We start from the raw sequence: 57,671 nt of genomic DNA on the forward strand, positions 1-57,671 counted from the left end.
ACGGCAAAACCATCGCCACGGCATCAGATGACAACACAGCGCGGTTGTGGACGTTCAATGGGCAACTGCTCACCGAATTCAAAGGGCATCAAGGCTATGTTAGGGGTGTAAGTTTTAGCCCGAACGGCAAAACCATCGCCACAGCATCAGCTGACAACACAGCGCGGTTGTGGACGCTCAACGGGCAACTGCTCACCGAATTCAAAGGGCATCAAGGCAGTGTCTTAAGTGTAAGTTTCAGCCCAGACGGCAAAACCATCGTCACGGCATCAGCTGACAACACAGCGCGGTTGTGGGCACTAAATGGGCAACTGCTCACCGAATTCAAAGGACATCAAGGCTATGTCTGGGGCGTAAGTTTTAGCCTGGATGGCAAAACCATCGCCACGGCATCAGCTGACAACACAGCGCGGTTGTGGACTCTCAACGGGCAACTGCTCACCGAATTCAAAGGGCATCAAGGCTATGTTAGGGGTGTGAGTTTTAGCCCGGATGGCAAAACCATCGCCACAGCATCAGCTGACAATACAGCGCGGTTATGGACGCTCAACGGGCAATTGCTCGCCGAATTCAAAAGGCATCAAAGCTGTGTCTTTAGTGTGAGTTTTAGCCCGGACGGCAAAACCATCGCTACGGCATCATCTGACAACATAGCCCGATTATGGCCTGTGGAGAATTTAGACCAATTGTTGGTGCGGGGTTGCAAGTGGCTGCATGATTATTTGCAGAATAATCCAAATGTGAGTGAGAGTGACAAGCGTCTCTATGATGATATTAAGTAAAAGCCAAGCGAGGTCTTGTGACAAGCCACTTTGCGTCTATGTATTTTTCCTGATTATTGCAGCCGATACACACTTTAGAGCTGATTAAACGTTTGGAAATTCTGCACCCAGAAGCGATCGCACAGGTAGATAGAGCAACTCAAATCAGTCTTGGTCTAGTGAAACTTTGAGGCAAGGTCTTACACAAGCTGAGTCAGCCTCTACGAACTTTCTAGAATTATCTCATGCGATGACTAAGGCGGTAAACTACGCTACGTTTTTAACTTTTGCAAAAGCGGTGCGTTAGCCTTTGATGTAACGCACCCGACAAAACTAAACAGTAGAGAAATTAGCCATTAAAAACGCGACTGCGCCACTTATTCAACCGGGCTTCTCCAATTGTGGCATACCGTTGAGCATCAGCAATTTGCTCTTGCAAAGCTGCAATCTGTTTTGCTTGCGCGTCAGCTTGCTGTTGCAAAGATGTATATTCGTTAGTGCTGCTAACGGAACTGGAAGACTGCGAACTAGTACTGAATTGTGTTGCACCGATGCTAGCAAAGGGTTGTAAGTCTGCTAGTTGCTGTTGCAAAGTTGCAATCTGGCTTTCTTGCTCTTTAATCTTTTGCTGCAAGGCTTGTTCAGCTGCTGTCTGAGCTGCAATAAACGGATTGACTGGAGCAGCAGTTTCTGGCTTTGGCTTGAATACTTCAGCTAGTAAAGCACTAACATCTGTGAGTTTCTGCCTACCATAAGGAGTGTTGGTAATTAGCGATCGCACCAGTTGAGGTTCATTATTAGTTGCTAAGTTCTTGTCACTGCTAGAATTGCTCCGCACCAGTTGCAGCATATTGGTAAATTCCAATATCTTTTTGCCCGTTTGAGTTTTATAACCTCGGTAATATGGCACTATGTTATCTCCAAAGGCATCTAGATACTCGTCGCTATCAAGATAAGAATCAATATCCGCCTCAAAACCATTCTCATCTAAAATGTTGCTGTGATATTTCGTCTCGGAGTAATCATCGGGAGCGCGACCCAGCAGGTGCTTGAAGTTCAGTTCAATCGCCCGGTAGCGGTAAACTTTATCAAAAAATCTCGAGCGATACAACTCTGATTTGGCAACCTGACGCACAAACTCACGGACATCGATTATACCTTGCTTGAGTTGGGATTCTGGAACGATCAGCCGCTCACTTTCCATAACGTAGGCATTACCTAACACTTGCCGATAAACTGCCCGAATTACAATTTCAATGTCATCAACTGAAGCATTAGTCCACAGTTCAATGGGTTCTGTTTGGGGAAATGCTTGATATTGGCGTCGTCTGGTTTCTTCGTCTAAGAAGATTTGCATACTTGGTTAGTGTGGGTAGGAGTGACTAATGGCTTTGAGGACGTTTGCTAAAAATCTCTATTTTTAAAGGTAATGGGAGCTAAGTATTTGTTAATGGTTATGTGGTACAGCTAATACCAATTCTTTGTGAAACTGCACAAAACCAAGCTTGGTAAGACTTGGGGCTTGAGCAAATTGTTGTAGAGCAACCTCATAGGTAATCGATAGATATAAGCACTAACAAATTTTAATTCCCTTTACAGTCAGGATTAATTTATCAAGTTTTGGGGAGTTTTTTAGTTACATTTTCTAACAAACTTAGACGGCTAACTGTTAATAAGTAATAGCTAATCATAGTAAACAATTAGCAATTAAACATTAACAATTAGCCGTCAACCCCCTTAGGGAGTATTTAAAATTCAAAACTTAATTTTGAATTGGAGTGTAGACGCCTGTCAGAAGGATTTCCGCAGGATAGTAACTCTCAAGCACGCTCATCAAATTTAGTGTATGTACTACCAGATTTAATCCAGTATTGTTTCAAAGTATGATGAGGCGTATGTAAACTAGCTTTTGCCTGATACAAAATGACTTGGCGATGATCCCCCATCCAAATTTTGTTAATGGGGTCAACGGATATTACTGTTCCTCCTAAAGAAGCGACACATTCAGAGAATCTTTCAATCGTGGTATATTCTACTGTCTCGAAAATAAAAAAGTTGCCTGAACAAATCAAGTGGCGACTGCGAATCCAGCAGCGCATCTTTTTTTCAGCTTGTGGAGGTAACATTTTAGATTCAACAGATTCAAGCTGAATCGACATAAAGCGCTCACCGCACATAAATCATCAGCAAAACTTTCCCGTTTTTCAAACCGCAAAGGGCCAGAGGTTGACCCGCATATTTGCTCGTGGGTTTCAATATCCATAGCTTTATCTAGATTTCTCCAAACAGATTTTTACCACCGCCGACTCCTCGACGGATAAAGGCTCAATGTCAGTGTTAGAAAGCACTTGCTCAAGGTGAGCGAATGCTAAACGATCGCTGCTATGGTGCGATCGCCATCGTCCAATTGAAAATTCCAAGAATTCAGTAATTTCCATTAGAAAGGTGGTTTGAAAAAGTAGCTTACAATCCAAAAGGTATCTTGACTAAAAAGTTATTCTCCCAGCCTAGATACTAGCTTTATTAATCATAACCGCATTCAGAAGTGCTAAGTCCTGTTAGCGAATAGCTATAATTGGGGTAGTGCTGAGTTAGGAGTACTGAGTTATTATTCTCGTTGTTCCCAGCCGCTTTTTTCTCTATACTTAGGCAAATCTAAGCAACTTCAGTGATACTGATGTTGTTGTGGGTAAATCTGCGTTTCCTAAACAAGGGGGAAAATTCAAAGTTTCTCTCTTTTTAAGGGAAAGATTTAGAGAGAGGTTTTCTAGATACTGTGAAAAGTCAGGTATATAATTTGATGCAAAGCCTTTTGTAGACATCGCATCAAGTTAATTAGCATACAGCAACACTCTTGAGGATAGTCATCGGGCCTTGAGCTTTGAGAATCTCCATTTCTGCTGCATTTTTCACTAGTAAAGCACCAGCGAATCCTAATGAATTCACAGAGATAGATTGGAAATGCTCTTGCGATCGCGCTACGATCAACATCCATTCTCGTGTCGCTAGCAAATTGTAAGCACCAGAACCCAGAGAATGTAGCAAAGTACGATAAACTTCTAAAGTTGCTTGTCCCCCTGCAAATGGCGATCGCACCCAATGGGGATTTAATGGTGCGAAAGCGTGTATAAAAGGAAGTTTTGGTATTGCGTTGGTAAAGCCCACCCTTGGCATAGCGGACACAACAGAAGGTATTGATTCCTGAAATTGTGCTGCTGTTAGCAGAGGTTCAATAGGTATCTGTGGCCCCGAAGGTGCAAGTGGTAGCGGTACTAATTGCAAGTGCTTATGTCGCTGACTCGCACCTGCGGTTTTACCACTGTTGTAAAATGCTAAACCATCGAAATCAGCTAAACATGCCCACATAGCCGCAAAATCTTCCAGAGTAAGTAAACTTTCTTGTTCCTCAAAAGCACGGGTGATGATTAGCAGGTGATAATCAACAACATTGAATTTATTCAAGATACATACATGTGTATCGGAAATATCCGCTACAAATAAATCTTCTTCATAGGGCAAAAAAGGATTAAACTCTTCACCAGAAGTAGCAGATTGTTTTTGGTGTTTTTCCTTAGCTGCTTTTTTGCGATTTAGGTTAGACAAAATCCGCACCAAAAAGCGCACGCCATCCTGTTCAACAAATTCAAATTCTGTCGGAATCGAGAGTAACGCACCGCATTGCAAAGCTTCTTCAGTTCGTTCTTTAACACTTGTCCATAAAGTGCCAGGTTTAAGTAAGATTTTCCCCTGTGCCATTTTTATCCTTTCAGACATAGTATAGAACATGCAGCGCTGTGCGCCTCTACAAATGACTATAATTCAAATACAGTTCGGTAAAATACCAAAGCTTTCACAACAATGCAATACTTCCGCAACAAAACTGTCACAAATCATATCTAAATTAGTAATACATCTAAATATCTTTCCAGACAGCAATGCAAAACGAATCTCGCGACAGAGAACACCCATCAAATAGCATTTCACACAACACTCCTGATACCAAATACCATAATCGAGCGCCCTGGAAAAAGGCTGCCGCCTCTCTATCGCTGGTGCTGCTGGGATCAGGTATGACATTCGCAGGCGGCTATATGGCTGCACACCCTCGCCAGGTGTCTGAAAGTGCATCTAATTTGGCACTGAGTCGAGTAAATGCTGCTCCTCCATTACCAGCCACCACAGATCCTAACTTTGTTACCAAGGTGGTGCAAAAGGTTGGCCCGGCTGTGGTGCGGATTGACTCTTCACGAACCGTAAAAACCCAGATACCAGATGAATTTAGCAACGATCCATTCTTCCAACGCTTTTTTGGCTCTCAACTACCAGATCAACAACAAGATCGGGTAGAACGGGGTACTGGTTCAGGTTTTATTATTAGTGCTGATGGTCGTATTCTCACCAACGCCCACGTAGTTGATGGTGCTGATACAGTAACAGTAACCCTTAAGGATGGGCGTAGTTTTAAAGGTAAGGTATTAGGTAAAGATGAGTTAACTGATGTTGCTGTTGTCAAGATTCAGGCGGACAATCTACCGTTAGTAGCCATAGGTAACTCAGATCAACTACAACCCGGAGAATGGGCGATCGCGATCGGCAACCCCCTTGGACTAGATAATACAGTAACTACCGGAATCATCAGTGCTACCGGACGCAGTAGCAATCTAATTGGCGCTCCTGATAAGCGAGTAGAGTATATTCAAACTGACGCAGCGATTAATCCCGGTAACTCCGGTGGCCCCCTGCTAAATTACCGTGGCGAGGTAATTGCCATGAATACAGCCATTATTCAAGGGGCACAAGGATTAGGCTTTGCTATTCCTATCAACACAGCTCAACGCATTTCCAGTCAACTAATAGCTACAGGCAAAGTAGAACATCCTTATCTGGGAATTCAGATGGTAGGGTTAACGCCTCAGCTAAAACAAAATATCAACTCAGATCCCAATAGCGGTTTGAGTGTGAATGAAGATAAAGGTGTATTAGTTGTGAAAGTTGTGCCAAATTCACCAGCTGCTAAAGCAGGGATACGTGCTGGGGATGTGATTCAAAAGCTTGGTGGGCAAACAGTCACAGATGCCAGCAGTGTTCAAAAAGCAGTAGAAAATAGCCAAGTCGGAGGCGATTTACGTATGGAATTACGTCGCAATGGGCAAAGTCTAAACATAGCTGTGCGACCTGGTGCTTTCCCTGCACAAGTACAATAATCGCTGTGGTGAACCGTTTTGAGGAATTTTTAGACATCTCAAAAAATGTAGAGACGTAGCAATGCTACGTCTCTACAAGGGTTATAAATAACGCATATTTAATTTCTGGATATGTCTTTTAAGTAGTAATATCAGCTTATAACTAAATTAAGGAAAACAAAGAAAGCTCAAAATTAAGCCGTCCTATCATTAGTAGTACGGCTTTTTTTATAGGTATATATTCAATACATTTCGGATATCTATGACATTAGTCACGGTTTAACTAATTACTTTTTTCACTAGTGTATAGCTCTTTTAGTTCCTATTATTTATTTATCAAAGAGATTAATCTTTTGTAAATAAATAATTTCTTTGATGTCAACATCGTAGAAAGGAAGTTTGCAAATGAGTATTAAAAGAATGCTTGCTACTGCATCGTTAATTTTACCAATTGCTATTACCTTTATTCCTTTCCAAGCTGATGCTCAGATCAGACGACCATTTAGGCGATCGGTTCCAGTTAGAATAATCAGACAACCATTGCGAGTTAGGGTTCATAGACCTCTTCAAGCGAGAAGGAGGATAGTGGTTCCTGGACGTTGGGTGCAAACAAATCGTGGTCGCCATTGGATACCTGCTCGCTCTGTATATAGATAAAAAAGTCCTACAATTGCAAAAAAATATTGTCCATCAATATTAATTGCAGATTTATTTTTTCATAGCTTTCGTAGTACTTAAAAATCCCCTTTAGAAATCTTCTAAAGGGGCATATTTCATCTGTACAATAAATAGGTCAGCATAATTAAAGATACGATAAAATCCAAATTTTTGATAAACTATTCATCGCTCATAGTCAGGTCTATCAGAACTAAAATCCTTACTACAAACTCGGAGTTATGCTGAGATATCTGATTATGATAGTTGCAACTGAATTTTAAGTCAGAGCTACTGCTGGTTGCTGCCAGCGTCCCACCGCCTTACCAATCACTGCTAACTCTTGCATCAAGTTATCGAAACGCTCTGGTGTCAGAGATTGGGGGCCATCAGATAAAGCTTTGGCAGGGTTGGGGTGAACCTCTATCATCAGGGAATCTGTGCCAGCTGCAATCGCAGCCATTGCCATTGAAGGCACAAACTCAGACCAACCTACGCCATGACTGGGGTCAATCATAATTGGCAGGTGAGTCAGCTTTCGCAATACTGGCACTACTGATAAATCCAGCGTATTCCGCGTATACTGGCGGTCAAAGGTGCGTATTCCCCTTTCACACAAAATCACATTGGCATTACCAGATGCCAGAATATACTCAGCTGCCATCAACCAATCTTCAATAGTAGCCGCCATTCCCCGCTTCAACAGAACTGGTTTTGGCTGCACTCCCACTTTTTTGAGCAAGGAGAAATTCTGCATATTCCTTGCCCCCACTTGGATTACATCAGCAATTTCCGCAATTTTATCCAGGTCAGCAGCATCCATCACTTCTGTAATAATACCTAGTCCGCTTACTTCCCGCGCCCTCGCTAACAAATCCAAAGCACTCTCGCCGTGTCCTTGGAAGGCGTAAGGTGAAGTCCGGGGTTTGTATGCCCCACCGCGCAAAAATTTAGCTCCAGCCGCCTTGACACGCCGTGCAGTCTCCACAATCATTTCTTCATTTTCTACGGAGCAAGGACCGGCAACGACTACCAAAGGCTGGTGTTCACCAAAGACCACCGCTCCATTGGGAGTATTAACCACCACTTTTGAAGCTTCGCCGTGACGGTACTGGCGGCTGGCTCGTTTGTAAGGCTGCTCTACCCGCAACACCTGCTCAATCCAAGGACTATGTTCCTGAATTTGTAGTGGATCTAAGCTGGCGGTTTCACCTACTAAACCAATAACTACTTTGTGTTGACCAATAATTTTTTCTGGAGTTAGCCCCCAGCTACTCAGTTCCTCTTCAATGCGGTTTATTTCCGCCTCTGGGGAACCACTTTTCATTACTATAATCATGTGAAGGTTCCTGATTATTAATTGAGTAAAATTTTCTGTAAATTGACTAACTTTATTGTTACTTATTAGTTTAATTACGAATAGTTAAAAACAAAATTTATTTACAAAATATAGCGCTCATTCAGTATATTCACTGCTCAATAACTGGATGTAGAGTAGAAAAATACATAATTTTAATTAGCAATGTTGAAGTTAAAATTTTATAACTTCAACATTCACTGGTTCGGCACTTCCTTCAAGTCGGAAAACCCGCCCAACGGAGTGCCTCACTTCTTCATTTACCCAATAGCGCAGTTATCTAATACCTGAGCGCCGTTAATTATGAGTTTTTTTGCCGAGTTTCGCGCCAAACTGCCACCATTCGTCCCCAATTGGTGTTGAACTCACCCAAACCCAGCAAACTTCCGACTCTTTCTTCATCCCAAGAGGCAGAAAGAACGCCATAAGTTATCCCTAAAACCCCTAAACCAAATAATCCCATGTTCACCAATAACACGGCGATGGGAGGTAGTTGGATTTTAGAGTAGATAGCAAGCAAATAGCTGACAACCAGGACGCTAATGCCCAAAGCTGTTGGTACACCACAGAACCCAGCTACTCGGCGGATCATGCGCTGGCTGACTACTTGGGGAATAGCCATCTCTTGTTTGGTGTAAGGCCGTTTTTTATCAGCCTGTTTGCCAGATTCTTCTGGCTGTGCTGCTGGTTTACTTTGAGTTTTTGCGGGTTTTTGGCGCTTTTTGTTTGGTTCAAAGGGCAAGCGACTGCGTTCAGATTCTTCAGCAGACATAAGCGGTAATCCCTATCCACGAATACCGAGACGAGTAATCAAAGCTTGATATTTTTCCCGGCTTTCCTGGGATATATAAGCTAGAAGACGCTTGCGCTGACCAATTAGCTTTAACAGTCCCCGCCGGGAAGAATGGTCTTTTTTATTTGCCTGGAGATGTTCACTGAGGCGGTTAATCCGCTCAGTTAGCATGGCAACTTGGACATCGGCCGAACCAGTGTCGGTTTCGTGAACTTGGTAGTTGGAAATTATTTCTTGTTTCCGCAGTTGCGTCAGAGCCATGATCGATTCAATTTCTAGTTTTTGTAAATGTATGTAGCAGTCTCCCATAATATCACAGCCATCAAGGTGGATGTAGAATCATATTTGCTGCCGCGCCTTGCCCTCTAGGAGACTAAGTAACTCAAAACCCAGACTTCAGTATCCTCTGGTAGTAGACGCCCTACTCAAAGACTACAACTGCTAAACATATATTTTAGCTGTATAGCTTGGCAAGTCAGTGACTAAAACATCTTTTTCAACTTCCACCTTTGAATTCGTAAGCCAATCTCGCCAATATTCAGCAGAGGGGAAGTTTGAAATCTTATATTTATTTAGATTCTGGTCGGAGAAATTTGCTACAACAACCACACGAGAATTCTGCTCATTACATCGGGTATAAGCCAGCACTTTATCATTAGCATTTTCATAGAAAAACTCTATATTATCACTTTGCAAGGCTAGATTCTGCTTGCGTAGAGCAATGAGTTTTTGATAATACTCAAATAAATTATGATTCTGGTCGCCTGAGAACAAAGACCAATTAATTTTCTGTGGCTTAGTTACATCTTCGCTTTTTTGCTGATATTCGCCAAACTCTTCTCCCATCCACAGCATTGGTATACCCATCGCTGTCATTAAGAGAACGGCTGCTAACTTTGCTTGCCTAAATGCATCTGCGTCAAAGATACCGCGATCGCCTAATTCTCGCAATAAATGTTCGCGATCGTGGGTTGCCAAATAATTTATCACATTTGTGGTAGTTGCATAACCTTGACGCTTGGGATCTAAAATTTGTTTTAGTTGGTCTAATTTAAATGTTTCTCCACAAATATATGGAACTATAAAGTACCGAAAACTTTCATGCCAACAAGCATCTAATGGACCATCTGGATTGACTACAGTTTTTGTATCGGGAATATGTTCAGCAATATTGTAAAACTGCTTGGGTGCAGCATGGTGTTTCCCCTGCTTTGCCAGCCAGTCTAGAAATTCAAAGTTAGCCAATTGACGCACCGCATCAAAACGAATTCCATCAATGTGATACTCCTGAATCCAAAATTGCACCACATCACCGACGTATTTCCATGCAGGCTTAACGTTTAACTTTTCATCATAATTATCATAGTTAAACTCTGGCCCCCAATAATTATCTGGATCTTCGGGATAATGCATGTGTTCATAATACCAGTAATTCCGGTCAATCAGCATTAACGGACATTCTTCATCTGTGTGATTATAAATTCCATCTATAAAAACCCGAATGCCTCTAGCATGACACTCATCTATTAATCGTTTTAAATCTTCTGTTGAACCATAACTAGATTCTGTAGCAAAGAAGTGACGCACTTTATAGCCCCAGTTATAGTTCCCAGGGTATTCATTAACTGGCATTAATTCAATTGCATTAACTCCCAATTCAACCAGATAATCTAACTTGGCAATTATCCCTAAATATTTGCCTCGTTTATCAAACCCAACTTCATCACCAGAAAAATCTGCAACGTGCATTTCATATATAACTAATTCGCAATTTTTAGCTAGTGGTTTTTCGTCGTGTTGCCAAACGTAAGTATCAATAATTCTTTGCCCATTTTTAATCCGCATTATGCTGGATTTTTCTGTTTCATTAACATCTGTTGCTTTAGGATCAATAACTTCTACCCATTCATCAATTGCAAAATTCGGACTTTTGCTTTGAACGCAAAATTTATATTGATAAATTCCATCTTCAAGCTTTACTTGAGTGCGAAAATAGCCATCTTCACTTTTTTTCATTGGAATTTCTTTCCACTCAGAAAAAGACCCAGTTAAAGCAGCTCCTTTATTACGAGGAGCAAACAATGTAAAATCAATTAAACTTCCCATTTTCTAAATCTTCCTGTCAGCAAATATGATCATAAAAACATTAAGTAAGTGGATAGAATAAATCAAACTACAGCAGTTTTTTTTTGCATTAAGTACAAAGATGCGTGTTTTGAGGCAGAAGGCAGGAGGCAGATGTAGAAACTGTTTATATTTGATTTAGAGTCCGTTGACTGTTCACTGATTTAATTTTACCCACTTACTTAGGAACAAGAATTAAATAACATACAATTTATATCCCTAGCTTACCTCACCCTCAATCCCTCTCTTTATAAAGGAGAGGGAAGCTAGATACAGGACAAAGTTTTGCATTTTATTTAATCCACGTTCTTTAGCACTGGCTCAGTAAATCGACCTTTCTCAGACCTTTTGAGAGGTTACTTCCTTCCGACTAGCTATACATCTATCTTTAGATAGTTGGATAATTTGGTGAAATATAGCAGTCCTAAATCATCTGGGAAAATTATATATCTCTTGCTTCTTTCTTCCCTTAGCGTTCTTCTCTAACGACAGGCTACGCGAAAGCGCACCGTTTTGTACGCACAGCGTCCTATAGGGAAGGAAAGGCGGTTCGTTTCCTTATCTATATTTTTATCTATATTTTTCACGACTCATTTATGGAATACAAAGAAGCGAGCGTCTGGGTGCATTTGCATTCTTGGTGGCTTATAGAGAATAATCACAAATAAAGTAACTTTGGCATCTTTGTACGAGATAGTAAATATAAAATATGGCGATCGCAATCGATTTTGGTACTAGCAACACAGTCATTGCTCGTTGGAACCCCGTAACCCAACAGCCAGAAACCTTGAATCTACCAGGTTTATCAATTAAACAAAGTCTCAATCCACCACTGATTCCCAGCTTGGTTTATGTCGAAGATGCAACAAAAAATCAAATCTTAGTAGGACAACAAGTACGCGATCGCGGTCTTGACCTCAAAGGCGAAACGCGATTTTTCCGCAGCTTCAAACGGGGTATTGGTGCAGATATCCAAGGTTTCTTACCCGAACTAGATGGGCAATTTGTCACCTTTGAGCAAGTAGGGCAATGGTTCCTCACCCAAGTAATTGAAGAACTAGCTCCCCTGGAAGGGGGGTTAGATTCTCTAGTTTTAACTGTACCTGTAGACAGTTTTGAAGCCTATCGTCACTGGTTAGGAACAGTTTGTCAAACCCTCCCCGTCGAACAAGTGCGGATGCTAGATGAACCTACAGCAGCCGCCTTGGGTTATGGCTTGGCAGATCAAGAAATTCTCTTGGTGATTGACTTTGGCGGTGGCACTCTGGATTTATCACTTGTTCGATTGGATCAAGGCGTGCAAGCAACCACAAAACCGCTCGGATTTCTTCTCAAGTGGGGTAATAAGTCTCTAGCTGAAGATTCAAAACAAAAAGTTAAAACAGCCCGTGTGCTGGCTAAAGCTGGGCAAAATTTGGGCGGTACTGATATTGATAATTGGTTGGTAGATTACTTTGCCAAAACTCAAGAATTGGCAATCAGTCCGTTGACAACAAGATTGGCAGAACGGGTAAAAATTCAGCTATCTACCCAAAACCAAGCTAGTGAAGTTTATTTTGACGATGAGACATTTGAAAGCTATGAACTGGAATTAAACCGCGATACTTTTGAAAATATTCTTAAAGAACATGCATTTTTTGAGTTACTAGATGAGTCAATGACGACACTGTTGCAGCAAGCAAGACGGCAAGGAATAGAACTTCCAGATATTAATGCAGTTTTGTTAGTTGGTGGGACAGTGCAATTGCCAGCAGTGCAGACATGGATAAAACAGTATTTTGAGCCAGAAAAAATTCGTTGCGAACGTCCCTTTGAAGCGATCGCTCAAGGTGCATTACAGTTAGCACAAGGCATCCAAATCAAAGACTTTTTGTATCATAGTTATGGTATCCGCTACTGGGATCGTCGCAATCAGCGTCACAAATGGCATTCTCTGATTAAAGCTGGACAGGCATATCCAATGACTCAGCCAGTGGAATTAGTCTTAGGCGCTTCTGTAGAAAATCAGCCCAGCATTGAACTAATTATGGGAGAATTGGGAGCAGATACGGGTAGTACTGAAGTTTATTTTGATGGCGATCGCTTGATTACGCGCCGTATGGACAATACTGAAACCAGTGTCAAACCCCTTAACGATCAAGAAGGCGCAAGGACAATTGCCCAACTGACACCAGCCGGATATCCTGGAAGCGATCGGATAAAAATTCTTTTTCAAGTTGATGAGCAACGCTTTTTGCGAATCACCGTTGAAGACTTATTAACGAATGATACGCTGTTGGAAAATCAACTTGTGGCACAGTTAAGTTAATTAACTAAAAGGATTTAAAAGTGGGATACCGCAACCTTTGAAATCCCGGATGTTGCGCGTTACTAAAGTCAGTTGATCAATTTGAGCAGTAGCAGCAATCATCATATCTGCTTGGGTGTGTGTTTTCCCACTTAATCTGAGTTGACCTCACAATTCACCAGAGCGCTTGGCAATTTCAATGGTGATAGGCAATACTTGAGAGTTATTTTCCAAAAAGTTCTCAAACCATATTTGAATTCTAGGGTTAGGCTTGAATGTCAGTCCGTAAAAGATTTCTTCAACGGTGATTGCACTCAGAACTATTGAAGAAACTCTTTCTGCCCATTTCAGTACACCAGAGTTAGGTTGCAGTCTTACTAATTCGCTGATAATGTTAGTGTCACCCAAAAAAGTCATCAATGGCATCAGCGAAAGGGTTTAGACGGTCTTGGCGGGAGGGTACTTCGAGAATATAATCTTCTTCAGCAGCTATCTGACGTACTTCTTTGAAAACATCAGCTAAAGAAAACTTTTCGCGCTGCTTGCGCCACCTCAAGAATTCCTCAAACATCTCAGCTTCAACAACAACAGCTACCAGTTCATTTCGGTTGTAGATGAGTTGCGGTTCTTTAGTTACTGCATGAATTAGTTCGGAGAACTTCTGTTTCGCTTCTGCAATTCTCCAGTTCATTCCCCTACCTATTTTATTCATAATCATGTCTATTATATAGGACTAATATTTGATTTCTAAAAAAGCTAGCTACAACTCGAAAAGCCTAATTCCCAGTAAAGAGTCCCCAGTCTCCTCTACCCACCCATCTTTAACCATCCAAAAACTTGATTGACGGTTAGTGCAAGTTGAATTCTGGTAATACAGGCAAAAAATCTTCTCCCTGGAGTAACACTGGTTGTTGCTCTGGTAGAAATACTAAAATCATCAGGGTCAAGAAACCATCCAAGGCGGCTACCATACTTTAGACAGTAGAGAATGTTGCCAATTACTTTGTTAGGTTTTTGTTCTGGCGAAAGAATTTCAATCGTCCAGTCTGGTGGAAGTTCAAAATTATCAGGTACTTCATTATCAACGGTGAATGGTATGCGTCTCCATTGAAATACAGCTACATCAGGTACAATTGAGCGTTCCCCAAAGCTACACCGTAATTCAGGAAATGCATAGGCAATTTTCTCAGTTTCTGTAACTTCATTAACAACACCACTGAGTTTGCCTTGCAAGCGGCTGTGTCTCCCGTTCGGCATTGGCTTAGGAATAATCTCACCCTTAATATATTCACTCGCAGGCTTTGTTTCTGGAAGCTTCAGAAACTCCTTCAGGGTAAGTAGTTGAGTAGTTGAGTAGCTCATAGCTCCTAAATCCCTCGAAGATGTGTTTGTAGTCTAGCAATAATGTACGATGTGTTACACTCGGCAATTCTTACCTGGATTTATAAACAGGTAAGAATTGCCGCATTAATTCATCTTTACCATAATTTGTAATTGGAACTCCTAATTACGAATTACGTAAAGCCTGCGGCATAGCTTTGCTTAGAGCGTAGCGGTAGCGAGTCTACGAGCGTCATTATGTAGCTTCTCACCGGAGGCGAGTATTACGAATTATTTCCGCACCACTACTAAAGTTCCCGTTGAAGCCCAGTTGTAAAGATTGCGAGCTTGCTTAACAGGTAAATTTACGCAACCGTGGCTAACTGGAGTTCCAAAACGATTATGCCAGTAAGCACCGTGGATGGCATAGCCTCTGTAGAAATACATTGTGTAAGGAACATCAGGAATATTATAGTCCCTGCCTCGCATTCGGTGAGTGCGATACTTAGAATTAATCCGAAATCTACCTATGGGTGTGGGGGTCGATCGCTTGCCTCCAGAAATGCGGTATGAATAAATAAGTCTTTTACCTTCCCATGCACGTAAACGTTGCTCTGACAAGTCAATTTCAATCCAGCGAGATTGAGATGTTTGCCTGATATTAAATGCAATGATACCGTTTTCATCCACTGACGCGGCTGTTGCTGTAGTAAAGTTGGGTGTACCTGCTAAAGGTGATGACCAAGAAAATAGAGTTGCCCCCATCAGCGCCACGCCTGTACAAAAAGTTCCTAAAAAACGAATTCTACGACTGCCAATCCAAGATTGCATTATGCCTCACCTTCTAAACTACGCAAAAATTATGAAGTGAAGTAATTTTCTGGAAACTACAAATTTCCAGGTAGACTACTCGCTTCCGGTTGAGGATTTACGCAATTCATCCGCTAATGCTTTTCAAAACAAGTCCTAAGCTAATCTGCATCCAATTTGCACATTTGTCATTTGTCCTTAATTAAATGATGAGTTCTAATTAATGCTCAATGACTAATACTTCTCTTCTTAGGCTGCGCCTTAAGCGTAGCTATGCCGCAGGCTTTACGACTACGGTTCATCGAGCGTACCCGTACGGGGAAGCAAGCTACGCGTAGCGTCTCCTAGAGAAGTCGAGATGCTCAGTACAAGTGACCAATGATTAATTACAAAGGATACCTTTACAAAAAATCTGTCATTGAAATGCCTAAATACAAATTTTCCCCAAATTTATATTTGCATTTTTAATTTCATACAGTAATTGTCAGGATTTACGCTTATTATTTTGGGCAAATCGTTAAATGCCCTCTTATTTATTTTATTTCAAATTCAGTAATTCCGACTCCGAAGATTCCCAGCATAAAATATTGCTGGGAATCACTCAATTGTCTTGATTTGTTGTTATTAATGATTTTCTCTAAATTGCTTTTTGGTTACTTCAACTACTATTTTTGGATAACTACTGGTGTCCCTACGGATGCCCACTCAAATAACCATTTAGCATGTTTAGGTGCGAGATTTACACAGCCGTGGCTGACTGGAGTGCCAAACCTTTTATGCCAGTAAGCACCGTGAATACCGTAATTACCTTGGTAAAACATCACATAAGGAACGTTGGGAACATTGTAGTTTTCTCCCTGCATCCGCGTAGTTTTAAACTTGGATTGAATTGTAAAAGTACCAACAAGAGTGGGAGTAGCTTTTTTGCCAGAGGAAATAGCACTGCCATAAACCACTGTGTCACCTTCCCAAGCTATTAATCGTTGCTTTGAAAGATCAATTTGAATCCAGCGCTGATCTGATTGTTGTAATGTCTGGATTTTTTGTGCAATCACTTGATCTTTAGTATTTGCCCAAACTTCACTTGTTCTAGTAGTAGTAAAAACACTTAAAGACAGTGCTGTACCAGTAATAAGTATTTTGAAGTGACGCACCCAGTTAGGATATAGTTTTTTCATTTTAGATATACTCACACTCAAATCATGGGGTCTTGAGAAACTTATCAGTTTTCACTTTTGTTTCCCTATCTATTACTTTAATAGACGTGAACTTTTGATATTTGATTCTAAGTTAACTTAACTGTTGTATCAGCTTTCTTGCCCCAGATGCGATCGCTGACCAATTCCCTTCTGTGACAAGCTTTTTGGGAAATAATTCCCCGCTCAAACCTACAGCGATCGCTCCAGCTTGTAAAAATTCTTTGGCATTTTCTAAAGTAACGCCGCCAGTAGGAATTAAGGGAATCTGACCTAGTGGCCCTTGCAAACTTTTAATATAATCTACCCCTCCCACCGCTTGTACGGGAAACACTTTTACACAATTAGCGCCCTGACTCCAGGCGGTAACAATTTCTGTTGGAGTCAGAGCTCCTGGGATAATAGGCACATTTTTTTCTTGTGCTATTTGAATCATGGCGGAGTCAATATGGGGTGTGAAGAGGAATTGCGCCCCAGATGCGATCGCTTCTTCTAGCTGCTGCACATTGAATAGCGTACCAGTGCCAATAGTACAAGCTGGTAATTCCGAACGTAGTCGAGTGATTAATTCCCCAGCACCAGCGCTATTCCAGGTAATCTCAATTAACTGCATTCCCCCAGATGCTACAGCCATTGCCATTTGCTCTCCCACTTCGATTTTTGGGGCGCGGATGACTGCGATCGCACGATGTTTTTGCAATTGTGATAACCAAATTTGATTAGGCATTTTGACTGGAAATTAGGGATGGAAGACTTGTACTGAGCATCTCGACTTCTCTACGAGACGCTACGCATAGCTTGCTTCCCCGTAGGGGTATGCTCGATGGAACCGTAGTCGAAGTATTAGGGATGATGGATTAGAGATTGGGCTAATACAAGCAAATTTTCCCAACTCAAGTCCTCATTCCCCAATACAAGCGTGACACAGTAACAGCGATCGCCTCTCAAGCTTGCTTCTTGTATCAAGTTATGAGATATTATAAACAACATAAAATCTATCGACTTAACGTAGTTTAAATTAAATACCTCAGCCTTTAGAACTAAAGGAGTAATTAAAATGACAATTTCACGACAAAACCCAGCAGGATATTTACCAATTAGCATTCATGCTTCCAAAAGCATGGAAATAGGCAGTCTGTCGAAGCTTGTCCGACTAGGTGCAGTACAAGTAAACGGATATTGGTGGCGTACTAAGGCATACGGAACAATTTTAGGAGTTATGTTGCTAACCTTGGTAAGTCTGATTTTCCTAAGTATGCATTGGTCTTATCGCCGACTGTTGCCATTTTTCAGCCATCGAGTCATTAGATATCTGGTGAAAAAGAATGTAGAGACGTAGCATTGCTACACCTCTACAAGGGTTCTGAGTAACGCATATTTAATTGGGTGCGGCTCTTTTAAAAAGAGGAAGAATAAAGTTAGACAACCATTGGGAGTGATGGTGGAGTATAGAGCAGCGAACTTGAGTTACCCGCCTCATCAAAAGAACACCATCAAAATACAACAACAGATGATTACGCTCATATTCTTGCCCTGATGATTGTTTCAAAAGCTTATGAGGACAAAATCAATAGTTCTGTGCCTGTTCAGGACAGTAATCAACCAGTTCAAAAATTAAAAGCGGAAAACGCTTAATAGTACTCTTGGTAAAAGGTCTATTTACGGGTAAGTCTGTCTACTCCTCTGTCGCCTGTGTCTAGTTCTGTCTAGATTGTCCAAGAGTCTGGTTTAGGTTAATTTCTATAGTATGCTGGTCGCAACAATTAGACGGACTTCTTCGCGAATGCTGGATACGGCGCGAGCGGCAAAATTTGGTAGTCAGCGTAATCAACCTTGATTAGCGGAAAGCTGTCGATCATGTTTTGCAGATGCTCTGGTGACTCCGCTTCAAAGAGAACGGCTGCGCCACGGTTTTTCGTGTCCAGCGCCCACACTTGACGCAGACCTCCCTGTGCGTAAAGGACTTGCGCTTGCGCCTGCTCTTCGAGTTCCCGTTTTTGGAAGTCAGAGGGCATTCCGTCAGTCTGGAATTTCTGTTTGGGTGTGAAGATAACAAGATATTGCATATATCACCTCTAGTTCGCCACAAGTATTGCCAGTAACCGGATGGGCTCTTTGGCTCAAAGTCTTTGCATTAGATATTTTGCGTGTATGCGGGGTCTGGTTTCAGCGGAAAAACTTGATAGTCGACGTAATCAGTCTTCACATTCGGGAAGCTATCGATCATCCCTTGCAAATGCTGAGTTGAATCGGCCTCAAAAATACAAGCCGCACCATGCTGTTTTGAGCCCAACTGTTCTAAGTCCAGCTCCCAAGATTGGCGAAGCAGCCCTTGCGCGTAGAGAACCTGACCCTGCACCAACTCTTTAACGTGTTCCTCCTTGAAATCGGCGGGCATCCCTTCAGTTTCAAATTTCTTTTTGGTCCTTAAGATTACGAGATATTGCATATGTCACCTTTATTTAGCTTGCTTAATTGTGAAAACCGGACAAAAAAGGAGGCATACCGTCTGGTCAAGCAGACGCCGAAGCCTCAACGAACACGCTGTAGACCCAAAAACAGAGCGTATCCGAATTCTTAGCTATTTGCGATCGTCACGGCTTGATGCAGATATTCGTTATTGGAAAGCTGGGCAAGCATGAAGGCAGCCAAGTCGGCGCGTGTAATTTTATGGGCCTTCTCGCCCGTTTCGGCATCGAAGACTCGAACGTTCCCCGTGGCAGGGTCGTCGGCGAGGAGGGCTGGGCGAAGAATTACCCAATCCAGACCGCTCGACTCGACAGCGGACTCCATTGCCGCTTTGTCCTTGTCCGCGCCGCGCAAAAAGGTCGAAACAAGTAAGCGCTCATACAGGGTGGCATTCGCCTCACTATCCCCTTCGCCAAGCATGGAAGTGACCACGAGACGGCGCACACCGTTTCGCTGCATGGAAGCGATGATTGTGTTGGCGGCGCTCGATTCGAGCGTAGTTGCCTTGTAAGGCGTTTTACCGCCAATCGTGTCAACAACTGCGTCTTGACCGACTACTGCTGCGTCCATAGTGGCACTGTCGGTAGCGTCACCTTCGATAACGCGAATGTCTGAAACTTCGTATTCGTCAGCTTTGTGAACGAAGGCCGTGACCTGGTGACCAGCGGCTATAGCCTGCTCGACTACAGCTCTACCGGTCTTGCCAGCAGCTCCTATGATTAAGACTTTCATGTTTTAACTCTCCTATGTAAACCTTAGGGACGAAGACAAATTGTGTTGTAAATTGCGTTAGGTTTATCTGCAACTTTTCCGTCAAAACAATATAAACTCACCGCAGTATTTTTCATTCAAAACTTGATTTCATAGTGCGTTACTCCCTTCAATTTCCAAGTCTTCCTATATTTGACATCTTTAGTAGTCTGGCAACCCAAAAATCTCGGGTAGAGGCAAGCTCTGGAAGCAGAAGGAGTAAAGAAGTAACTAAAAATAACTCTCTTTCCTCCTCAGCTTGTCACTGTGCAAAGTTCCCTTAGCGCACAACTAGTATGATTCATTAATTCATGTAGATAAAGATGGTTTTTATGGATTGATTGTTTATAATGCTGGACAATAGCAGAGTTTTGATAATCTCAACGCAGCGAGTGCAAGGTATGGATGACGTGAACGCTGTTTTAATATTTCTCAAAGTCGCCCAACTGGGAGGATTTGTTGCAGCAGCACGAACGCTGGACTTGCCTAAATCTACCGTCAGTCTGAAGGTTAATGAGCTAGAGCAAAGGCTAGGAGTCCGATTATTTCATCGCACGACGCGGCGAGTTTCTCTAACTGAAGAAGGACGGCTGTATTACGAAAACTGTTTACCCATTGTCGATGCGTTACATGACGGTGATGATGCGATCGCTAGCTTACAGGGGCATCCGCAAGGAACTGTGCGAGTGACAGCCACCGTGTTGTTTGTGCAGTCTGTTTTAGCACCCAATTTGCCGGAGTTTCTGCTAACCTACCCCGATATTAAAGTGATTCTCCATGCAACGACTGAATACAAGGATATTGTCAAAGAAGGGTACGATCTAGCGATTCGGATTGGGGAATTGCACGATTCATCCCTGAACGTGCGGCTCCTGAGCACAGATCGCATGAAACTCTTTGCCAGCGCCACCTATCTCAAAACTGCTGGCGAACCAAGGGCGATCGCTGATTTGACCAGTCATGCGCTGCTTTGTATGGCTCATCGTCAGAACGATGTGACCTGGACATTGCACAATGAACAGCAAGAAACAGTAACGCTCTCCTTTCGTCCACGACTACTCAGCAATGATGTTACCCCCATTTATCAAGCAATCGTTGCTGGAGTAGGAATTGGGCTGCTGCCAGAATTTCTGTTTCAGCAGGAGTTACAGAGTGGGAATATAGTAAATGTCTTGTCTCAATGGTCACTGGCTCCAGTCCCAATTAACGCACTTTATCCTAGCCGAAAATATATTCCTATGAAAGTTAAGGTCTTTCTAGAGTTCCTTGAGCAAAAGATGCGCTCGCGTGACTTCCAGAAAATAAACTGATACTGTTGGCGAACTTAATAACAACAAAGTTTTTGCCACATCTGGGCTTTATGCCCCATCCATTTGGTTCCGTCTGCAAGGCATAGTGAACTCGTCCTATACATCGGCTAATTTTGCTTCCTTTACATTACTTTAGAGACAGTCTTTAAAAACTCAGCTTAATTCTTCTAGTAGAGGAGAGAGCTAATTAAAAATGCATATACTGCAATTACCAAGCAATAGTTTGATAAGCCCCTAGTTGAAGACCTACTAGGAGCTTTTTTTTAATTGATTATCTCGCTCAATGGTGGTACATATTAATCGAAATAGTTCTAATTAAACTCTTCCTTATGGTTAGTAATGATTAATTCTGATGGTAGATGGAACAAAAGATTAAAATTAATAATATGTATTTGTGAGTAAAAAACGTTTACGGTAATTAATAACAATGAATATTCTTGCTTGGATTGTTTTAGGTCTAATTGCTGGTGCGATCGCTAAGGCTATCTACCCCGGTCATCAAGGTGGTGGAATTCTGGGAACCATCTTATTAGGAATCATCGGTGCATTTGTTGGTGGTAGTTTAGGTATATTCTTTAGTACAGGAACGTTAACTTTAGCAGCTCCTGGTTTTAGCATTCCAGGTATTGCAGTAGCAGTTCTTGGTGCAATTGTTGCGGTTTTCGTGTGGAACTTAATAACTCGTAGCAGTGCTGTTTAAAACAAGTTACGTAGAATTAATGAGGGGAATTTAGCAAATTCATCTAACTATTATGAATTAAATTAGATAAAAAATAGCGCCAGCCTGTCAATTAAGGTGGTGCTATTTTTTTGATTATTGATAAATCAAATAATTGTTTAGTTTACAGCAGAACTGACTAAACCATTGTGCCTGAGCAAAGCGATCGTACTTGGTTCACGACCCCGGAAAGTTTTAAACACCTCCATTGGATGCTGACTGCCACCAAGTGCCAGCACCGTATCTCGATAACGCCGACCTGTAGTTTTTATAGCCTCTTCATCTTCTAGCCCAGCTTCTTCAAAAGCGGCAAAAGCATCAGCACTTAGTACCTCGGCCCACTTGTAACTGTAATAACCTGCTGCATAACCACCCTCAAAAATATGTCCAAAAGCACATAAAATTGCATCTTCTGGAAGCGGCGGTAAAACGCTAGTAGTCTTAGCTATGCGATGACGCACATCTGAGGGAGTTTCATTACTACCAGGGCGATAGCGGTAGTGTAGTTCTAAATCAAGACTGCTCAGGTGGATCTGCCGCAACGTGGCAGTACCACTCATATAATTACGCGCCGCTAGCAGCTTTTGATAATAATGCTCCGGTAGGGCTTCACCAGTTTCGTAATGCTTCGCCATTCCAAAGAAAGTGGTTCGCTCATAACACCAGTTTTCCATAAATTGGCTAGGTAATTCCACTGCATCCCATTCCACATTATTGATGCCTGCGGCTCCGGTATAGTCAACCTTGGTGAGCATGTGGTGCAATCCATGACCAAACTCGTGGAACAAAGTCTCTACTTCATAGAAAGTCATCAAACTAGGTTTGCCATCTACGGGAGGACTTTGATTACACACCAAATAAGCTACAGGTAAGCGGATGGCAGTAACACCATTTTCAGTGATTTTGGCTCGATTGATGCACGCATCTGCCCAAGCACCACCGCGTTTCTCTGCTGGACGGCTGTAAGGGTCTAAGTAGAAGTACGCTATGGGAGAACCAGTTTCGTCAGCAATTTGGAAATAACGGACATCTTCATGCCAAACTGGCGCTTGACCATCGGCAGAGGTGACAGTGACGCCAAACAGCCGCTTGACTAGTCCAAATAAGCCGTCTAACACTTGGGGAAGAGGGAAGTAGGGACGCAATTCTTCAGAGGTAAAGGCAAATTTTGCTTCTCGTTGGCGTTCTGCCCAAAAGCTGATATCCCAGTGTTTTAAATCTTCAGCTTCTGCTGCTTTCTGTGCTGCTGCAAAAGCTTTGAGTTCTGCCAAGTCTTTGACAGCAGCATCATAACTAGCGCGGCGTAGTTCTTCTAATAGGGCGTTGACTGCCTCCACGTTGGGAGCCATTTTACTAGCCAGGCTTAATTGGGCAAAACTTTTAAAGCCTAATATATCTGCGAGTTCTTGGCGTAACTTCAAAATGCGCTCAATTAAGGGGTTATTATCCAAATCGCCAGCAGAAGCGCGGGTGATATGAGCTTTGTAGAGCTTTTCACGCAAATCTCGACGGGTGCTGTGCTGCATGAAAGGGCCATAGCTGGGGAAATCCAAAGTAATCTGCCAGGGGCCATTTTCTGGTGTAGCATCGCTTTTGCCAGCTGCACGAGCCGCTTGGGCTGCTAAACTCACTAAGCTTGGTGGTAAACCGTCAATTTCCGCTTGTGTTGTTAGGGTTAAGCTGAAGGCTTTAGTGGCATCAAGTACATGGTTAGAGAATTTGGTAGAAAGTTCTGCTAACTCCATTTGTATAGCGTTGAAACGCTCTCTTGCCTCTCCTTCTAAGCCAACACCAGAAAGTTCTGCATCTCGAATGGCGGCTTCTACAATGCGCTGTTGGGCTAATTCTAAAGTTGCCCAACTATCACTGGTGCGGAGTGCCTTAAAAGCATTATAGATAGGTTTACTTTGACCAAGCTTGTTGATAAACTGTACTACTAGTGGCTGTACGATTTCATGAGCTTCGCGCAGTTCTGGGCTATTTTTAACGCCCATTAAATGATTTACCACCCCCCAACTCCAGGTAAGCCGTTCTGTCAGCTTTTCTAAGGGTTCCACTAAACCGCTCCAAGTAGGCTGTACATTAGCCTCTAAGGTGGCAAGCTGCTGGTCAAGTTCTGCCAGCAACTGATTGAAGGCTGGTACTACTCGCTCTGGTTTAATCTCTGCAAAGGCAGGTAAACCAACGCCTTGAAGTAGAGGATTCTCGAAAATAATGGTACTTGCACTCATGATTTTGTGTGAATTGCGAAGGAATAAAAATCATTGTTGATTTTTATTTATATATCTTCTAATGTAGCGATCGCTGTGCTAATTAGTCTTGCCATTCTGACAAAAAGGCAAAAAAAGCGATAATTACTCAGAAAATTATCCTAATACAGCTATTTTGTTTGCTTTGTGAACAATATCTGACGGGGTGACAGTTACAGAAATATCACAGCGATCGCCATTCACGTAGAGGACGCACCATCGCAAAGTGGATTCACCTACCTCAACCTGACCAAAGGCGATCGCAAAAAGACATCATTAATGTACTATGTCAAACAGGTAGCGCCTCCGCCAGCATGGGCGTTATCCTCAAAGCGCAGTTTCAACCCAAGAATCCCACGTTATCAAGGCGTGAGAGCAGCCAATTGACTTAGTGCGCTCGAGCGTCCTTGTCGAACCGAAAAGGTAGGCTATGTATTTATGATTTTATTTGGCAACTCATCTTTTTACTCATAAAATCGAAAACAAGATCAAGGTCAGTAGAAAAGAGTCTTTAAATTAATGAGTACATTAATCAGTCAAGGTGGAAGAGCTATTACTAAATTTCAGGTGGTAGACCGGATAAATGATATCGTTTGGCAAGCTCACCAAGGTAGCGTTGCTGCAATTATTCAGCTATTGAACGAAAAGCTAGCCAAGTCTGGTGTCAGAATTAGAGCCATATTTTCTGATGGTGTCTTACAACTTCTGTGCGAAGCGGCTAAGATAGAGCAACTTGAGCAATCTTTCCTCGTAGAACAAATCCAGCAAATTCTTGATTCCATTGCCCCACGTTACATTCGGCGAGTCAATATCAACAGTCGGATTGTTCGGGAACAACAATTACTATGGTTAAAGGAAATAGATAGTGATCGCGACAACCAATTGCTTTGGTCACAGGAAATTACTTTAATTCAGCCTAATATTGTAAAGCAATTACTTACAGATTTGACAGAAGCTCAAGCTGAACTAGGAAAGCCAAATTTTCCTAGAATTCAAGTCTCTCGTCCTTTAGCACTGATTAACAAAGAAAAACACAAAAATAAGCCGAAAAAAAAGATATTAGCTGCGGCTGGTTTATCTTCACTGTTGTTGCTTAGTTGGGTTGTTTATGCCCAGTTAGGTAATAATCTGATCAACCTAATGCAATTACAAACTTCTAAATCTATAACTCTAGAAAATCCGAGCAATAGCAAAGTTAAAACACCACTAAGTCTTTCTAAGAATAACCTTTATAACCTGTCTGATGACCAATTTGCCACAGCTGTACAAATTGCCAACCAAGCTTCTGCATCTGGTAAAACAGCTACAGTCTCAACTCAATGGTTAGAGATAGCTGCTAAGTGGCAACGGGCTTCAGATTTAATGAGTACGGTGCCAAAAAAACACAGCCGTTATCAGGAAGCCAAAATTCGTACTCAACTTTATAAGAAATACAGTGAGGCGGCGCAGAAAGAAGCAGATAAGAGTAAATCTTAGTTTTTTCTTATTAAAAAACTTTGATTACTGAGCAGGCACAATTCAGTAGACAATGATTTTTACTTAAAATCTATTATCATATATTGTATAGATCATGATTGGTGGGTCATAATTTCGATTTTTGTACCAAATACTGTTGAGGACAATTAGAAAAAATCGACCTTATTTTGCTGTCAATAAGGTCGATTAATCAAGCAGATTGATTCCTTGAGTCAATCTAAAATCCAAAATCGTTCGACTGAGCGTTCGCGTAGCGTCTCGTAGAGAAGCCGAAGTCTAAAATCCAAAATGTCTATGTCCGCTAACTCAGGAGTTCTCCTGTTTCTTGCAGGGAGTGCAAGCGGCGATAAATACCTTCGTGACGCAAAAGTTCATTGTGGCTACCCACTTCTACAATCTTTCCTTGTTCCAGAACGACAATTTTATCGGCTTCCCGCACTGTACTTAAACGGTGGGCAATAACAATGGTGGTGCAAGTACCTTGAATTGCTCGCATCGCTAGCTGAATCGAACGCTCAGACTCATAATCTAAACTAGAAGTGGCTTCGTCAAAAATCAGTACGTCTGGTTGGACTAGCAACGCCCTAGCAATTCCTAACCGTTGTCTTTGTCCTCCAGATAGCCTGACACCTCGTTCTCCCACGACGGTATAATAACCTTTGGGTAAGTGCTGCACTACTTCATCGACTCTGGCAATTCTACAGGCTTCTTGAACCTGCTCCAAACTAGCATTCGGTCTGCCGTAGGTGAGATTATCCAATATAGTACCGTTGAAAACGTCTACTTCTTGGTGAACGATCGCTAATCTCCGTCTATATTTACTCACATCCAAAGTGCGAATATCTTGACCATCAATCAGAATTTGACCCTCTTGAGGTTCAAAATATCGCAACAGCAATTTCACTAAAGTAGACTTACCAGAACCGGAACGCCCCACTAATGCCACTGTTTGGTATGGCTCAATCAACAAGTTAATATTTTGCAAAACTTGACGGTTGGCATCATATCCAAAACTGAGGTGCGACAACTCAACTTTTCCAGTAAATTTATAAGCTGATTCTGTCTGGTTGCTCTCTTCTAAAAGACTAGTTGAATCAGATGTAGTTGGCTCTTGCAGAAATTCGTGAAACCGCAGCATGGGAGAATAACGACGGGCAAAAACTTCTGCCAAGTTAGTAATCGGTTCTAATTCGGCATAAGCCATGCTAGAAAGAGTTAAGGTCATGACAAAGTGACCGAGAGAAATTCTCCCATTTACTGTTGCTACTAAAGTCAGACCTAGAATTGTAAACACACAAAACTGAATTACAGTTCTTTGCCAAGTACCCAGTATTGTATAACCTTTATGGATGCGATAATCAAGCACCAATAGTTCACGATCCAAACGTTGCTTTTGCCGTTTTAGTTCCCTCGATTCTGTAGCAAATGCTTTCACCGTTTTAATGTTGGTGATTAATTCGGAAGTGCGGCTTTCGGTATCTTCTCCATACTTATCCAAACGACTTTCGTACCCAATTAGCTGTTGTAAATTCTTCAAGCTGAAGCTGAGAATAATTACAAAGGAAATTAGATATAAAATTGCAATCCGCCACTCAATAAACAAGATAAATACAAAAATTCCCAGTACACGAGCCAGTTTAGGAATCAACTGTCCGGCAACTTCAGGGTAACTAAAAGTATGGTTAGAAATACCTCTAGCTACTCTTCCGGCAATACGTCCAGGGTTATTTTCATCATAAAATTCTAGTGGGAGAGTAAGAACTTTGGCGATCGCTGTTTCGTTTTTATCTCGACGCGATCTGAAAGCTATATCCCAATGAAACCAATTGGTTAACCAGGGTTGTGTTGGCGCTCTCACTACGGTGACAACAAAAATTAAACCCAGTAATACACCCAAAGATAGAGTTTTATTAACTGGGTAATTCGTAATGTCTGAAAAAGTTGCGATCGCACTTTGAAGCGGTTTATCCAAAGGTTGATTAGACAAAACGTTTAAAATCTGCCCGATCGCATAAGGGACAACCAAATCAATAATTTCGTAAATGCCAGATGCTGCAATACTAAAAACACTCAGCTTCCTGTAAGAGCGAAAGTAATTGACAATATCTTGAAATTTGGCCATGATGCACACCGTCCAAGAGCGCGATCGTAAACTTGGAATTTTTATACTACAATTATGCTACAAAATAATCAAGGGTTATAGATTTAAATCATTCCTTTGGGGTAGTAGGTATTTGTGCAGGGATAAATTCTAGGCGATAGCGATAGAGGGCAACTGGTCGAGAACCAGCTTTAAAGTAATCTGGATCTTGGGGTGAAAGATAGACAGCAGTAACTTGATCTGCCTCAATCGCCGGATTAGCTGTTGAAAGTTTATGATAAGCGGTTGTAGATTCTACAGAGTTTAAATAGGGGCGTGAACCACCTTTGAATAGTTGTTGAAACACTTCTGTAGTGATGAACTTGCCATCAGGGGTAGTTTCTGTAGCCCGTGCAGTCACAATAGAAATTAGTTGGCGACTGCTACGCAAGAACGTAATCTGACGATTAGGTGAATCTGGATCTACTTTGACTAATAACACTGCTTCATCCCCTAAATAAGCTCTTGCCAAATTCAAACTATTAAAGGCTCTATCTGCAACTACAATTGGGGATTTTTTATCTATCTGAGGAAATATCTTTAACCTATTGATAGATGGTTGCTCTTTAACAAATCTTACTATAAAACTCACAGGCTGATTTAATTGTCGGCGATTACCTTCAAATCCTGGCGTTACGATTTCTGGCGCTAAAGGTGCAGCTAAATCTATCAAAGTACTTGTAACTTGCCAAGTACTAGCCATCCATTCAGGGTAAACTAAATCACCCGAAGCCGATTGTACTGAAGTTAATTTTTTCCATTGAGGAAAATTTGCTAACCGTTGAGATAACTCTCCTGCAAAAGCTCCATTACCCCACAGAAGCAATAAAAACAGCAAGCAAAAACTCCAAATCCCCTTTCTTCTAAGCATTAGCAGTTTTTTGTTAATTTTTTATTTTATTTCTGAAAAAGCTCGGTACAACTCGAAAAGCTTAATTTTCTATTTACTTATGATTGTATATGTGATCGCTCTGGATCTTCTGGTTGAAAAAGAGCGATCGCTTGAAATAAAATAATATTTCAGCCTCAATAGCCTTTATTGCTCATAATGATATTTGCAAGTCAAAATAATCAATAAATCTTCTTGCACTTTGTAAATTAATCTATGTTCATCTGTGATCCGCTTTGACCAGTAACCTTGTAATTCATATTTTAATGGTTCTGGTTTACCTATTCCTGCAAACGGATCTCTTTGTATATCTCTAATCAGTTCCAATATTTTTTGAAAATTTTCTTGTCTTCTGTTGCCCACTGACCTAATTGTTCAAAAGCTTCTGGTTCAAAGGCAACTTTTTTCATATTCATCTAAATCTACATAAACTAGGTTTCCTTTTTCTACATTCTCCAAAGCTTTGAACAGATGTTTTTTATTAGTTTGTGATTTTAGAAGATAGGTAGTTTCATCTTCACCTGGTATTTCAACTAACACTATGACTTCTACAACAATTCCTTCTGGTAATTCTGTTGCAGACAGTTCAATCTTGCCATCTTTTCCAACAATAGCCTTTTGTTTAATTCCACTAAGCATAATTGGTATTTACTCCCATCTTTACTATCTTATTGTTACTGTGTTTGACTGTGATGAGATTTGGCCGATCACTCTTCATCTGCGGTTCTTTCAATCCTCTGGAGGATGCCAACCTGCAAGTACCCAATAACTGCGAACTTCCAGTGCATCAGCATCATCACTCAAATGTAGAACTGCAATAGTTGCTCTACCAGTCGGCGTTTTGCCAACAATACGTAAACCATCTTCACTCCAGCCAAAATGCTCAAACCAGACTTGAGTACGAGGGTTGAATAGCCTTACCGTTTCGCTCGTTTCTGGATCAACCCCTGTAGTTTTATCACTTTTGTAGCGATTACACAGTGGACTAGCTAGCCACAAGTTTGATTGATCATTGCTACCACCTTTAGATATGGGAATAATATGTTCAATTTCCAAACGTGCCATCACTAAACGCTGAGGACTCAAACAATAGCCACAGCGGTTTTGAGCATCTGTGCGGACACGACGTTCTATTTCTACAGAAATGTAAAAGCGGGCCATTACTATTAATTGAGGGCTGGTTTCAAACCACGTTCAACAGCCACTTTTAAAGCTCTTGCTTTACTTACTAAGCCACGTCGGTAGACTTGCATGAGTTCATCTAGTTGGTGAACTTCTGCATCATTAAGCTGTCCCTCTCGGTGACGGGCTTGCAACTCACTGAAAACCTCTTGTTGCTGAGTTTCCATCTGCACATTGCACATAGCCAATACCTGATCATCCGGTAATGACTCTATAGGTAGTTCGGTGATGGCGCGGTCAATCCATTCTAGTAATACATCTTCAAGTCGCCGATGTGTGAAAGCAGCGATTTCTTTTGCTTTTTGTGCCAGTGTTTCAGGGAGTTGAAGGGTGATAATTTCAGCCATTTTCTACCTGCTTGCCTTTTACTTATGATTGTATCTGCGATCAATCGCTTTTCTTTGTTAGTGTGGGCGGTTCGTTAAAAAGAGCGATTGCTAGTTCATTAAAAAAACTAAAACTTAAATTGGGAATACTAAGTAAAGCGCTGGTATTTGCTGCATAGAGATAAAGCAGCTTATTGCCATACATAGCGCTGCTGACAATTTAGCAACTAGGAGAAGATTATGAGCTTACCAGTGACAGTAACCTTTATGCTTACTGATTGGATTGCCAAAGGATTGGCAGATGGAACTTTTGAACGAGTTGGGGGTGTAATTCGAGATGTAGCCACAAAACAAGTCGTCAGTTGGTTACGGGAGCAGGAATCAAATAATTATGAAGTGCCAACCTCAACTACTTCTCCTAACAATTTACTCAACCTTATTTTCTATGGGGCAAATCTCACTGCTTCAGGGGCTAATGCAGCTGTTACAGGAAAAGGATTAGCTAATATTAATGGGCGTTTAGGTGGGATTGAAAATCAGATAGGGCAAATTGGGCAAAGTTTGCAACTAACTCAGGGAATTTTGCAGGTAACTACTGCTGTCAGTGTACTTAATCTTGGTGTCTCAGTGATAGGCTTTGCTGTAATAGCACAGCGTCTCAAGGAGCTAGAACAACGCCTCAAACAAGCAGAGGAACTATTGAAAAAAGTTAACCGGAAAATAGACCTTAGTTTCTATGCTAATTTTCGTGCTGCAATCGAATTGGCAATTAATGCTTTTACGATGACTAAACCTGAAAATCGCAGAAGCAGCGCACTACAAGCTATTAACCGCTTTTTAGAAGCAGAACATATTTACACTGACTATGCTGATATCGAAATTGAGCAAAAAAGCCAAATTGCTGATAAATATCTGTTGACTTTATCTTTAGCTTACCTAGCTGAAGCACGTTGCTATTTAGAATTAGAAGAACATGATACAGCACTTCGCCGCTTCCAAGAAGGGTCAATAGTTATTCGTTCTCGTATTCAGAAATATGTTAAGCTTCTGCTTACTTTTAACCCAGCAGTATACTTACAGCCTCAGTTCAGAGGTCAGATTGATTTGCGTAGACTAACCCAAATTTACCAATGGCTCGACCCAACTTTGGATGAAAATGCAGTCTTTGATATGCAACGGATGAATCTATTTATGTTGGCTCAAGACATTGATAAGTGGGTAGAATCGATACCAGCAGCAATTTGGGATTCTAAGGTAGATTGGGTAGGTAAAGCATTTTGGGATGATCCTAAGCCGCAGATTTACGCACGTCTTCCTAAAACTTTGGAGGTAGTGGAATCAATGATTGAAACTAATCGCAGGTTTGAATCTTACCAAACAGAAGTACAAGCAATATCCCAATTAGGAATCAGCTTTCATGACTGGCTTAAATTAACTCCGTCAACAGAAATTAAACCAGACGGCGCAGAATTAATGTACATCATTCCATCGAAACCTCTAGAGTTGTAGTCTTCCATGTAAACTAAGTACAGCATTTCATTAATTCGTAGCGGATTAAATTTAGCTAAACTCTGCGTCCCTCTGCGTTTAAAAACGCTACGATTTTAAGCAAAGCTGTACTAAGTTCGCTCTCTTCCTTACGTAAAAAAAGGACGAACCCGAAAGTTCGTCCGTCACATAATATTATGCTGTTGCTCAATCCAAACCTAAATCTAAATCTTTGCTTCTTCTCTCACCAATTTATCCCAACCCAAATCTTTCAAATTATTATTCCGACGCAACGGACGAGTTACCAACTCTAATATGTCACGCGCATTCGTAAAGCCGTGAATTTGAGCAAAAGTAAACTCCACAGACCATTTTGTATTAATACCGCGTGCTTCCAATGGGTTAGCGTGAGCCATACCAGTAATTACTAAGTCTGGTTTCAACTCATAAATTCGCTGAAGTTGATTGTAATTATCCGGCTTCTCTACAATCTTTGGTAGGGGTGAACCCATTTCCTGGCAAGTTTTCTCTAACAGCGCCAACTCAGCAGCTTGATAGCGCTTATCCATATAGGGAATGCCGATTTCATGAACAGTCATCCCACAACGAATTAAGAATCTTGCTTGGGAAATTTCCAGCAAGTTATCACCCATAAAGAATACAGACTTACCGCGAATCAGTTTCACGTAATCTTCTAACCCTGCCCAAATTAGTGCTTCCCGTTCATCCAAACCTTTGGGAGTAATACCGAACACCGAGCAGATTTTCTCAATCCAAGCGCGGGTGCCATCGGGGCCAATGGGGAAGGGTGCGCCAATGAGTTTACACTTGCGGCGGCGCATTAAGGTGGTAGCTGTGCGGCTGAGGAAGGGGTTGACACCAGCGACATAATACCCTTCTTCTAGTACTGGCAGTTCAGTGAAGCGCTTCGCGGGTAGCCAGCCGGAAACTTTGATGCCTTGTTTCTTCAGTTCCAAGGTTAACTGAGTAACCACGGGGTCAGGAAGGGAGCCAAAAAGAACTAAGGGTGGGTGATCTACGTATTCAGATTCATCCTGGGCGACATCTTCTTTCTTCTTACCGAAGTTGAGCAATTTAGCGATCGCATTGCGTTCACTTTTCTCTGTTTCTGCCACCGGAGCCTTATCAGGACAACGGTTAGCCATTGCTGCTAATACCGTGTCTTCCCCTTGGGTGAAGGCGTAATCTAGACCATTTGCCCGCGCTACAACGATGGGAATCCCAATTTCAGATTCCAGCTTCGGTGCTAAACCTTCTAAATCTGTTTTGATAATTTCAGTGGTGCAAGTGCCAATCCAGACAATTACACTAGGATTGCGATCGCGTTTAATTTGCAAGCACAACCGCTTTAACTCTTCATAATCATTCAGTTGTGCTGAAATATCGCCCTCTTCCAACTCTGCCATTGCATAGCGGGGTTCAGCAAAAATCATCACCCCCATCGCATTTTGCAGGAAGTAGCCACAAGTTTTTGTCCCAATCACCAAAAAGAAGCTATCTTCAATTTTTTGGTATAACCACGCTACGCAGCTAATTGGACAAAAGGTATGGTAATTTCCAGTTTCACATTCAAAGCTTAAAGCTTCTGGTTGTTGAGCGACAGTCATTTTGGTTTTTTCTCCCCTTGATATTTAAAGTTATAAGTTAGGAGTAGAGACGCGATTAATCGCGTCTGTACAGGAGTTAGGAGATTAATCGCGTCTGTAGAGGAGTTAGGAGTTTTTATTAATAACTATAAAATTTTTTAACTCCTAAGTTTTTTCCTAACTTTTTTACTCCAACTTTTTTAACTCCTAACTCTTAACTCCTAACTCCTAACTTATGAATTAAGCATTGGGGAAGAGACGGGCAATTTCTGATTCATCAAAAACGCCTGCTGGCAGTTCTTCCCCCAATAAATCGTTATTTTCTTCAGCTTTTTGCAAAGCTGTTTCATCACTCCAGACATCTGACAACACGTCTTTAAACGCATTCTCATCTAGTGAACTATCTTCAAGTGCCCCATCTTCATCTAGCTTTACTTCCATTGCATCTGTTGTACCGAAGCCCATGTCCCCAAACTCATCTGCTTCTAAAGTAGAGGTTTCGAGAGACTGTTCTTTTGAGTCGTGTCCGTTGGATAAGGAAATATTACCAAAGGCATCTTCGGTTTCTTCTAACTCGCTGATGTCTAGGCTTTGCTCCTCAGAATCCACGATTGTGACCTCTTCAACTACCGCCACCGCCACAAAGCTATTTGTATGAGAATGTGTCAAAGTTTCTTCTTCAGACTTTTCTTCAATGACAGCTGCTTCTTCTACAAATCTCTGTACTTCTGGGTTAGCGATACGATTACCAAGAGCAAAATCTGGGTCAAAATGCAAATCCAGCACTTCAATCAAAGTATCAGCATCAGGATTGAGTTTGGCAAAGGGCAACATTAACTGCGCTAGTTTTGGCTCTAGAGCGTTAACAACTCCCAGGATGAGGTAAGAAGGTGGTCGCTTCCCGCCATCAGGTGTGTACACCGATTCCACTTGCATGTGCAGCGTGATCCAGTCTCGATTGTTCTGGAAAAATTGCAACCATTTTTGCTTTAATGAGTCTGTAAAGCTGTGAAAGAATGCCATATTATTGTCCCTCATCCTGAGAACTTGGTGATTTATACAATCATCAAGTCTAGTTCCTCTTCTGAATTAGGAACCTGGGGTTTACCCGGATTTAGATAAAAATCAGATAACAAAGAGAACAACTCACGATCTGGTGAATCATTAGGCACAACACCTTCTGGACGTGCCAGAATTTGGTCAGCGATGTTGAGATAGTAGTCGCAAACGTAGTCTAGAGAAGGATCTTGCTCTGCCATCTCAAACAAAGTCTTACCTTTCACACGGGAAACACGGATATCTTCAATTAAAGGTAAAACTTCCAAAACTGGCATTGGCACTGCTTCTATATATTTTTCAATTAAGTCGCGCTTGGAGGTGCGGTTGCCAATTAACCCAGCTAAACGCAGTGGGTGAGTTCGGGCTTTTTCACGGACTGAAGCAGCAATGCGATTAGCAGCAAATAAAGCATCAAAGCCGTTGTCTGTAACAATCAAGCAGTAATCTGCATAGTTGAGTGGTGCTGCAAAACCACCACAAACTACGTCACCTAGAACGTCAAAAAGAATTACATCGTATTCATCAAAGGCGTTGAGTTCCTTAAGTAATTTTACGGTTTCACCGACTACGTATCCACCGCACCCAGCACCCGCAGGTGGGCCACCAGCTTCTACGCAATCCACACCGCCGTAGCCTTTGTAAATTACATCTTCCGGCCAGACATCTTCGTAGTGATAGTCCTTTTCTTGGAGGGTGTCGATAATTGTGGGAATCAAAAACCCAGTCAGGGTAAAGGTACTGTCATGTTTGGGGTCGCAACCAATTTGCAGCACTTTCTTGCCACGTTTAGCTAGGGCGACGGATATATTACAGCTAGTTGTGGATTTACCGATACCACCTTTTCCGTAGACTGCTAGTTTCACTTTTCTTTGCCTCTTATAGCTTCTTGTCAAACTTGTGGCTCAAACATTTGCCTTCACCTTTCCTGAGATGGCGATGCGTGAGGTCTGTTGATGTCATTATTGGGCAAATTACCTAGAAAAGAAAGTGGCTCTTAATTTGGAAAACGGTCTTATGTGATGAATTAAACCACAATTATATTTATTTGGGGTTTTATGACCTTTAAAGACTTTATTAGCTTTAAAAACAGACAATAAAAATTTTTTATTAATTATTTTTATAAAGATAGTTACAAAATACAAAAAACTGAAATCGGCTTTTTTGAATGCTTTTCATAGAATTAGCTGATGGTCGGATAACGTGTTTTCAAGGCATTAGGACACAGAGTCAAGGGTAAAGAGACGTATATGCAGCCCTATGCTGGAAATACTATTGGAATTTGCGTTAGCATAGCTCACCGTTCGCGTAGCGTCTCGTAGAGAAGGTATCGCAGATAAATTGCCAGTTTTCAGTCAGTAGTCACAACCATTTAATTGCTGCTTGAGAGTAAATTAGTCTGGTTTTGTAAAAAATTATTAAATTCCCAAATTCAGGAGGCGGCAGCCCTCTTGAGAGGCATTCCCAGTCTCTGACTGGGAACGAGGCTAACGAGGCTAATTAGGACACCTCAGTTTCAACTCCGTGGATTTCTTGTAATGTTTGCCAGCCAGCTTGCCACTGGGAGTTATCTTGTAATAATTTGGCATTTATCCAAAAACGGACTTTCGGATCACAAGCCGCAACCATTTCGGCATAAACCCAGTTAGCCTGATTTTTCCGATTGACAACTTGAAAGTGCCGCCAGCCATCAACTTTTTGTTGTGCCGTCCACTTAGAACCAACTAGGTAAGGAAATTTCTGTTTTTTAGTCATTTGTTATTAGTCATATGCCATTTGTCAATGGGCATTGGGAAAACACTTTCTTTATCTCCAGTCCCCAGTCCCTAATCTCCAATCCCCAACTAAGATGTCACTAAATCACCGTTACGGGTAAACTTGTGACAATTCAACTCATTATCTTGTTGAACACATAGCGAAAACCATCTAATATGACTCCAGCAGGTGTTGATATTGTTGGTAATTTTGCGCTTTTTCTTGGAAAGGCGTTGTCTTACGACTTCATTGGGGCAAAGAATTTCTAACGTACCCGTACCATCATCATAATTGACGATGCGAAATAGACAGTCTTGCAATATCGCACGGCTGCTGTCGAAGAATCGCTTAAAGCGCTGTAGCTCTTCTCCTTCACTCATTTGGCTGATGGGTTTTATTTTCAAGAAATCCTTATCCTCAAAGTCAAAGTCATCATCTTCAAAGTGGTAGGGGTCATTCATTTTCAGCATCCACTAGGCGACCTGGAATTATGGTAACTCTGTGTGGAGGCAAGGTAAAAGAACTTTAATACATCATGCTTGGTGTACGTATTTAGATTTATGCTGAGGTTCAACCAGCTTCGGCAATAACCTTGCCAATTTATTGAAGGATTGCACCTCTTGCCAGCATCGCACGTATTATGCTGCGATCGCACAACGAGCCAACCTGTTGTGAGTACTGACAAGCCCCTAAACTATCATTTCGATTTGATGCAGGTTTAGGTATTGCGTTAAGTGCAATGAATCAGAATCGCCCATAGGAAATAAGAATTAGGGGAAAATACGACTTTTATAAGATGTGAACACCGATCTAGGCGATCGCTGTGCTGTTCATACAATATCTATTGAGAACAGAAATTTTATTTATTTAGTGTTCTGGTGGTAGCCTGTCTTGAAAAGTTCAGAGCGGCGGGAACCGCCGCTCCGACTTTTCGCTGCGACAAGCCACTTGCGCCTCTACGTTCTTGAAAAAGCCTATGCAACCTACTAATCCTAACCAATTTACAGAAAAAGCCTGGGAAGCGATCGCCCATACCCCGGATATTGTTAAACAATATCAACAACAGCAAATTGAAAGTGAACACCTGATGAAAGCGCTGCTAGAACAAGATGGTCTAGCAACTGCGATTCTCACTAAGGCGGGTGTTAACCTCCAAAAACTGCGCGATCGCACTGAACAATTTTTCCAACGTCAGCCAAAAGTATCTGGTACTAGCAGTTCTGTTTACTTGGGACGCAGCTTGGATACACTTTTAGATCGAGCAGACGGATATCGCAAAGAGTTTCAAGACGAATATATTTCAATTGAACACTTATTACTGGCTTACGCTAAAGATGACCGCTTTGGCAAAGCTGTATTCCAAGAGTTTGGTTTAGACGAAAGCAAGCTCAAAAATATTATTAAACAAGTTCGAGGGAGTCAAAAAGTGACCGACCAAAATCCAGAAGGCAAATACGAAGCACTGGAAAAATACGGACGTGACCTTACAGAAGCTGCACGTAAAGGTCAACTCGATCCAGTCATCGGGCGAGATGATGAGATTCGTCGCACAGTCCAAATTTTGTCACGCCGCACCAAAAATAACCCTGTGTTAATTGGTGAACCTGGTGTTGGTAAAACTGCGATCGCAGAAGGATTAGCACAGCGCATTATTGCAGGTGATGTACCTCAATCCCTCAAAGACCGCAAGCTAATCGCTTTAGATATGGGTGCTTTGATTGCAGGGGCGAAATTTCGAGGTGAATTTGAAGAACGCCTGAAAGCAGTATTAAAAGAAGTTACTGAATCTGGCGGCAATATTGTTCTATTTATTGATGAAATTCACACCGTTGTCGGCGCTGGTGCAACCCAAGGCGCGATGGATGCGGGTAACTTGTTAAAACCGATGTTAGCGCGGGGCGAATTGCGCTGTATTGGGGCGACAACTTTGGATGAATACCGCAAACATATCGAAAAAGATGCTGCACTCGAAAGACGCTTTCAGCAAGTTTATGTGGATCAGCCTAGTGTAGAAGATAGTATTTCAATTTTGCGCGGCTTGAGAGAACGTTATGAAAACCACCACGGGGTGAAGATTTCTGATAGTGCTTTAGTTGCAGCAGCCGTACTGTCGAGTCGATATATTAGCGATCGCTTCCTCCCTGATAAAGCCATTGACTTGGTAGACGAAGCCGCCGCAAGATTAAAAATGGAGATTACCTCCAAACCAGAAGAACTCGACGAAATTGATCGCAAGATTCTGCAATTGGAAATGGAGAAGTTATCGCTGCAAAAAGAAAGCGATGCCGCTTCTCGTGAACGTCTAGGAAGACTGGAAAAAGAAATTGCCGATCTCAAAGAAGAACAAAAAACGCTCAATACTCAATGGCAGTCTGAAAAAGATATCATTGACAAAATTCAATCTGTTAAAAAAGAGATTGAACGGGTTAACTTAGAGATTCAGCAAGCAGAACGCGACTACGACCTTAACCGCGCTGCGGAATTGAAATACGGCAATTTAACCAGTTTGCATCGTCAATTGGAAGCAGTAGAAGCTGAATTGACAAACACTCAAAGAAGTGGTAAATCACTATTACGAGAAGAAGTCACAGAAGCTGATATTGCCGAAATTATTTCTAAATGGACAGGGATTCCTATCAGCAAGTTGGTGGAATCGGAGAAAGAAAAACTGCTGCATTTAGAAGATGAACTGCACCGCCGCGTGGTTGGACAAGAAGAAGCAGTCACAGCTGTAGCGGATTCAATTCAGCGATCGCGAGCTGGACTGGCTGATCCCAATCGTCCTATTGCTAGCTTTATTTTCCTTGGGCCTACGGGTGTGGGTAAAACCGAGTTGGCAAAAGCACTGGCGGCGTATATGTTCGATAGCGAAGATGCGCTGGTGCGAATCGATATGTCGGAGTATATGGAGAAACACGCCGTTTCAAGGCTTATTGGTGCGCCTCCAGGATACGTGGGTTACGAAGAAGGCGGACAACTTACAGAAGCAATTCGTCGCCGTCCTTACTCAGTGATTCTGTTCGACGAAATCGAAAAAGCACACCCCGATGTATTTAATATCTTCTTGCAAATTCTCGATGATGGTCGCGTCACTGATGCCCAAGGTCATAAGGTGGATTTCAAAAACGCTATTATCATCATGACCAGCAACATCGGTTCGCAATACATTCTTGATATCGCTGGAGATAACACCCACTACGACGAAATGCGCCGTCGAGTCATGGAAGCAATGCGAAATAGCTTCCGTCCAGAGTTCCTGAACCGGATTGACGAAATCATCATCTTCCACGGTTTAGATAAGAAAGAATTGCGACAAATTGTGCTATTACAAGTAGAAAGATTGCGGCAAAGATTGAGCGATCGCAAAATCTCCCTCAAGCTCTCAGATACTGCACTTGACTTTTTAGCAGAAGTAGGATACGACCCAGTTTATGGGGCACGTCCACTGAAGCGGGCGATTCAACGAGAGTTAGAAACTCAAATTGCCAAAGCCATCTTGCGCGGCGAATTCACCGACGGCAGCACCATCTTTGTAGATGTACAAAATGAGCGTCTTTCTTTTAGTCGCTTACCCGTTGAGGTGTTTACCAGCTAATTAAAGATCATTTCCCAAAAAAAACGCCAAGTCAAGCAAGAGCCTCTTGGCGTTTTTTTGTCAAATATTCGTAAGGTAATATAGCAGGAGGCAGGGGGCAGGAGGCAGGAGGCAGAAGGTAAAAACATTACCTTTGCTGATATTGACGCTTGTCATTATGTCCTAACCTATATGACTACGGCTATAATTAGGAATTACGTTAGTAGCGGTACCAAGTCCGCGTTCGCTTTTAGCGTCTTGTAGAGAGCGTCATAACGAATTATTCTGACCCTTACAAAGTACTTGTCGCATCTTACGCATATTTGCAGGTAACTCTAAATTCATTGCCTGTTGAATGAAAATTGATGGAATTGGAATCAGAGGTGTAGCTTGCACAGTGTAAGCGAGTATTGTGCCGTTACCGCAATCCTTGAGTTCTAAATGAGCGTTAAAATCCTCAAAAGTCCCTTTTTCCATGCGAAATTGGACTTGTTGCCCCAGCACTTCCACAACGTTGAGGTAAATTTCAACTTGAGCCGTGAAGAAGAAAAAGGCTTTTTGTGCTGCTTGATACAGGCGTTTGACTTCACCTTTGTGTAATATCTCGCTTTTAGTGATATCGGGAAAATATTGCACCCACCGGGGGTAATCAGTTAATTGCTGCCAGACTTGCGATCGCACCATTGGCACATACATCCAGGCTGTCACCGCGCCACCCCAGGTTTTGTGCGATCGCGTTTCTATTAAAATTTCACCCTGTACCAGCAACTTTTGCTTGTCTTGATTCCAAGCCATATCTGAACCTGCAATAATTGAGTCTGAGATATAAGACGCAGACATAATGGTTTTAGTTACTCCTCAACTCATCCACCTAAATGGAGTTGAAACTACAAGCCATAAAACTTGATTTAGATCCAACCCACTAAATTTTAGTTCCAGTGTAATGCCTATCCTTTACAGTAACAGAGACTTTTTGGTAATTATTTCAGTTATATTACTGGAAAAACTGTATTTATTATCACAATTAACACAATCAATATTTAAGTGGACTTGATAATAGCAGTATTTATAAATTAAAAACTAAGTTATTAACAGCTAGAATGGCACAAACACGACCTAATATCAAGTATCTTACCCCAAGGTTTAAATAGCATCTCGCTATTTTTACGTGTTATTTATGATGAAACTGCAACTTTATCGTAACTTCATATTTGATTGTCAATATCAAGTGTAATCTCTGTTGAGTTGAGAGGAAAAGTAGGTGAGTCAATCTTCTTTAAATCGTAGATTAATCCAGATTTTCGGTATCCTTCTCGGCATTAGCGTAGCCGTTTGGGTACTGAGAGGCTTTGGTATTCTTACTTTTATTCCAGGTGGAATAATTTGGCTACTGCTACTAGGGGCGATCGCGATCGCGATTATCAGTTACGCCCAAAGGACATGGTGGCGTTTTTAATTTGATTTATTTTGAGAATAGCTAGTATAGTTTCAGAAATTTCTCTTAAAGGTACACGCCTTTATTTGATAATTTCTATGCCGTAGTCTCCTTTAAGAATTGTAGCGTGCCTATTATGACTTACTACCAGAAGTATTTAATAGTGAAGCAATGCCAACAATTTATTAGGAGGAACGAACGTGGCAAAGTATATATGTACTGTTTGCGGCTATGAATATGACTCAGAAGTAGGCGATCCAGATAGCGATATAGCGCCGGGAACAGATTTTGAAGATATAGTAGATGATTGGGTATGTCCTGTTTGTGGTGTCACAAAAGATCAATTTGAACTAGTTGAATAGTGAAGATAACGGCTAGCGTAGTAAAGTACGTGCTATTGAGAAATTTAGAACTTGCTACCGTTACAAATCGTAATTATTGGGGGTGGGGCAGCAGGATTTTTTAGCGCGATCGCTTGTGCTAAAGCCAATCCTGATGCTCATGTTACTTTACTCGAAGCCAGTCGCCAACCCCTAGCGAAAGTGCTAATTTCTGGTGGCGGACGCTGCAACGTTACTCACGCTTGCTTTTTAGCTGAAGAGTTAGTCCAAAGTTACCCCAGAGGTGCAAAAGCTTTGCGGGGGGCTTTGACTCGGTTTGGGCCTCAAGATACAGTAGCTTGGTTTGCTGCTGGTGGAGTCTATCTAAAAACTGAAGCTGATGGCCGGATGTTTCCTGTCACCAATACTTCAGAAACCATTGTGGAATGTCTGATTAAAGCGGTGGCGACATCTGGGGTAAAACTCCGTATCAGTACACACGTAACTTCAGTGAAAACCGCAGCAGATGGGGGGTTTGATATTCATCTGAAGTCGGGAGATCCCATTAAATGCGATCGCCTACTTCTGGCGACCGGCAGCAGCCTTGTAGGTTATAAAATTGTCCAAGAGTTAGGTCATCAAATAGAACCGCCAGTACCCTCTCTGTTTACCTTTAACATTGCCGATCCTCAATTGCAGGCTTTAGCTGGAGTTAGCGTTAACTCTGTGCAATTGCGGTTATCTCTGGATGGAAAATCCCGATTACAACAAATTGGGCCATTGCTAATTACCCACTGGGGTTTGAGTGGCCCTGCGGTTTTAAAGCTTTCTGCTTGGGGTGCGAGAGTTCTGCACCAAAGCCGCTATCAAGCCACATTATTAATTAATTGGCTGCCTGATTTGCACCAAGAACAAGTGCGAGAAAAAATTTTAGCAGTTAAAGATGAATGGGGAAAGAAAGCGATCGCATTACATCGCGGCGTTGACTTACCCCATCGTCTCTGGCAATATATCATTGCCCGTGCAGGCATTACCACAGAAGACCGTTGGGCAGAAATATCTAATAAAACCTTAAATAAACTGGTGCAAGAACTTACTCAGGGACAATATTTAATCAACGGTAAAGGAGCCTTTAAAGAAGAATTTGTTACCTGTGGCGGTGTCAACCTTAAAGAAGTCAACTTTAAGACGATGGAAAGTAGATTAGTATCTGGTCTTTATTTTGCCGGAGAAATCTTAGATATTGATGGCATTACTGGTGGGTTTAACTTCCAAAGTGCTTGGACAACCGGGTATTTAGCAGGGATAGCAATGGCAACTTCCACTACAGGGATTATGACAGCTTAAGAGAGTTTGTAGTAAACACTTTAGTACTTAGATGAGAGCTACAGCCACCCACTACAAACTTATCAAAATTGTCGATCCCAGCACTTGTACTATATGGTTTGCGGTCACGGCTTTGGATCAAGCTCAGTAACGTGGGCAGTGTATGGAATGGGTATCCAGCGATAGCCATTGCCCACTTTTCTAACGTGACCAAGGCCAGGGAATGATATGTGATCTGAACCCACAAGCACGCCGTTTTTCGCCGCGAAGTCGAGCAGTTGTTCGCGAGTCTGAGCAGCTTCGTCAGGCTTCACGTCGTACTGCACTGTTACTTGAGGGTGGCTGAACTGCACTTTTGCAGAGTGGATCGTATCGCCCCAGAGAAACAGCTTATGACCTCGACTCTCTACCAGATACGCTGTATGACCTGGAGTGTGTCCTGGCGCACTACGCGTAATAAAACCAGGAACTAGCTCTAAGCCTGGCTTAATTTCTACTAGCCGCTTGGCTTCCACGTAAGGATTGACAGTGGTCTGCGATTGCTCAAAGGTTTTGCGGGCGGATATCGGTGCTTTTAGTTCCTCCTTTTTACTTAGCCAGTAGGCGACATCCTGACTATCCACATAGACCGTAGCATTGGGAAACTGCCGCTTGCCACCGATCGACAGGCCTCCAGAGTGATCGGCGTGGATGTGGGTCAGCAAGATCGTATCTACCTGATCTGCACGATAACCGGCAGCCACTATGTTAGCCAGCAACAATCCGTTTGAAGACCCAAACAATTCACCGGCTCCGGTATCTACCAGTACTAAATGCGCTCCAGTGTTGATTAGGTAAGCATTGATGGATAACTCCACCGGCTCTACCTCGTGATCGGCAGTTAGCTCGTCGCAAACTATACGAGGATCGCTGAGGATCTGATCGAGATGACGGGGCGCTGTGCCATCCGATAACACCGTCACCTCGAAATCGCCTAATTGCCCTCGATAGAAACCGGGAGCCTGCTTCATTACCTTTGCCGGAACTTCAGTAGAGGCAGACATTGCAGAGGCAGACAATGCTACTGAGCCAAAAATGAAACAAAAAATAAACAGCATCAGGATCAATTGCCTGAATTTCCTCATCAATAATTTCTCCAATTTGTAATTTATTTTATTAGTATCTGGTGGATTGGCATTTGTATTATTGGTAGCTTTTTCAACTTCATCATTATGGTGAAACGATCGCTGCCGAAGATAATCAACGCCTTAAGACGCTATTGAGACAAGATTCAGTCAAAATAGGCTCATCTTTACAACCAGAGCCATCAACCGAAGCATGTCGATGAAGTAATCCAACCTGAAGCAAAGCTAGGAACAGTCAGATTGTTTCATCACTATGCGTTTACAAAATTATTGTATTGGAGCATAAAGAGGGAAAATTATCTTGCGATTGTAGATCAATTTTGAACACACCCAACAATGAAATTCAGCGAAATCCTCCGTCAATTTGGTGACGCGGCCACCAATCATAGCCTGACTAGCAACCCAGACCAAGACTTAGAAATTACAGGTGTAGCAGCTATTGATGAAGCTACCAACGGTACGATCAGTTATGTAGAAGGTGCAAAATTTGGATCTTTTGTTGGCAATACCAATGCTAGTGCTTTAATTTTGCCCCAAGACGAAAAATTACAGGCGCTTGCACAAGAAAGAGGTATTGTCTGGTTAGCAACCCCAGATCCACGACTATTATTTGCCAAAGCGATCGCACTTTTTTACCAACCATATCGCCCCAGCCCAGAAATTCATCCCACCTCTGTGATTCACTCAACTGCAAAAGTTGGTAATGATGTTTACATTGGCCCCCATGCTGTGATTCAACAAGGGGTAGAAATTGGCGATGGTGCAATCATTCATCCCAATGTAGTGATTTATCCAGATGCCAAAATAGGCGATCGCACCACCTTACACGCCAACTGTACCATCCACGAACGTACCCGCATCGGTGCAGATTGCGTCATTCACAGTGGTGCTGTCATCGGTGCAGAAGGCTTTGGTTTTGTTCCTACCCGGACTGGTTGGTTCAAAATGGAACAATCCGGCTATACAGTTTTAGAAGATGGCGTGGAAGTTGGCTGCAACACTGGCATTGACCGCCCAGCCGTGGGAGAAACACGGGTAGGTCGCAATACAGTAATTGATAGTTTAGTGCAAATAGGTCACGGTTGCAAAATTGGTTCTGGCTGTGCGATCGCAGGTCAGGTTGGCATGGCGGGAGGTGTTCAACTGGGAAATCGCGTTATTTTAGCTGGACAAACAGGAATAGTTAATCAAGTGAAGATGGGAGATGGGTCGATGACATCTGCTCAAACTGGGATTCACAACGATGTTGCACCAGGAGAAATTGTCTGCGGAACTCCAGCCCTTCCTTACAAACTATATCTTAAGGTATCTGCTGTTTATGGTCGCTTGCCAGAGATGTATCAATCGCTAAAACAATTGCAACGTAAATTCAAAAATAGCAATGATTAATAGGAGCTAGTAAGTTAAAAGATAAAAGTAAAAAGAGAAGAAAGACTTAATAAGCTCTGTTTTGCCTTTTTACTTTTGCCTTCTCACACTTGATTTGATAGAAAGATGAAATTAAAAGTGTGTAGGCGTAGCCCATCGGAAACATTGCCTACACATCAACTTAAATAATTGCATACATTCTCATATTAATTTAGCAAAATCAGTAATCTTTGCCTTGAACTCAACTACTAAATCGTAGCAACAAGCTATAGGAATCCGATTTGATTTTTGGCGTTGCTGAATTGAAGTATGAATCCGGATGTAGAGACGTAGCAGTGCTACGTCTCTACAAGGATTTTGGTATTATGCAAAATCATTTTCATACATGGAATCAGCAACGCCTGATTTTTGAACAAAATAAACAAAAACAGCAACATTCAAGCTTAGAACTTGGAAGTTGAGCCTTTGAACTCGAAAGTTGAGCCTGTGAACTTGGAAGTTGAGCCTTTGAACTCGGAAGTTGAGCCTTTGAACTCGGAAGTTGAGCCTTTGAATTCGAAAGTTGAGCCTCTGAACTCGAAAGTTGAGCCTTTGAACTCGAAAGTTGAGCCTTTGAACTCGAAAGTTGAGCCTTTGAACTCGAAAGTTGAGCCTTTGAACTCGAAAGTTGAGCCTCTGAACTCGGAAGTTGAGCCTTTGAACTCGAAACTTGAGCCTTTGAACTCGGAAGTTGAGCCTTTGAACTCGGAAGTTGAGCCTTTGAACTCGGAAGTTGAGCCTTTGAACTCGAAAGTTGAGCCTTTGAACTCGGAATGTCCGGTTCAGAAGTTAAAATCCTAATTTTTCCAACACTGGCTTTGTGGAAACAACGTGGCGTTCTAAACCCAGTTCTTTTGGACTAACCCCAAGTGCCAAAGCAATCAACTGGGGTAAATGCAACACTGGTAAACCTAGCTTCTGTTCAATCACCTTTTCCACCTCTGGCTGACGCGAATCTAAATTTAAGTGGCACAAAGGACAAGGTGTAACTATACAATCAGCGCCAGATGTCAAAGCGTCCTGAATATGCATCCCTGCCATCTTGAAAGATTGGGTAGTGGCATAACTAGCAAGCGGCCAACCACAACATTGTGTCCGACCTCGGTAATAAATTGGTGTTGCACCCACCGCCCGAAACATATTTTCCATCGCTTCTGGTTGGAAGGGGTCATCATAGGGTATAGATTTTTGGGCACGGAGGAGATAACAGCCATAAAAAGCCGCACATTTTAATCCAGTTAACTTCCGGGTGACACGTTTGGTAATTTCTTCTAAACCGTAATCTGTTACCAAGGCGTAAAGGAGATGTTTAACGTCGGTACTGCCGCGATAAGGTGAACAGCCTTCTTTATCCAGCAAGCCATTAACCTTTTGAATGTAGGTAGGGTCAGAAGTCTTACATTCTTTCAGGTGTTCGTTCACATGACCGATAACACCTTGACAAGTGCTGCAATGAGTGAGTAAAGGCAAATTTAATTCTTCTGCTAGGGCAATATTTCTGGCGTTAACTGTATCTTCTAGCAATTTAGAATCTTCTTTAAATGTGCCAGAACCGCAGCAAGCAGCTTTTTTAAGTTCAACCAGTTCAATACCCAGTACTTGGGTAAGTGCTTGAGTTGATTGGTAAAGTTCCCGACAGGCCCCTTGAGCAACACAACCGGGGAAGTAAGCGTATTTGAGTGTCTGAGATAGCATAGAGGTATGTTTAGGTTAGAGCGATCGCTCTAAACAATAACTGTTTTATTATTCCTTGTTAGCACCTAAGTTCTGAATGTTTGACGTTCACCATCTCTTTAACCATCTAGGTTCAAAGCAGCAGCGTCTATATATTCTGATTGCTAGCAAGGCTGTAAATACTGACCGAGACATTGTAAAAAAAGTTAGCAATAATTGGACAAGCGAAACATTTACATGCTGTTGGCAATGGCATAGTCCGCTCCTATACTCAATTCTAAGAAAACTTACCCGATTCTTTTGAGTAAGGAGAGGGGTTTTCTAACAGAAAAACCCTTAGTGGTATACGGGCGATCGCGCTTGACGATAAGATGTATATGCTCAAAACAATGTTTCCCGTAAAGAGCAGAACCTAGCAACTGGTCAAGGACTTTTATTATTTATGAGCCAAACGGAACTTTTTAACAAGGTCAAAGAAATTGTCGCCGAACAACTGAGTGTTGAAGATGCTGACAAAATCACTCCCCAGTCCAAATTTATGGAGGATCTCAACGCTGATTCCCTGGATACCGTTGAACTGGTGATGGCCTTGGAAGAAGAATTTGATATCGAAATTCCCGACGAAGCTGCCGAGCAGATTTTAACGGTTCAAGATGCAGTAGATTACATCAATAACAAAGTTACCGCATCAGCTTAAAAAAGTTTTGAGTCTTTGAAGTTTAGATAGCTTTGTCTCGCCCCCTCTGGGCATCTAGGCAAAAATCACTGCTTTGACTTTTCACTGAGTGCTGAGTTAGAGACGCGATTAATCGCGTCTGTACAGGAGTTAGAGTTTTTGAAGGCAAAAGTTCGGAGTTTTCTCTATCTTTGGGCGCTTCCAAAACTCAAAACTCAGGACGGGCAAAACGCCCCGCTAACGCTAACAAAACTCAGCACTGTTTAATGCCTGCTGCTTTTTCGCCACCTTTAACTGAATCATGACAGATTATATACGTAAACGCGTTGTTGTAACTGGTGTTGGCGCGATTACACCTATCGGTAACACAGCAACAGAATATTGGGATGGATTATTGAGTGGACGTAATGGCATTGACCGCATCACATTTTTTGATGCGTCTCGCCATGATTGCCGCATTGCTGGTGAAGTAAAAAACTTCGATCCACATGATTACTTGGAACGCAAAGAGGCCAAGCGCATGGATCGATTTGCCCAATTTGGAGTTTCGGCAGCAAAACAGGCTCTAGCTAACGCGCAGTTAGTTATTAATGAACTGAATGCAGAACAGGTAGGTGTCATGATCGGTTCTGGCGTTGGTGGCATTAAGGTATTAGAAGACCAGCAAACTATCTACCTCAACCGTGGGCCTGATCGCTGTAGTCCATTCATGATACCGATGATGATCGCCAATATGGCAGCAGGATTAACGGCAATTCATACTGGTGCTAAAGGGCCAAATTCCTGCCCTGTAACTGCTTGCGCTGCTGGCTCTAACGCTGTAGGCGATGCTTTTCGCTTAATTCAAGGGGGATATGCCCAGGCGATGATTTGTGGCGGAACAGAGTCGGCTGTCACACCATTATCAATGGCTGGATTTGCCGCTTGCAAAGCCCTCTCTTTTCGCAATGACGATCCGCATAAAGCTTGCCGTCCCTTTGACCGCGATCGCGACGGATTTATATTAGGTGAAGGTTCAGGAATTTTAATTCTCGAAGAACTGCAACACGCCCTCAGTCGCGGCGCTCACATTTATGCCGAAATGATCGGCTATGGTATGACCTGTGACGCTTACCATATTACTTCCCCCGTCCCTGGTGGACTTGGAGCAGCTAGAGCAATAGAACTAGCACTCAAAGATGCCAACATAACTCCCGAACAGATTAGCTATATTAATGCTCACGGCACTAGTACCCCAGCTAATGATTCAACTGAAACCTCAGCCATCAAAAAAGCTTTGGGAGAACATGCTTATAAGGTGGCAATTAGCTCCACCAAATCAATGACAGGTCATTTATTGGGCGGTTCTGGAGGTATTGAAGCAGTCGCAACAGTACTGGCGATCGCTAATGACCAAATTCCACCAACAATAAATCTAGAAAATCCCGATCCAGAATGTGACTTAGATTACGTGCCTAACTATAGCCGCGCTCAAAAAGTCGAGGTGGCAATATCCAATTCTTTTGGGTTTGGCGGTCATAATGTCACACTGGCTTTTAAGAAATACGTCTAAAAGAAGGCAGGGGAGCAGGGAGTGAGGTACACAGAATTAATAACTAATGCCCAATGCCCCATGCCCCATGCCCAAAGTATCATAGATATCATTCCGATATAACTTAAGCGTTCAGCATGACCCAATTATCAGCTTGATTTATCACCAGAAACTCAGGAGATCCCGCTTGTCCATCAACAAGCGGGAGTGGGATGATGAGGATACTGTGGGGAATCTAAAATAACCCCACAAGAGAAGCTACAAAGAGTGCTAACCCGTCGTTAAAAACAAGAGATTATGACTGTTGCAACCCAATCTGCCAAAGAATTGTCCGTCGAAGAACTGGCTATTAACTCGATCCGCTTCTTGGCTGTTGATGCCGTAGAAAAAGCAAAATCGGGACACCCAGGACTACCAATGGGCGCGGCTCCGATGGCTTTTGTCCTCTGGGATCGCTTTATGAAGTTTAATCCCAAGAATCCCAAATGGTTTAACCGCGATCGCTTTGTCTTGTCTGCTGGTCATGGCTCGATGTTGCAGTATGCCCTACTGTACCTGACAGGCTACGATAGCGTCACCATTGAAGATATCAAACAATTCCGTCAATGGGAATCCAAAACCCCTGGACACCCGGAAAACTTCATGACCCCAGGCGTGGAAGTTACAACTGGCCCCTTGGGTCAAGGAATTGCCAATGGAGTTGGTTTAGCGATCGCCGAAGCGCACCTTGCCGCTAAATTTAACAAACCCGATACCAAGATTGTTGACCATTACACCTATGTAATTTTAGGTGACGGTTGCAACATGGAAGGAATTTCCGGTGAAGCTTGTTCTTTTGCAGGACACTTGGGATTAGGCAAACTCATCGCTCTGTACGACGACAACCACATTTCCATCGACGGTTCCACAGATGTGGCATTCACCGAAGATGTTTCTAAGCGCTTTGAAGCTTACGGTTGGCACGTCCAACACGTCGAAGATGGTAACACGGATTTAGAAGCGATCGCCAAAGCAATTGAAGCGGCTAAAGCTGTCACCGATAAGCCTTCTTTCATCAAGGTAACAACTATTATTGGTTACGGTTCCCCCAATAAAGCAAACACTGCTGGCGTTCACGGTTCTGCCCTTGGTGGAGACGAAATAGAATTGACTCGGAAGAATTTGGGTTGGGAATACGAACCTTTCGTAGTACCCGAAGAAGCCCTTAACCATACACGCAAAGCAGTAGAACGCGGTGCAGGCTACGAAGACGAATGGAACAAGACCTTTGCCGACTACAAAGCTAAGTATGGTCAAGAAGCAGCTGAATTTGAACGTTACCTAAGCGGCAAACTACCCGACGGTTGGGATAAGGCACTCCCCACCTACACCCCCGAAGACAAAGCAGCGCCCACCCGCAAACACTCAGAAACTTGCCTCAATAAACTAGCGGCGGTTTTACCTGAATTGATTGGTGGTTCGGCTGACTTGACCCACTCCAACTTGACCGAAATCAAGGGTAAAGGCGACTTCCAAAAAGGGCACTACGAAAACCCCAACATCCACTTTGGTGTGCGGGAACATGGTATGGGCGCAATTTGTAATGGTATAGCGCTACACAGTTCAGGATTAATTCCCTACGGTGCTACCTTCTTAATCTTCACAGATTACATGCGTGCTGCCATCCGCTTATCCGCCCTTTCCCAAGCTGGCGTGATTTGGGTGATGACCCACGATTCCATTGGACAAGGTGAAGATGGCCCGACACACCAACCCATTGAAACCCTAGCTTCCTTGCGAGCTATTCCTAATTTATTAGTGTTTCGTCCCGCAGACGGTAACGAAACCTCTGGTGCTTATAAAATAGCGATCGAGAAAGCGAAGCAAAACGCTCCGTCTCTGTTGGCATTCACCCGTCAAAACGTCCCCAACTTGGCAGGTACATCGGTTGAAGGCGTGGCAAAGGGTGGATACACCGTGGTAAATAGCGAAGGTACACCTGATATCATCCTGATTGGAACTGGTTCAGAACTGAGCCTCGCCGTCGGCGCCGCTGAAAAACTCACGGCTGAAGGCAAAAAAGTCCGTGTTGTCTCGCTACCTTCATGGGAACTGTTTGAAGCACAGGATGCGGCTTATAAAGAGTCCATTTTGCCGAAAGCTGTCACCAAGCGTTTATCTGTAGAAGCTGCCGCTAGTTTCGGTTGGCATAAGTATATAGGTACTGAAGGCGATACTGTTAGTATTGATCGCTTTGGTGCTTCGGCTCCAGGCGGTGTTTGTCTAGAGAAGTTTGGCTTTAGCGTTGATAATGTGTTAGCTAAGGCTAAACAATTGTTGGGTTAATAGCAACAGAATATTCTTAAAATTTTGTAGGGTGGGCATCTTGCCCGCTTTTTTTTACGCAGAGGGGCGCTGAGGTGAATCCAGAGGGAGATATGATGACTTTATTATTGATGGAAGCCAAAGATGATATAGACCTAAAAGCAACGCCCTATAGTTAGATATACTCCATTTCTGAGCAGGAGATTGATCATTAGTTTACATTACTTAATATAATCAATAGGGGACAAGGCGATCGCGTTATAATTTTCAATGCACTACATAATATAGTACTATAGTACTATATTAATCAAAAATTACTATTTATACTGAGAGGCAGTATGAAAGCAGAGCTTCTCAAGAGATTTTTTAGAGCGATCGCTAGTTCAGATCAAGAGGCGATTGACAAGCTGACATATTTAGTAATTGAGGAAGAACGCACTAAGGGGCATACTCTCTTAGCTGACCAGTTAGAGAATATCACTAAAAAAAGCCAGAAAGAGAAGCCTACTAACATCAGCAAACCTGCTTCTTCAATACCAGAAAACTTACAGGCTTTAACTGAATTACCAACTAGTAAGCGATTTAATCTTCCTCTGGTAACTATTATACCAAGGGACAATTTGCGGCATCATATGGTGTTGCCTGAAAATATAGAGAAACGTTTTCGCCGAATTGAACGCGAATATGCGGCAAGAGATAGGCTTGCTCATCATGGATTGCGTTACAGACAAAAAATTCTTCTATATGGGCCTCCTGGCTGTGGAAAGACGCTAGGAGCAGAACGTTTAGCTTGGAATACTGGTTTACCACTTCTGAAAGTTCGATTTGATGCAATGGTATCGTCTTTTTTAGGGGAAACTGCGAGCAATTTGAGACTTGTATTTGAGGATGCTTCAAAAAATCCATGCTTATTGTTTCTTGATGAATGTGACTCAATTGCTAAGTCACGAGAAGACTCTCAAGAAGTAGGAGAAATTAAGCGAGTAGTAAATACATTTTTGCAAATTTTGGACGAGTATCAACCGTCTTCTGGGCTTTTAGTAGCAGCAACGAACCTAAATAAATCTTTAGATACTGCCCTTTGGAGAAGATTTGATGATTTGATTGCAGTACCCAAACCCGGAGAACAAGAGCTAGAATTTATACTAAAAGAAACACTATCTGCAATTGAAGTGGGATCTATCAATTGGCCAAGGATTATTGAGCAGATGAAAGGTTTTTCTGCGGCTCAAGCTGTCAGGGTTGCACAAGATGCAGCTAAACGAGCAATCCTTGAGCGAGAAGAGCTAGTGATTCAAGAACACTTAGAAGAAGCGATCACAGAAATCAAAGTTTCCTAGTATTAAATTTTGCTGTCTGGATAAATAAATGGTTAAAAGTTCTCAGGGTTTTCCACATATCCGGCTTAGGCTAACAACAGAAGGACGTGCTGCATCGCCATCAGGAGGAGGAAAAAATAATCCTATAACAGTCGTTAATCTGGGTAATCGCCAGGGACATGGAGGTAAACTCAAAAGTTCGGTTGACTCCTTGATCTTTGAATGGCAAGAAACTCAAGAAGAACGAGAGCAAGAAGAGAAGCCGCCACTTAAATCTCGACGTATTATCTTAGAAATTGATCCTGATTCTTTTAATCCAGATGGGTTGAAAGCATATGGCATTGAATTGATTGCTGATACAGAAGATGGATATATTATCGGTGCATCAGCAGATTTAGAACTTAGTGAATTACAAAAAAAAATAGAAAAATTTATTAATGATCTGTATGGTGGTAATAAAGTTGCTGAAATTTGGGAAGTAATAGACGGTAAAAAAAAGCCAGAATTGATTCTTTCTCCAAACTTATTCGCTGAATTATATGAGAATTGGCTTGCTATAAAAGAAGAGCAGATATACACTGTTGATGTAGGTGTTGCTTGTGTAGGAACCAAAACCAAGCTGCCTAATTATCCCAAACCCCAACCTAATGAAACTAATGATAAATTTACAACGCGAGTTAATAAGTGGATTCAAAAACGTCAGCTAACTGAGCAAGAATGGGAAGAGATATCCTGGGAAAGGCAAGAAGAATTTGAAGAGTTTATTCAATTTTATAAAGGCAAGATTAGCAAAGGTTTTCAAGATGATGGGGATGAGATTGGTACAGCTACTTTGCCTGACAGTTTTTCATGTCGAATTCAAATTTCAGGTAAAGGTCTAAAAGATTTAGTTGAAAATTTTCCTTACATTTTTGATGTTAGTGAGCCAGATGAGTTTGCTGAAATTATTCAGCGAGAGGATCTATCTGATACTGATTCTCCATCATTTAAACTAGAATCGCCAGAATTAAATGCTCCTAAAGTATGCGTTATAGATAGTGGTATTCAAGAAAGACATTCTCTGCTAAGAGCAGCAATTGATTCAAAAAACTCAAGGTCTTGGGTTCCACGAGAAACTGATAAAACTCCAGACTATGTTAACAATGGTGGACATGGAACAAGTGTCGCCGGTGCAGTCCTTTATCCAAAAACTATACCTCGTAATGGTAATGAAAAAGCTGTTTGCTGGATTCAAAATGCCAGAGTTCTTCAGGCTAACTGCAAACTACCTAAACAACTATTTCCAACGAATCTTCTGGGTGAAATAGTAGAATTTTATCACGAACAAACAGGAACTAGAATTTTTAACCATTCTATTACTGGTTCTGTTCCCTGCCTAACCCGATATATGAGTGCTTGGGCATCGTCTATTGATAATTTAACATGGCAAAAAAAGGATATTCTCTTTATTGTTGCAGCAGGAAATTTACCTCTCAACAGTAGAATTGGCTTGACAAGATTATCTGTGAGAGAACATATAGCAGCAAATCGACAATATCCAGACTATCTATTAGAAGATTCATGCAGAATTGCTAACCCTGCACAAAGTTTTCAAGCTTTAACGGTTGGCTCTATTGCTTTGAATTCTTATCATGCACCACCTTATTATTCGATTGCACAGAAAGATAAACCCTCCGCTTTTTCGTGCTGTGGATTAGGAATTTGGGAGACGATTAAACCGGAAGTAGTTGAGTACGGTGGAGATTTAGTAATAGATGAAGGTTTACCACCAAATATTACTTTTCCTAAAGATGTTTGTCCCGAATTAGTAAGATCAACTTTGAACGGTGGCCCAGCGATTGGGGCTGATAAAGTTGGTACTTCTTTTGCAGTACCCAAAGTAAGCCATATTGCTGCACGTCTTGCTGCTGAGTTACCTAATGAAAGTTGCCTTCTTTACCGTGCATTAATAGTACAATCAGCAAGATGGCCAGAATGGATAGTGGGATATGGTGGCGATAAACTGCACATCCTACGTCAAATTGGTTATGGTCTTCCCGATGTTGATCGTGCTTTGGGTAATGCTCCCAATAGAATCACTTTGATGACAACAGGAGAGCGCCATATTGTAGCTAAACAAGCTCATATTTACCAAGTAAAACTGCCAGAAAAATTGCGTTCTCAAGGAGAGGCATTTAAGATTCTTCTGGAGGTTACTTTATCATACAAAGCCCAACCACGTCGAACCCGTAGAAATCGCCGAAAATATCTTTCAACTTGGCTAGATTGGGAATGTAGTAAAAAAGGAGAAGATCCAGAACTTTTTAAGGCTAGAGTTTTGGAAGAGTTTGTTGCTCCAGAAGATGCGGAGAAGGGAGAAGGTCTTTTTAAATGGATGCTCGGCAAACAAAATCATCACGGAATAATTAAAAATGTATCTAGAAGTGCAGGAACCCTTCAGAAGGATTGGGCTGTTGTAAATTCATTTGAACTCACAGAAGCATTTTCTATTGCGGTAGTTGGACATGAAGGTTGGAATAACGATCCAGAAGCTAGCGTTCCATACTCTTTAGTTATGAGCTTTGAAGCTATACAAGTTGATATTCCAATTTATACGTCAATTGTCGAGGCTCAAGTTGAAACAGAGATTCAACACCCGATAGAAATTCAATCTACTGTACTTAGCTGAGGCGATCGCAGCATCGCAACTAACTACAAAAAATGCCATATTACTTATTACCCCCTACATTTAGGAGGTTCCCATGACCTGGTTGCGCTGGTAGGATAATCAGGGTAGTTTGCTACAAACAGGATGGGAGCGATCGCAGCAAACAGAAGCACGAGCGCAACCCTTGGCTGCTAAACTAAGAGAATTAAATGTTAACCTACATCAATGATTTTAGATATTTTGTCAACTATCTAAAGATAGATAAGGTAAACACTACGCGATGCATGATCAGCAATCACTTGCTAGTAGTGAAAAAATCAAACTTTCATACCTAAAAATCTATAATGTATCTTTAGTTGATTTTGTCAATGTGTAATCTCTAGTATTACCTAAGAAATCAGTAAGGCCTTCTCAAGGCTTAATCTATATTCATGCTTTCAGGTGATGCAGTTATGAGTTTACAAATGTGATTATATATATGTCCTCAAACAATATATAGTTGCTGTTGTCCAATTGAAAAAGTATAATTTTCTCTGACTCCAGTAACTTTACCTTTATCCAATTGTTTGATGTTTTGAGAAGGTAACACAATGAATAATATCCTAAAACGCACACTTCTACCCAGCCTCATGGCTGCAAGTTTAGCTGGTGTCACATTAGTTCCCGCTAAACCGGCTGCTGCTGATGACCAAGTATTAAGAGATGTAGGTATTGGGGCTGTTACCAATGTAGTCACCGGAGCGGTTAGGGGACATGGTAATATATTAAACAATGCTGTTAGAGGTGGTGTGACTGGTGCAGCCGTTAATGGTGCAAATGGTCTGAGAAACACTCGCAATCGCCGTCATCGCAATCTTGGTCAAGATGTCGGAGTAGGTGCAGGCGCTAGCGCAGTGACTGGTATAATTACTGGCCATAGCAGAGATACCCTTGGCAATGCAGTTGATGGTGCTGCTGTAGGTGGAGCAATCCATATTCTCACTAATCACAAATAATTGCTAATTCATTAGCTGAGATACTTCCCAAGCGTTAACGCTTTGAACTTATCCCTTTTCTCATTCCTCTACTTTTAGGATGAATTGCTGTAAGCCTAATATTTTTGGTTCTGGTTAGGTTTGCTGGTGCAATAGCAACTACTGATATAAATAGAAACAAAGAATTTATCACCCGTAAGAATAGACCGCATCTACAAAAACCTGGCAGCGTAGATGGGAATTTTACGGGTTGAATTCTTTTCTTAGAAGACGCAACCATTACACAGGAAAATAGGCAAGAATGATGCTTTTAAATGTGAAGAGGCTGTTTTTGACGTACAGAACCAATTGCTAAAATTAAAATACTCAGGGTGATTGCTAAAACCGCATAACTCGGTAGGGCAAATATAGTTATTTTCATTATGTATGGCAATTCCCCTGCTTTCACATTCCATCGGTTTGCTAGAGAGTCGATGAGCCAGCCATGAATAACTGCTGTTTGCACTGCAAGACAGCAAACTCCTGCTAACCAAACAAACATTCTTCTCCAAGAGAATTTACAATACCTGATCTGATAGAGTAAATCATTTAGTAAAAAAACAACAGCAGGTATTAACATCACAGAACTAGTTTCTTGCGAATAGGTGATGCCAATACTTAAGCAAGAAACTATTGCCATTTCTGTTAAATATATTTTTTTTGACCAGTTGGAAAGAGATTGTTGTAGATACCAATACCAACCCGCCAAACCAAGAAGTATCAAAACAATTAAGTTTGACAATAGCTTGGCAAAGAATGGGTTATTGGGAAGTAATCTCGGTCCCACAACCATCAAATCGAGACGACTAATCGATATAAAAGGGCTAACTGCGGGATCAGTTTGCCAGAGGGAAAATCCACGAAGTGCATCAGACACGAATTGTGTCAAAGAATTACCTGTCAAGGCTAGACCTAAAAATGCTAGACAAGTTACTGTGATAACAGATACAAAAACTAAAGAGAACCGCCTTTTAAGTAGAAAGTAGAGAACGAATAATGCAGCTAATGTGGGTTTAAAAAGGGCAACTCCTAAGCAAATTCCTGCTGGAATATCCTGATGTTTCCTAGCTAAGATAAACATCCATAAGATAAGAACTGCAATAAAAATTGCAACATTACCAACTTGAAGATCCCGAACTACGCCATAAATCAAGACAACCGAAATTGTGCAAATAGTTCTGAAAGAGCGTGACTTTGACTCTAGTAATATATTCGCTCCCCATAAGGCTAAACCGATTGCTAATATGTGCATTAAAATCGAGATTTTAAATGCAGTATTCATCGAAAAATAACCGAGAAACCAAATAAGAGGAATAATATTAGGTGGATAGACAAACGGTGGAAGAAAGCCACACACCGTAGTTATAGTACAGAAAGTCTGATTAAAAATCTCGACATTAAAAGGACTCAAATGCTGATGA

The 57,671-nt window shown here is 42.0% G+C and carries 53 protein-coding genes and 2 pseudogenes (1 of these 55 running past the window's edge); 21 read left to right on the forward strand and 34 right to left on the reverse strand.

The genetic code is table 11. The features are described from left to right. Positions 1 to 782 (forward strand): WD40 repeat domain-containing protein (locus V7L20_RS27785; protein WP_334747170.1); only part of this gene is annotated, 782 nt, incomplete at its 5' end. Between the two features lie 328 nt (positions 783 to 1,110). Here the strand turns inward: V7L20_RS27785 and V7L20_RS27790 are convergent. The 5 genes from V7L20_RS27790 to V7L20_RS27805 form a co-directional block, all read right to left on the reverse strand. Continuing rightward, positions 1,111 to 2,118, reverse strand: coding sequence for a phycobilisome rod-core linker polypeptide (locus tag V7L20_RS27790; RefSeq protein WP_334747171.1), 1,008 nt, complete (start codon positions 2,116 to 2,118; stop codon positions 1,111 to 1,113). 463 nt (positions 2,119 to 2,581) lie between these two features. Next, the gene (locus V7L20_RS27795; RefSeq protein WP_334747172.1) at positions 2,582 to 2,920 is read right to left on the reverse strand and encodes a CpeR family transcriptional regulator; all 339 of its coding nucleotides are present in this window, start codon (positions 2,918 to 2,920) and stop codon (positions 2,582 to 2,584) included. Continuing rightward, positions 2,830 to 3,024, reverse strand: a complete 195-nt coding sequence (locus V7L20_RS32890; protein ID WP_442943650.1) for a hypothetical protein — start codon at positions 3,022 to 3,024, stop codon at positions 2,830 to 2,832. Before V7L20_RS32890 ends, V7L20_RS27795 begins: the two co-directional genes overlap by 91 nt. A gap of 4 nt (positions 3,025 to 3,028) precedes the next feature. Further along, entirely contained in the window at positions 3,029 to 3,199 is a 171-nt protein-coding gene (locus V7L20_RS27800; RefSeq protein ID WP_334747173.1) for a phycobiliprotein lyase, read from the reverse strand. 397 nt (positions 3,200 to 3,596) lie between these two features. After that, positions 3,597 to 4,517, reverse strand: a complete 921-nt coding sequence (locus tag V7L20_RS27805; protein ID WP_334747221.1) for an ATP adenylyltransferase family protein — start codon at positions 4,515 to 4,517, stop codon at positions 3,597 to 3,599. A gap of 179 nt (positions 4,518 to 4,696) precedes the next feature. Here V7L20_RS27805 and V7L20_RS27810 point away from each other — a divergent pair, with 179 nt between their 5' ends. Together V7L20_RS27810 and V7L20_RS27815 are read left to right on the forward strand one after the other, a co-directional pair. Next, on the forward strand, positions 4,697 to 5,965 hold the full coding sequence (locus V7L20_RS27810) for an HhoA/HhoB/HtrA family serine endopeptidase (protein WP_334747174.1): 1,269 nt from the start codon (positions 4,697 to 4,699) through the stop codon (positions 5,963 to 5,965). A gap of 384 nt (positions 5,966 to 6,349) precedes the next feature. Then, positions 6,350 to 6,601 carry a hypothetical protein gene (locus V7L20_RS27815; RefSeq protein ID WP_334747175.1) on the forward strand — a complete coding sequence of 84 codons (252 nt, stop codon included), beginning with the start codon at positions 6,350 to 6,352 and terminating at the stop codon, positions 6,599 to 6,601. 277 nt (positions 6,602 to 6,878) lie between these two features. Here the strand turns inward: V7L20_RS27815 and aroF are convergent, their stop codons facing one another. The 4 genes from aroF to V7L20_RS27835 form a co-directional block, all read right to left on the reverse strand. Next, positions 6,879 to 7,937: a 3-deoxy-7-phosphoheptulonate synthase gene (aroF, locus tag V7L20_RS27820; RefSeq protein WP_334747176.1), complete on the reverse strand. Its 1,059-nt coding sequence runs from the start codon at positions 7,935 to 7,937 to the stop codon at positions 6,879 to 6,881. A gap of 319 nt (positions 7,938 to 8,256) precedes the next feature. Continuing rightward, positions 8,257 to 8,727: a PAM68 family protein gene (locus V7L20_RS27825; RefSeq protein ID WP_334747177.1), complete on the reverse strand. Its 471-nt coding sequence runs from the start codon at positions 8,725 to 8,727 to the stop codon at positions 8,257 to 8,259. Positions 8,728 to 8,739: 12 nt separating this feature from the next. Further along, positions 8,740 to 9,009, reverse strand: coding sequence for a 30S ribosomal protein S15 (gene rpsO / locus V7L20_RS27830; protein WP_334747178.1), 270 nt, complete (start codon positions 9,007 to 9,009; stop codon positions 8,740 to 8,742). Positions 9,010 to 9,189: 180 nt separating this feature from the next. After that, positions 9,190 to 10,854, reverse strand: coding sequence for an alpha-amylase family glycosyl hydrolase (locus V7L20_RS27835; protein WP_334747179.1), 1,665 nt, complete (start codon positions 10,852 to 10,854; stop codon positions 9,190 to 9,192). A gap of 727 nt (positions 10,855 to 11,581) precedes the next feature. On the opposite strand from V7L20_RS27835, the gene V7L20_RS27840 reads away from it, so the two are divergent. Continuing rightward, positions 11,582 to 13,180, forward strand: a complete 1,599-nt coding sequence (locus V7L20_RS27840; RefSeq protein WP_334747180.1) for an Hsp70 family protein — start codon at positions 11,582 to 11,584, stop codon at positions 13,178 to 13,180. Between the two features lie 147 nt (positions 13,181 to 13,327). Here V7L20_RS27840 and V7L20_RS27845 read toward each other — a convergent pair whose 3' ends face one another. From V7L20_RS27845 to V7L20_RS27870, 6 genes and pseudogenes are all read right to left on the reverse strand, one after another. Continuing rightward, entirely contained in the window at positions 13,328 to 13,567 is a 240-nt protein-coding gene (locus V7L20_RS27845) for a PIN domain-containing protein (protein WP_442943651.1), read from the reverse strand. Next, positions 13,560 to 13,850: a type II toxin-antitoxin system prevent-host-death family antitoxin gene (locus tag V7L20_RS27850; RefSeq protein WP_334747182.1), complete on the reverse strand. Its 291-nt coding sequence runs from the start codon at positions 13,848 to 13,850 to the stop codon at positions 13,560 to 13,562. The genes V7L20_RS27845 and V7L20_RS27850 overlap by 8 nt, the downstream gene beginning before the upstream one ends. A 116-nt stretch (positions 13,851 to 13,966) precedes the next feature. Beyond that, positions 13,967 to 14,521 (reverse strand): annotated as a pseudogene (locus tag V7L20_RS27855) (Uma2 family endonuclease). A 249-nt stretch (positions 14,522 to 14,770) separates the two neighbouring features. Then, a complete protein-coding gene (locus V7L20_RS27860) occupies positions 14,771 to 15,310 on the reverse strand; it encodes a L,D-transpeptidase (RefSeq protein ID WP_334747183.1) in 540 nt (179 codons plus the stop codon). A gap of 644 nt (positions 15,311 to 15,954) precedes the next feature. Continuing rightward, a complete protein-coding gene (locus V7L20_RS27865; protein WP_334747184.1) occupies positions 15,955 to 16,467 on the reverse strand; it encodes a L,D-transpeptidase in 513 nt (170 codons plus the stop codon). Positions 16,468 to 16,579: 112 nt separating this feature from the next. Then, entirely contained in the window at positions 16,580 to 17,212 is a 633-nt protein-coding gene (locus V7L20_RS27870) for a bifunctional 4-hydroxy-2-oxoglutarate aldolase/2-dehydro-3-deoxy-phosphogluconate aldolase (RefSeq protein ID WP_334747185.1), read from the reverse strand. Between the two features lie 330 nt (positions 17,213 to 17,542). Here V7L20_RS27870 and V7L20_RS27875 point away from each other — a divergent pair, with 330 nt between their 5' ends. Further along, positions 17,543 to 17,824 (forward strand): hypothetical protein, encoded by a 282-nt coding sequence (locus V7L20_RS27875; protein WP_334747186.1) that lies wholly within the window; start codon positions 17,543 to 17,545, stop codon positions 17,822 to 17,824. Between the two features lie 424 nt (positions 17,825 to 18,248). Here the strand turns inward: V7L20_RS27875 and V7L20_RS27880 are convergent, their stop codons facing one another. The 3 genes from V7L20_RS27880 to V7L20_RS27890 all read right to left on the reverse strand — a co-directional run bounded on the left by V7L20_RS27880 (position 18,249) and on the right by V7L20_RS27890 (position 19,686). Beyond that, on the reverse strand, positions 18,249 to 18,551 hold the full coding sequence (locus V7L20_RS27880) for a muconolactone Delta-isomerase family protein (RefSeq protein ID WP_334747187.1): 303 nt from the start codon (positions 18,549 to 18,551) through the stop codon (positions 18,249 to 18,251). Between the two features lie 68 nt (positions 18,552 to 18,619). Beyond that, on the reverse strand, positions 18,620 to 18,883 hold the full coding sequence (locus V7L20_RS27885) for a hypothetical protein (protein WP_334747188.1): 264 nt from the start codon (positions 18,881 to 18,883) through the stop codon (positions 18,620 to 18,622). Positions 18,884 to 19,062: 179 nt separating this feature from the next. Further along, the gene (locus V7L20_RS27890) at positions 19,063 to 19,686 is read right to left on the reverse strand and encodes an NAD(P)-dependent oxidoreductase (RefSeq protein WP_334747189.1); all 624 of its coding nucleotides are present in this window, start codon (positions 19,684 to 19,686) and stop codon (positions 19,063 to 19,065) included. Between the two features lie 419 nt (positions 19,687 to 20,105). Between V7L20_RS27890 and V7L20_RS27895 the strand changes: the two genes are divergently transcribed. Both V7L20_RS27895 and V7L20_RS27900 read left to right on the forward strand, forming a co-directional pair. Then, positions 20,106 to 21,014, forward strand: coding sequence for a LysR family transcriptional regulator (locus V7L20_RS27895; RefSeq protein ID WP_334747190.1), 909 nt, complete (start codon positions 20,106 to 20,108; stop codon positions 21,012 to 21,014). A gap of 427 nt (positions 21,015 to 21,441) precedes the next feature. Next, on the forward strand, positions 21,442 to 21,714 hold the full coding sequence (locus V7L20_RS27900) for a GlsB/YeaQ/YmgE family stress response membrane protein (protein ID WP_334747191.1): 273 nt from the start codon (positions 21,442 to 21,444) through the stop codon (positions 21,712 to 21,714). 137 nt (positions 21,715 to 21,851) lie between these two features. On the opposite strand, the gene V7L20_RS27905 is transcribed toward V7L20_RS27900, so the two are convergent. Then, positions 21,852 to 23,963 (reverse strand): M3 family metallopeptidase, encoded by a 2,112-nt coding sequence (locus V7L20_RS27905; protein WP_334747192.1) that lies wholly within the window; start codon positions 23,961 to 23,963, stop codon positions 21,852 to 21,854. A gap of 537 nt (positions 23,964 to 24,500) precedes the next feature. Here V7L20_RS27905 and V7L20_RS27910 point away from each other — a divergent pair. Continuing rightward, on the forward strand, positions 24,501 to 25,457 hold the full coding sequence (locus tag V7L20_RS27910) for a hypothetical protein (protein WP_334747193.1): 957 nt from the start codon (positions 24,501 to 24,503) through the stop codon (positions 25,455 to 25,457). A gap of 301 nt (positions 25,458 to 25,758) precedes the next feature. On the opposite strand, the gene V7L20_RS27915 is transcribed toward V7L20_RS27910, so the two are convergent. The 6 genes and pseudogenes from V7L20_RS27915 to V7L20_RS27940 all read right to left on the reverse strand — a co-directional run bounded on the left by V7L20_RS27915 (position 25,759) and on the right by V7L20_RS27940 (position 30,015). Continuing rightward, entirely contained in the window at positions 25,759 to 27,579 is a 1,821-nt protein-coding gene (locus tag V7L20_RS27915) for an ABC transporter ATP-binding protein (RefSeq protein ID WP_334747194.1), read from the reverse strand. Between the two features lie 88 nt (positions 27,580 to 27,667). Next, positions 27,668 to 28,468 carry a DUF6816 family protein gene (locus V7L20_RS27920; RefSeq protein WP_334747195.1) on the reverse strand — a complete coding sequence of 267 codons (801 nt, stop codon included), beginning with the start codon at positions 28,466 to 28,468 and terminating at the stop codon, positions 27,668 to 27,670. 165 nt (positions 28,469 to 28,633) lie between these two features. Continuing rightward, a pseudogene (locus V7L20_RS27925) lies at positions 28,634 to 28,896 on the reverse strand (Txe/YoeB family addiction module toxin). Then, positions 28,877 to 29,125, reverse strand: a complete 249-nt coding sequence (locus tag V7L20_RS27930) for a hypothetical protein (RefSeq protein ID WP_334747196.1) — start codon at positions 29,123 to 29,125, stop codon at positions 28,877 to 28,879. Before V7L20_RS27930 ends, V7L20_RS27925 begins: the two are co-directional and overlap by 20 nt. A 90-nt stretch (positions 29,126 to 29,215) precedes the next feature. After that, entirely contained in the window at positions 29,216 to 29,647 is a 432-nt protein-coding gene (locus V7L20_RS27935; protein ID WP_334747197.1) for an HNH endonuclease, read from the reverse strand. A gap of 5 nt (positions 29,648 to 29,652) precedes the next feature. Next, positions 29,653 to 30,015, reverse strand: coding sequence for a hypothetical protein (locus tag V7L20_RS27940; protein ID WP_334747198.1), 363 nt, complete (start codon positions 30,013 to 30,015; stop codon positions 29,653 to 29,655). A gap of 219 nt (positions 30,016 to 30,234) precedes the next feature. Between V7L20_RS27940 and V7L20_RS27945 the strand changes: the two genes are divergently transcribed. Next, positions 30,235 to 31,503, forward strand: a complete 1,269-nt coding sequence (locus V7L20_RS27945; protein WP_334747199.1) for a hypothetical protein — start codon at positions 30,235 to 30,237, stop codon at positions 31,501 to 31,503. Positions 31,504 to 31,706: 203 nt separating this feature from the next. Here V7L20_RS27945 and V7L20_RS27950 read toward each other — a convergent pair whose 3' ends face one another. The 5 genes from V7L20_RS27950 to V7L20_RS27970 form a co-directional block, all read right to left on the reverse strand. Next, a complete protein-coding gene (locus V7L20_RS27950; protein ID WP_334747200.1) occupies positions 31,707 to 33,110 on the reverse strand; it encodes a ferredoxin:protochlorophyllide reductase (ATP-dependent) subunit N in 1,404 nt (467 codons plus the stop codon). A 219-nt stretch (positions 33,111 to 33,329) separates the two neighbouring features. Continuing rightward, on the reverse strand, positions 33,330 to 34,112 hold the full coding sequence (locus tag V7L20_RS27955; protein ID WP_334747201.1) for a DUF5331 domain-containing protein: 783 nt from the start codon (positions 34,110 to 34,112) through the stop codon (positions 33,330 to 33,332). A 32-nt stretch (positions 34,113 to 34,144) separates the two neighbouring features. Then, positions 34,145 to 35,011 (reverse strand): ferredoxin:protochlorophyllide reductase (ATP-dependent) iron-sulfur ATP-binding protein, encoded by an 867-nt coding sequence (gene bchL, locus V7L20_RS27960; RefSeq protein WP_292774821.1) that lies wholly within the window; start codon positions 35,009 to 35,011, stop codon positions 34,145 to 34,147. A 634-nt stretch (positions 35,012 to 35,645) separates the two neighbouring features. Further along, positions 35,646 to 35,900 (reverse strand): TIGR02450 family Trp-rich protein, encoded by a 255-nt coding sequence (locus V7L20_RS27965; RefSeq protein WP_190941465.1) that lies wholly within the window; start codon positions 35,898 to 35,900, stop codon positions 35,646 to 35,648. An 89-nt stretch (positions 35,901 to 35,989) separates the two neighbouring features. Then, entirely contained in the window at positions 35,990 to 36,361 is a 372-nt protein-coding gene (locus V7L20_RS27970) for a hypothetical protein (RefSeq protein ID WP_334747202.1), read from the reverse strand. Between the two features lie 515 nt (positions 36,362 to 36,876). Here V7L20_RS27970 and clpB point away from each other — a divergent pair. After that, positions 36,877 to 39,495, forward strand: coding sequence for an ATP-dependent chaperone ClpB (gene clpB, locus V7L20_RS27975; protein WP_334747203.1), 2,619 nt, complete (start codon positions 36,877 to 36,879; stop codon positions 39,493 to 39,495). Between the two features lie 249 nt (positions 39,496 to 39,744). Here clpB and V7L20_RS27980 read toward each other — a convergent pair whose 3' ends face one another. After that, positions 39,745 to 40,314, reverse strand: coding sequence for an SRPBCC family protein (locus V7L20_RS27980; RefSeq protein WP_334747204.1), 570 nt, complete (start codon positions 40,312 to 40,314; stop codon positions 39,745 to 39,747). A gap of 421 nt (positions 40,315 to 40,735) precedes the next feature. Here V7L20_RS27980 and V7L20_RS27985 point away from each other — a divergent pair, with 421 nt between their 5' ends. From V7L20_RS27985 to V7L20_RS27995, 3 genes are all read left to right on the forward strand, one after another. Next, the gene (locus V7L20_RS27985) at positions 40,736 to 40,930 is read left to right on the forward strand and encodes a hypothetical protein (RefSeq protein WP_334747205.1); all 195 of its coding nucleotides are present in this window, start codon (positions 40,736 to 40,738) and stop codon (positions 40,928 to 40,930) included. A 179-nt stretch (positions 40,931 to 41,109) separates the two neighbouring features. Continuing rightward, positions 41,110 to 41,271 carry a rubredoxin gene (gene rd, locus V7L20_RS27990; protein ID WP_334747206.1) on the forward strand — a complete coding sequence of 54 codons (162 nt, stop codon included), beginning with the start codon at positions 41,110 to 41,112 and terminating at the stop codon, positions 41,269 to 41,271. Between the two features lie 51 nt (positions 41,272 to 41,322). Further along, positions 41,323 to 42,576, forward strand: a complete 1,254-nt coding sequence (locus V7L20_RS27995; RefSeq protein ID WP_334747207.1) for an NAD(P)/FAD-dependent oxidoreductase — start codon at positions 41,323 to 41,325, stop codon at positions 42,574 to 42,576. A gap of 104 nt (positions 42,577 to 42,680) precedes the next feature. Here V7L20_RS27995 and V7L20_RS28000 read toward each other — a convergent pair whose 3' ends face one another. Then, positions 42,681 to 43,679 (reverse strand): MBL fold metallo-hydrolase, encoded by a 999-nt coding sequence (locus V7L20_RS28000; protein WP_334747208.1) that lies wholly within the window; start codon positions 43,677 to 43,679, stop codon positions 42,681 to 42,683. 336 nt (positions 43,680 to 44,015) lie between these two features. Between V7L20_RS28000 and lpxD the strand changes: the two genes are divergently transcribed. After that, positions 44,016 to 45,068 (forward strand): UDP-3-O-(3-hydroxymyristoyl)glucosamine N-acyltransferase, encoded by a 1,053-nt coding sequence (lpxD, locus tag V7L20_RS28005; RefSeq protein ID WP_334747209.1) that lies wholly within the window; start codon positions 44,016 to 44,018, stop codon positions 45,066 to 45,068. A 444-nt stretch (positions 45,069 to 45,512) separates the two neighbouring features. Beyond that, the gene (locus V7L20_RS28010) at positions 45,513 to 45,887 is read left to right on the forward strand and encodes a coiled-coil domain-containing protein (protein WP_334747210.1); all 375 of its coding nucleotides are present in this window, start codon (positions 45,513 to 45,515) and stop codon (positions 45,885 to 45,887) included. On the opposite strand, the gene V7L20_RS28015 is transcribed toward V7L20_RS28010, so the two are convergent. After that, entirely contained in the window at positions 45,876 to 46,781 is a 906-nt protein-coding gene (locus tag V7L20_RS28015) for a CoB--CoM heterodisulfide reductase iron-sulfur subunit B family protein (RefSeq protein WP_334747211.1), read from the reverse strand. The genes V7L20_RS28010 and V7L20_RS28015 overlap by 12 nt on opposite strands. A gap of 421 nt (positions 46,782 to 47,202) precedes the next feature. Here V7L20_RS28015 and acpP point away from each other — a divergent pair, with 421 nt between their 5' ends. The 6 genes from acpP (at position 47,203) to V7L20_RS28045 (ending at position 56,232) form a co-directional block, all read left to right on the forward strand. After that, entirely contained in the window at positions 47,203 to 47,457 is a 255-nt protein-coding gene (acpP, locus tag V7L20_RS28020; RefSeq protein WP_334747212.1) for an acyl carrier protein, read from the forward strand. 280 nt (positions 47,458 to 47,737) lie between these two features. Next, complete coding sequence (gene fabF / locus V7L20_RS28025; RefSeq protein WP_334747213.1) at positions 47,738 to 48,988, forward strand: beta-ketoacyl-ACP synthase II; 1,251 nt, start codon at positions 47,738 to 47,740, stop codon at positions 48,986 to 48,988. Between the two features lie 276 nt (positions 48,989 to 49,264). After that, positions 49,265 to 51,292 carry a transketolase gene (gene tkt / locus V7L20_RS28030; RefSeq protein WP_334747214.1) on the forward strand — a complete coding sequence of 676 codons (2,028 nt, stop codon included), beginning with the start codon at positions 49,265 to 49,267 and terminating at the stop codon, positions 51,290 to 51,292. 317 nt (positions 51,293 to 51,609) lie between these two features. Further along, the gene (locus V7L20_RS28035; RefSeq protein WP_334747215.1) at positions 51,610 to 52,611 is read left to right on the forward strand and encodes an ATP-binding protein; all 1,002 of its coding nucleotides are present in this window, start codon (positions 51,610 to 51,612) and stop codon (positions 52,609 to 52,611) included. 28 nt (positions 52,612 to 52,639) lie between these two features. Then, positions 52,640 to 55,258, forward strand: a complete 2,619-nt coding sequence (locus tag V7L20_RS28040; RefSeq protein WP_334747216.1) for a S8 family peptidase — start codon at positions 52,640 to 52,642, stop codon at positions 55,256 to 55,258. Positions 55,259 to 55,827: 569 nt separating this feature from the next. Beyond that, entirely contained in the window at positions 55,828 to 56,232 is a 405-nt protein-coding gene (locus V7L20_RS28045) for a hypothetical protein (protein ID WP_334747217.1), read from the forward strand. Between the two features lie 289 nt (positions 56,233 to 56,521). On the opposite strand, the gene V7L20_RS28050 is transcribed toward V7L20_RS28045, so the two are convergent. Beyond that, positions 56,522 to 57,671 carry the 3' portion of a glycosyltransferase family 87 protein gene (locus tag V7L20_RS28050; protein WP_334747218.1) on the reverse strand. 302 nt of this gene lie beyond the right edge of the window, so only the last 1,150 of its 1,452 coding nucleotides appear in the window; its start codon lies beyond the right edge, outside the window; the stop codon is at positions 56,522 to 56,524.

This window comes from Nostoc sp., from assembly GCF_036916735.1.
GTDB lineage: Bacteria > Cyanobacteriota > Cyanobacteriia > Cyanobacteriales > Nostocaceae > Nostoc.

What these genes read in the sequence shown, in the direction of transcription:
- V7L20_RS27790 (WP_334747171.1), bottom strand. Translation starts at nt 2,118, where the DNA reads ATGCAAATCTTCTTAGACGAAGAAACCAGACGACGCCAATATCAAGCA.
- V7L20_RS27795 (WP_334747172.1), bottom strand. Translation starts at nt 2,920, where the DNA reads ATGTCGATTCAGCTTGAATCTGTTGAATCTAAAATGTTACCTCCACAA.
- V7L20_RS32890 (WP_442943650.1), bottom strand. Translation starts at nt 3,024, where the DNA reads ATGGATATTGAAACCCACGAGCAAATATGCGGGTCAACCTCTGGCCCT.
- V7L20_RS27800 (WP_334747173.1), bottom strand. Translation starts at nt 3,199, where the DNA reads ATGGAAATTACTGAATTCTTGGAATTTTCAATTGGACGATGGCGATCG.
- V7L20_RS27805 (WP_334747221.1), bottom strand. Translation starts at nt 4,517, where the DNA reads ATGGCACAGGGGAAAATCTTACTTAAACCTGGCACTTTATGGACAAGT.
- V7L20_RS27810 (WP_334747174.1), top strand. Translation starts at nt 4,697, where the DNA reads ATGCAAAACGAATCTCGCGACAGAGAACACCCATCAAATAGCATTTCA.
- V7L20_RS27815 (WP_334747175.1), top strand. Translation starts at nt 6,350, where the DNA reads ATGAGTATTAAAAGAATGCTTGCTACTGCATCGTTAATTTTACCAATT.
- aroF (WP_334747176.1), bottom strand. Translation starts at nt 7,937, where the DNA reads ATGATTATAGTAATGAAAAGTGGTTCCCCAGAGGCGGAAATAAACCGC.
- V7L20_RS27825 (WP_334747177.1), bottom strand. Translation starts at nt 8,727, where the DNA reads ATGTCTGCTGAAGAATCTGAACGCAGTCGCTTGCCCTTTGAACCAAAC.
- rpsO (WP_334747178.1), bottom strand. Translation starts at nt 9,009, where the DNA reads ATGGCTCTGACGCAACTGCGGAAACAAGAAATAATTTCCAACTACCAA.
- V7L20_RS27835 (WP_334747179.1), bottom strand. Translation starts at nt 10,854, where the DNA reads ATGGGAAGTTTAATTGATTTTACATTGTTTGCTCCTCGTAATAAAGGA.
- V7L20_RS27840 (WP_334747180.1), top strand. Translation starts at nt 11,582, where the DNA reads ATGGCGATCGCAATCGATTTTGGTACTAGCAACACAGTCATTGCTCGT.
- V7L20_RS27850 (WP_334747182.1), bottom strand. Translation starts at nt 13,850, where the DNA reads ATGAACTGGAGAATTGCAGAAGCGAAACAGAAGTTCTCCGAACTAATT.
- V7L20_RS27860 (WP_334747183.1), bottom strand. Translation starts at nt 15,310, where the DNA reads ATGCAATCTTGGATTGGCAGTCGTAGAATTCGTTTTTTAGGAACTTTT.
- V7L20_RS27865 (WP_334747184.1), bottom strand. Translation starts at nt 16,467, where the DNA reads ATGAAAAAACTATATCCTAACTGGGTGCGTCACTTCAAAATACTTATT.
- V7L20_RS27870 (WP_334747185.1), bottom strand. Translation starts at nt 17,212, where the DNA reads ATGCCTAATCAAATTTGGTTATCACAATTGCAAAAACATCGTGCGATC.
- V7L20_RS27875 (WP_334747186.1), top strand. Translation starts at nt 17,543, where the DNA reads ATGACAATTTCACGACAAAACCCAGCAGGATATTTACCAATTAGCATT.
- V7L20_RS27880 (WP_334747187.1), bottom strand. Translation starts at nt 18,551, where the DNA reads ATGCAATATCTTGTTATCTTCACACCCAAACAGAAATTCCAGACTGAC.
- V7L20_RS27885 (WP_334747188.1), bottom strand. Translation starts at nt 18,883, where the DNA reads ATGCCCGCCGATTTCAAGGAGGAACACGTTAAAGAGTTGGTGCAGGGT.
- V7L20_RS27890 (WP_334747189.1), bottom strand. Translation starts at nt 19,686, where the DNA reads ATGAAAGTCTTAATCATAGGAGCTGCTGGCAAGACCGGTAGAGCTGTA.
- V7L20_RS27895 (WP_334747190.1), top strand. Translation starts at nt 20,106, where the DNA reads ATGGATGACGTGAACGCTGTTTTAATATTTCTCAAAGTCGCCCAACTG.
- V7L20_RS27900 (WP_334747191.1), top strand. Translation starts at nt 21,442, where the DNA reads ATGAATATTCTTGCTTGGATTGTTTTAGGTCTAATTGCTGGTGCGATC.
- V7L20_RS27905 (WP_334747192.1), bottom strand. Translation starts at nt 23,963, where the DNA reads ATGAGTGCAAGTACCATTATTTTCGAGAATCCTCTACTTCAAGGCGTT.
- V7L20_RS27910 (WP_334747193.1), top strand. Translation starts at nt 24,501, where the DNA reads ATGAGTACATTAATCAGTCAAGGTGGAAGAGCTATTACTAAATTTCAG.
- V7L20_RS27915 (WP_334747194.1), bottom strand. Translation starts at nt 27,579, where the DNA reads ATGGCCAAATTTCAAGATATTGTCAATTACTTTCGCTCTTACAGGAAG.
- V7L20_RS27920 (WP_334747195.1), bottom strand. Translation starts at nt 28,468, where the DNA reads ATGCTTAGAAGAAAGGGGATTTGGAGTTTTTGCTTGCTGTTTTTATTG.
- V7L20_RS27930 (WP_334747196.1), bottom strand. Translation starts at nt 29,125, where the DNA reads ATGCTTAGTGGAATTAAACAAAAGGCTATTGTTGGAAAAGATGGCAAG.
- V7L20_RS27935 (WP_334747197.1), bottom strand. Translation starts at nt 29,647, where the DNA reads ATGGCCCGCTTTTACATTTCTGTAGAAATAGAACGTCGTGTCCGCACA.
- V7L20_RS27940 (WP_334747198.1), bottom strand. Translation starts at nt 30,015, where the DNA reads ATGGCTGAAATTATCACCCTTCAACTCCCTGAAACACTGGCACAAAAA.
- V7L20_RS27945 (WP_334747199.1), top strand. Translation starts at nt 30,235, where the DNA reads ATGAGCTTACCAGTGACAGTAACCTTTATGCTTACTGATTGGATTGCC.
- V7L20_RS27950 (WP_334747200.1), bottom strand. Translation starts at nt 33,110, where the DNA reads ATGACTGTCGCTCAACAACCAGAAGCTTTAAGCTTTGAATGTGAAACT.
- V7L20_RS27955 (WP_334747201.1), bottom strand. Translation starts at nt 34,112, where the DNA reads ATGGCATTCTTTCACAGCTTTACAGACTCATTAAAGCAAAAATGGTTG.
- V7L20_RS27965 (WP_190941465.1), bottom strand. Translation starts at nt 35,900, where the DNA reads ATGACTAAAAAACAGAAATTTCCTTACCTAGTTGGTTCTAAGTGGACG.
- V7L20_RS27970 (WP_334747202.1), bottom strand. Translation starts at nt 36,361, where the DNA reads ATGAATGACCCCTACCACTTTGAAGATGATGACTTTGACTTTGAGGAT.
- clpB (WP_334747203.1), top strand. Translation starts at nt 36,877, where the DNA reads ATGCAACCTACTAATCCTAACCAATTTACAGAAAAAGCCTGGGAAGCG.
- V7L20_RS27980 (WP_334747204.1), bottom strand. Translation starts at nt 40,314, where the DNA reads ATGTCTGCGTCTTATATCTCAGACTCAATTATTGCAGGTTCAGATATG.
- V7L20_RS28000 (WP_334747208.1), bottom strand. Translation starts at nt 43,679, where the DNA reads ATGAGGAAATTCAGGCAATTGATCCTGATGCTGTTTATTTTTTGTTTC.
- lpxD (WP_334747209.1), top strand. Translation starts at nt 44,016, where the DNA reads ATGAAATTCAGCGAAATCCTCCGTCAATTTGGTGACGCGGCCACCAAT.
- V7L20_RS28015 (WP_334747211.1), bottom strand. Translation starts at nt 46,781, where the DNA reads ATGCTATCTCAGACACTCAAATACGCTTACTTCCCCGGTTGTGTTGCT.
- acpP (WP_334747212.1), top strand. Translation starts at nt 47,203, where the DNA reads ATGAGCCAAACGGAACTTTTTAACAAGGTCAAAGAAATTGTCGCCGAA.
- fabF (WP_334747213.1), top strand. Translation starts at nt 47,738, where the DNA reads ATGACAGATTATATACGTAAACGCGTTGTTGTAACTGGTGTTGGCGCG.
- tkt (WP_334747214.1), top strand. Translation starts at nt 49,265, where the DNA reads ATGACTGTTGCAACCCAATCTGCCAAAGAATTGTCCGTCGAAGAACTG.
- V7L20_RS28035 (WP_334747215.1), top strand. Translation starts at nt 51,610, where the DNA reads ATGAAAGCAGAGCTTCTCAAGAGATTTTTTAGAGCGATCGCTAGTTCA.
- V7L20_RS28040 (WP_334747216.1), top strand. Translation starts at nt 52,640, where the DNA reads ATGGTTAAAAGTTCTCAGGGTTTTCCACATATCCGGCTTAGGCTAACA.
- V7L20_RS28045 (WP_334747217.1), top strand. Translation starts at nt 55,828, where the DNA reads ATGAATAATATCCTAAAACGCACACTTCTACCCAGCCTCATGGCTGCA.